Annotated in this window: 52 protein-coding genes and 2 pseudogenes (2 of these 54 only partly in view); 39 read left to right on the top strand and 15 right to left on the bottom strand. The window is 53.4% G+C overall.

Going from position 1 to position 56,734, the window contains the following annotated elements; translation table 11 throughout:
• The 6 genes and pseudogenes from aroA to gyrA all read right to left on the bottom strand — a co-directional run.
• Positions 1-145, bottom strand: the beginning of a protein-coding gene (aroA, locus tag NB640_RS08815; RefSeq protein ID WP_269308354.1) for a 3-phosphoshikimate 1-carboxyvinyltransferase. It extends 1,178 nt beyond the left edge of the window; 145 of the gene's 1,323 nt are visible here — the first part of the coding sequence; the start codon lies at positions 143-145; its stop codon lies off the left edge, out of view.
• Entirely contained in the window at positions 142-1,041 is a 900-nt protein-coding gene (locus tag NB640_RS08810; RefSeq protein WP_269308353.1) for a prephenate dehydrogenase, read from the bottom strand. The genes aroA and NB640_RS08810 overlap by 4 nt, the downstream gene beginning before the upstream one ends.
• Positions 1,042-1,059: 18 nt before the next feature.
• Positions 1,060-2,166: a histidinol-phosphate transaminase gene (hisC, locus tag NB640_RS08805; protein ID WP_269308352.1), complete on the bottom strand. Its 1,107-nt coding sequence runs from the start codon at positions 2,164-2,166 to the stop codon at positions 1,060-1,062.
• A 28-nt stretch (positions 2,167-2,194) separates the two neighbouring features.
• Complete coding sequence (gene pheA / locus NB640_RS08800; protein ID WP_269308351.1) at positions 2,195-3,268, bottom strand: prephenate dehydratase; 1,074 nt, start codon at positions 3,266-3,268, stop codon at positions 2,195-2,197.
• A gap of 160 nt (positions 3,269-3,428) precedes the next feature.
• A pseudogene (serC, locus tag NB640_RS08795) lies at positions 3,429-4,516 on the bottom strand (3-phosphoserine/phosphohydroxythreonine transaminase).
• Positions 4,516-7,176 (bottom strand): DNA gyrase subunit A, encoded by a 2,661-nt coding sequence (gene gyrA / locus NB640_RS08790; protein WP_269308350.1) that lies wholly within the window; start codon positions 7,174-7,176, stop codon positions 4,516-4,518. Before gyrA ends, serC begins: the two are co-directional and overlap by 1 nt.
• A gap of 495 nt (positions 7,177-7,671) precedes the next feature.
• On the opposite strand from gyrA, the gene ompA reads away from it, so the two are divergent.
• The 3 genes from ompA (at position 7,672) to NB640_RS08775 (ending at position 9,963) form a co-directional block, all read left to right on the top strand.
• Positions 7,672-8,292: an outer membrane protein OmpA gene (gene ompA / locus NB640_RS08785; protein WP_269308349.1), complete on the top strand. Its 621-nt coding sequence runs from the start codon at positions 7,672-7,674 to the stop codon at positions 8,290-8,292.
• Positions 8,293-8,585: 293 nt separating this feature from the next.
• On the top strand, positions 8,586-9,281 hold the full coding sequence (gene ubiG, locus NB640_RS08780; protein WP_269308348.1) for a bifunctional 2-polyprenyl-6-hydroxyphenol methylase/3-demethylubiquinol 3-O-methyltransferase UbiG: 696 nt from the start codon (positions 8,586-8,588) through the stop codon (positions 9,279-9,281).
• Between the two features lie 19 nt (positions 9,282-9,300).
• On the top strand, positions 9,301-9,963 hold the full coding sequence (locus NB640_RS08775) for an HAD family hydrolase (protein WP_269308347.1): 663 nt from the start codon (positions 9,301-9,303) through the stop codon (positions 9,961-9,963).
• A 65-nt stretch (positions 9,964-10,028) separates the two neighbouring features.
• Here the strand turns inward: NB640_RS08775 and metK are convergent, their stop codons facing one another.
• Entirely contained in the window at positions 10,029-11,195 is a 1,167-nt protein-coding gene (gene metK / locus NB640_RS08770; protein WP_269308346.1) for a methionine adenosyltransferase, read from the bottom strand.
• A gap of 364 nt (positions 11,196-11,559) precedes the next feature.
• Between metK and NB640_RS08765 the strand changes: the two genes are divergently transcribed.
• The 9 genes from NB640_RS08765 to NB640_RS08725 all read left to right on the top strand — a co-directional run bounded on the left by NB640_RS08765 (position 11,560) and on the right by NB640_RS08725 (position 19,345).
• Complete coding sequence (locus NB640_RS08765) at positions 11,560-12,447, top strand: lysophospholipid acyltransferase family protein (protein ID WP_269308345.1); 888 nt, start codon at positions 11,560-11,562, stop codon at positions 12,445-12,447.
• Positions 12,444-13,310 (top strand): diaminopimelate epimerase, encoded by an 867-nt coding sequence (gene dapF / locus NB640_RS08760; protein WP_269308344.1) that lies wholly within the window; start codon positions 12,444-12,446, stop codon positions 13,308-13,310. The genes NB640_RS08765 and dapF overlap by 4 nt, the downstream gene beginning before the upstream one ends.
• 18 nt (positions 13,311-13,328) lie before the next feature.
• Positions 13,329-14,204 carry an ADP-polyphosphate phosphotransferase gene (locus NB640_RS08755; protein WP_269308343.1) on the top strand — a complete coding sequence of 292 codons (876 nt, stop codon included), beginning with the start codon at positions 13,329-13,331 and terminating at the stop codon, positions 14,202-14,204.
• Positions 14,201-14,749 (top strand): HPP family protein, encoded by a 549-nt coding sequence (locus NB640_RS08750; protein WP_269308342.1) that lies wholly within the window; start codon positions 14,201-14,203, stop codon positions 14,747-14,749. The genes NB640_RS08755 and NB640_RS08750 overlap by 4 nt, the downstream gene beginning before the upstream one ends.
• Before the next feature lie 237 nt (positions 14,750-14,986).
• The gene (ahpC, locus tag NB640_RS08745; protein ID WP_269308341.1) at positions 14,987-15,553 is read left to right on the top strand and encodes an alkyl hydroperoxide reductase subunit C; all 567 of its coding nucleotides are present in this window, start codon (positions 14,987-14,989) and stop codon (positions 15,551-15,553) included.
• A 120-nt stretch (positions 15,554-15,673) separates the two neighbouring features.
• Entirely contained in the window at positions 15,674-17,218 is a 1,545-nt protein-coding gene (gene ahpF / locus NB640_RS08740; protein WP_269308340.1) for an alkyl hydroperoxide reductase subunit F, read from the top strand.
• Positions 17,219-17,273: 55 nt separating this feature from the next.
• Positions 17,274-18,098 carry an SIR2 family NAD-dependent protein deacylase gene (locus tag NB640_RS08735; RefSeq protein WP_269308339.1) on the top strand — a complete coding sequence of 275 codons (825 nt, stop codon included), beginning with the start codon at positions 17,274-17,276 and terminating at the stop codon, positions 18,096-18,098.
• Position 18,099: 1 nt separating this feature from the next.
• Positions 18,100-18,939, top strand: coding sequence for a hydroxyethylthiazole kinase (gene thiM, locus NB640_RS08730; RefSeq protein ID WP_269308338.1), 840 nt, complete (start codon positions 18,100-18,102; stop codon positions 18,937-18,939).
• A 124-nt stretch (positions 18,940-19,063) separates the two neighbouring features.
• A complete protein-coding gene (locus NB640_RS08725; RefSeq protein ID WP_269308337.1) occupies positions 19,064-19,345 on the top strand; it encodes a flagellar protein FliT in 282 nt (93 codons plus the stop codon).
• Between the two features lie 49 nt (positions 19,346-19,394).
• Here NB640_RS08725 and NB640_RS08720 read toward each other — a convergent pair whose 3' ends face one another.
• Positions 19,395-20,678 (bottom strand): O-acetylhomoserine aminocarboxypropyltransferase/cysteine synthase family protein, encoded by a 1,284-nt coding sequence (locus NB640_RS08720; RefSeq protein ID WP_269308336.1) that lies wholly within the window; start codon positions 20,676-20,678, stop codon positions 19,395-19,397.
• Between the two features lie 359 nt (positions 20,679-21,037).
• On the opposite strand from NB640_RS08720, the gene NB640_RS08715 reads away from it, so the two are divergent.
• The gene (locus NB640_RS08715; RefSeq protein ID WP_269308335.1) at positions 21,038-21,169 is read left to right on the top strand and encodes a hypothetical protein; all 132 of its coding nucleotides are present in this window, start codon (positions 21,038-21,040) and stop codon (positions 21,167-21,169) included.
• A 54-nt stretch (positions 21,170-21,223) separates the two neighbouring features.
• On the opposite strand, the gene fdhD is transcribed toward NB640_RS08715, so the two are convergent.
• Positions 21,224-22,021 carry a formate dehydrogenase accessory sulfurtransferase FdhD gene (fdhD, locus tag NB640_RS08710; RefSeq protein WP_269308334.1) on the bottom strand — a complete coding sequence of 266 codons (798 nt, stop codon included), beginning with the start codon at positions 22,019-22,021 and terminating at the stop codon, positions 21,224-21,226.
• Positions 22,022-22,034: 13 nt separating this feature from the next.
• Entirely contained in the window at positions 22,035-22,802 is a 768-nt protein-coding gene (locus NB640_RS08705; protein WP_269308333.1) for a TOBE domain-containing protein, read from the bottom strand.
• 113 nt (positions 22,803-22,915) lie between these two features.
• On the opposite strand from NB640_RS08705, the gene modA reads away from it, so the two are divergent.
• From modA to NB640_RS08685, 4 genes are all read left to right on the top strand, one after another.
• Complete coding sequence (gene modA / locus NB640_RS08700; RefSeq protein ID WP_269308332.1) at positions 22,916-23,677, top strand: molybdate ABC transporter substrate-binding protein; 762 nt, start codon at positions 22,916-22,918, stop codon at positions 23,675-23,677.
• Between the two features lie 18 nt (positions 23,678-23,695).
• A complete protein-coding gene (gene modB / locus NB640_RS08695) occupies positions 23,696-24,370 on the top strand; it encodes a molybdate ABC transporter permease subunit (protein WP_269308331.1) in 675 nt (224 codons plus the stop codon).
• The gene (gene modC / locus NB640_RS08690) at positions 24,367-25,443 is read left to right on the top strand and encodes a molybdenum ABC transporter ATP-binding protein (protein ID WP_269308330.1); all 1,077 of its coding nucleotides are present in this window, start codon (positions 24,367-24,369) and stop codon (positions 25,441-25,443) included. The genes modB and modC overlap by 4 nt, the downstream gene beginning before the upstream one ends.
• Positions 25,444-25,589: 146 nt before the next feature.
• Entirely contained in the window at positions 25,590-27,056 is a 1,467-nt protein-coding gene (locus NB640_RS08685) for an aldehyde dehydrogenase family protein (protein WP_269308329.1), read from the top strand.
• 63 nt (positions 27,057-27,119) lie between these two features.
• Here the strand turns inward: NB640_RS08685 and fdhF are convergent.
• Positions 27,120-29,281, bottom strand: a pseudogene (gene fdhF, locus NB640_RS08680) (formate dehydrogenase subunit alpha).
• A 51-nt stretch (positions 29,282-29,332) separates the two neighbouring features.
• Complete coding sequence (locus NB640_RS08675; RefSeq protein ID WP_269308328.1) at positions 29,333-29,881, bottom strand: 4Fe-4S dicluster domain-containing protein; 549 nt, start codon at positions 29,879-29,881, stop codon at positions 29,333-29,335.
• A 326-nt stretch (positions 29,882-30,207) separates the two neighbouring features.
• Between NB640_RS08675 and NB640_RS08670 the strand changes: the two genes are divergently transcribed.
• Complete coding sequence (locus tag NB640_RS08670; protein ID WP_269308327.1) at positions 30,208-32,307, top strand: FAD-dependent oxidoreductase; 2,100 nt, start codon at positions 30,208-30,210, stop codon at positions 32,305-32,307.
• Positions 32,308-32,318: 11 nt separating this feature from the next.
• On the opposite strand, the gene mobB is transcribed toward NB640_RS08670, so the two are convergent.
• On the bottom strand, positions 32,319-32,840 hold the full coding sequence (gene mobB, locus NB640_RS08665) for a molybdopterin-guanine dinucleotide biosynthesis protein B (protein ID WP_269308326.1): 522 nt from the start codon (positions 32,838-32,840) through the stop codon (positions 32,319-32,321).
• Positions 32,841-33,119: 279 nt separating this feature from the next.
• On the opposite strand from mobB, the gene NB640_RS08660 reads away from it, so the two are divergent.
• Positions 33,120-36,305: a putative bifunctional diguanylate cyclase/phosphodiesterase gene (locus NB640_RS08660; RefSeq protein ID WP_269308325.1), complete on the top strand. Its 3,186-nt coding sequence runs from the start codon at positions 33,120-33,122 to the stop codon at positions 36,303-36,305.
• A 37-nt stretch (positions 36,306-36,342) separates the two neighbouring features.
• Here the strand turns inward: NB640_RS08660 and NB640_RS08655 are convergent, their stop codons facing one another.
• Positions 36,343-38,112, bottom strand: a complete 1,770-nt coding sequence (locus tag NB640_RS08655; RefSeq protein WP_269308324.1) for an ABC transporter substrate-binding protein — start codon at positions 38,110-38,112, stop codon at positions 36,343-36,345.
• A gap of 171 nt (positions 38,113-38,283) precedes the next feature.
• On the opposite strand from NB640_RS08655, the gene NB640_RS08650 reads away from it, so the two are divergent.
• The 9 genes from NB640_RS08650 (at position 38,284) to NB640_RS08610 (ending at position 47,891) form a co-directional block, all read left to right on the top strand.
• Positions 38,284-39,276: a bifunctional riboflavin kinase/FAD synthetase gene (locus NB640_RS08650; RefSeq protein ID WP_269308323.1), complete on the top strand. Its 993-nt coding sequence runs from the start codon at positions 38,284-38,286 to the stop codon at positions 39,274-39,276.
• A gap of 197 nt (positions 39,277-39,473) precedes the next feature.
• Positions 39,474-42,389 (top strand): isoleucine--tRNA ligase, encoded by a 2,916-nt coding sequence (ileS, locus tag NB640_RS08645; protein ID WP_269308322.1) that lies wholly within the window; start codon positions 39,474-39,476, stop codon positions 42,387-42,389.
• A 97-nt stretch (positions 42,390-42,486) separates the two neighbouring features.
• A complete protein-coding gene (gene lspA, locus NB640_RS08640) occupies positions 42,487-42,951 on the top strand; it encodes a signal peptidase II (protein ID WP_269308321.1) in 465 nt (154 codons plus the stop codon).
• Positions 42,952-42,993: 42 nt separating this feature from the next.
• Positions 42,994-44,181, top strand: a complete 1,188-nt coding sequence (gene coaBC, locus NB640_RS08635) for a bifunctional phosphopantothenoylcysteine decarboxylase/phosphopantothenate--cysteine ligase CoaBC (protein ID WP_269308320.1) — start codon at positions 42,994-42,996, stop codon at positions 44,179-44,181.
• Between the two features lie 11 nt (positions 44,182-44,192).
• Complete coding sequence (gene dut, locus NB640_RS08630) at positions 44,193-44,642, top strand: dUTP diphosphatase (RefSeq protein WP_269308319.1); 450 nt, start codon at positions 44,193-44,195, stop codon at positions 44,640-44,642.
• A gap of 164 nt (positions 44,643-44,806) precedes the next feature.
• Complete coding sequence (locus tag NB640_RS08625) at positions 44,807-45,880, top strand: M48 family metallopeptidase (protein ID WP_269308318.1); 1,074 nt, start codon at positions 44,807-44,809, stop codon at positions 45,878-45,880.
• Between the two features lie 82 nt (positions 45,881-45,962).
• Entirely contained in the window at positions 45,963-46,727 is a 765-nt protein-coding gene (locus NB640_RS08620) for a ZIP family metal transporter (RefSeq protein ID WP_269310435.1), read from the top strand.
• Positions 46,728-46,947: 220 nt separating this feature from the next.
• Entirely contained in the window at positions 46,948-47,646 is a 699-nt protein-coding gene (locus NB640_RS08615; RefSeq protein WP_269308317.1) for a hypothetical protein, read from the top strand.
• A complete protein-coding gene (locus NB640_RS08610) occupies positions 47,607-47,891 on the top strand; it encodes a GGDEF domain-containing protein (protein ID WP_332880240.1) in 285 nt (94 codons plus the stop codon). Before NB640_RS08615 ends, NB640_RS08610 begins: the two co-directional genes overlap by 40 nt.
• Here NB640_RS08610 and NB640_RS08605 read toward each other — a convergent pair.
• The gene (locus NB640_RS08605; protein WP_269308316.1) at positions 47,877-48,500 is read right to left on the bottom strand and encodes a LysE family translocator; all 624 of its coding nucleotides are present in this window, start codon (positions 48,498-48,500) and stop codon (positions 47,877-47,879) included. The genes NB640_RS08610 and NB640_RS08605 overlap by 15 nt on opposite strands.
• Before the next feature lie 236 nt (positions 48,501-48,736).
• Between NB640_RS08605 and rplM the strand changes: the two genes are divergently transcribed.
• From rplM to fdx, 11 genes are all read left to right on the top strand, one after another.
• A complete protein-coding gene (gene rplM / locus NB640_RS08600; protein WP_269308315.1) occupies positions 48,737-49,165 on the top strand; it encodes a 50S ribosomal protein L13 in 429 nt (142 codons plus the stop codon).
• Positions 49,166-49,174: 9 nt separating this feature from the next.
• On the top strand, positions 49,175-49,567 hold the full coding sequence (rpsI, locus tag NB640_RS08595; RefSeq protein WP_269308314.1) for a 30S ribosomal protein S9: 393 nt from the start codon (positions 49,175-49,177) through the stop codon (positions 49,565-49,567).
• A 166-nt stretch (positions 49,568-49,733) separates the two neighbouring features.
• A complete protein-coding gene (gene argC, locus NB640_RS08590) occupies positions 49,734-50,783 on the top strand; it encodes an N-acetyl-gamma-glutamyl-phosphate reductase (protein WP_269308313.1) in 1,050 nt (349 codons plus the stop codon).
• A gap of 67 nt (positions 50,784-50,850) precedes the next feature.
• Positions 50,851-51,201 (top strand): iron-sulfur cluster insertion protein ErpA, encoded by a 351-nt coding sequence (gene erpA / locus NB640_RS08585; protein WP_269308312.1) that lies wholly within the window; start codon positions 50,851-50,853, stop codon positions 51,199-51,201.
• A 170-nt stretch (positions 51,202-51,371) separates the two neighbouring features.
• Positions 51,372-51,848 (top strand): Rrf2 family transcriptional regulator, encoded by a 477-nt coding sequence (locus NB640_RS08580; RefSeq protein WP_269308311.1) that lies wholly within the window; start codon positions 51,372-51,374, stop codon positions 51,846-51,848.
• A 58-nt stretch (positions 51,849-51,906) separates the two neighbouring features.
• Positions 51,907-53,127, top strand: a complete 1,221-nt coding sequence (locus tag NB640_RS08575; protein WP_269310433.1) for an IscS subfamily cysteine desulfurase — start codon at positions 51,907-51,909, stop codon at positions 53,125-53,127.
• A gap of 24 nt (positions 53,128-53,151) precedes the next feature.
• Complete coding sequence (gene iscU / locus NB640_RS08570) at positions 53,152-53,547, top strand: Fe-S cluster assembly scaffold IscU (protein WP_269308310.1); 396 nt, start codon at positions 53,152-53,154, stop codon at positions 53,545-53,547.
• Between the two features lie 164 nt (positions 53,548-53,711).
• Positions 53,712-54,035, top strand: coding sequence for an iron-sulfur cluster assembly protein IscA (iscA, locus tag NB640_RS08565; RefSeq protein WP_269308309.1), 324 nt, complete (start codon positions 53,712-53,714; stop codon positions 54,033-54,035).
• A gap of 32 nt (positions 54,036-54,067) precedes the next feature.
• Entirely contained in the window at positions 54,068-54,598 is a 531-nt protein-coding gene (hscB, locus tag NB640_RS08560; RefSeq protein ID WP_269308308.1) for a Fe-S protein assembly co-chaperone HscB, read from the top strand.
• A gap of 2 nt (positions 54,599-54,600) precedes the next feature.
• On the top strand, positions 54,601-56,466 hold the full coding sequence (gene hscA, locus NB640_RS08555; RefSeq protein WP_269308307.1) for a Fe-S protein assembly chaperone HscA: 1,866 nt from the start codon (positions 54,601-54,603) through the stop codon (positions 56,464-56,466).
• A 168-nt stretch (positions 56,467-56,634) separates the two neighbouring features.
• On the top strand, positions 56,635-56,734 hold the 5' portion of the coding sequence (gene fdx, locus NB640_RS08550) for an ISC system 2Fe-2S type ferredoxin (protein ID WP_269308306.1). Its footprint extends 239 nt past the window's final position; 100 of the gene's 339 nt are visible here — the first part of the coding sequence; its start codon is at positions 56,635-56,637; the stop codon falls past the right edge of the window.

Here is a 56,734-nt window from a genome sequence, read left to right as displayed (position 1 = left end):
AAAGCAGGTCCTTGATTTCTGTTTTGCCCTCTGCCAGCGCCGCTAAGAGCAGGGTGCGGTTCGAGATGCTTTTGGAGCCGGGCAAACGGACAATTCCTTCCGCCTGGAAGGCGGGCAACAGATCAATGTAACGTGGATATTTCATGATGTCCTGTCCTGTTTTTCAGCGGCTTCAATCGTTGTGATCCAGTTGAGCCTGGCCTGTTGTGCATTGGCATAAATATTCTCTACACCTGCCGCATCGTCCGATGCCAGCATGTTACGCAGTTGGCCCAGTTCTGCCAGATAGCTGTCCAGTTCGTGCAACAGCTGTTTTTTATTGGCCATCGAGATATCACGCCACATTTCCGGCGAAGAACCGGCAATACGGGTAAAGTCCCGAAAGCCGCTTGCCGCATACTCAAACATCAGATCCGCATTTGAGTGACGGGCCACCAGGTCAACCAGCGCATAAGACAGCAGGTGGGGCAAATGGCTGACCATGGCAAACACATTGTCGTGATCTTCCGGGGAAAGAAAATGGATGATTGCCTGGCACTGCATCCACATCATCGCCACTTTCTCGATATCTTTCCCGGTATTTTCCGGTAAAGGGGTAATCACCAGTTTTTTGCCGGAAAAAAGGCTGTCGATAGCGGCATCCGGGCCATTCAACTCCCGCCCGGCAATCGGGTGCGCCGGAATAAAATTGCCAACCTTCTCGCCCAGTTCCTGGTATGCTGCAGCCACCACATCCGACTTGGTGCTGCCGACATCGGTAATAATAGTGGTTTCCTGAAGCCAGGGCTTGATCGATGCCAGAATCGTACCGGTCTGGGCAACCGGCGCCGCCAGCAAAATCAGATCTGCTTCACTCACCGCTTTTGTCGCCGATGTCACCGCCTCATCAATCAGGCCCAGTTCCCTGGCACGGCCAAGGGCTTTTTCATTGCGGTCAACGCCGGTTATTTTTCCCGTATAGCCGGATTTTCTGAGCGCAAGGGAAAGCGATCCGCCAATCAGTCCAACACCAAAAAGGAGTATATGGCGAAATACCGTCATGTTACCCTGCCTTGGCGCCTAAGCCAGCACGTCCTTGAGTGCACTGATAACCGCTGCATTTTCTTCGGGCAAGCCGATGGTAATGCGCAGCCATTTCGGCAAGCCATAGCTGCCTACCGGACGGACAATGATGCCTTTTTTCAGCAGGGCAAGATTGACCCGCGCACCGGCTTCATCATCATCGCCAACCCGCACCAGAACAAAATTGCCATACGACGGCACGTATTCCAGCTTCATCTCATCAAAAACCGCTGTCAGCTGATGATAACCATCAGCATTGAGCTTTGCGCTTTTTTCAAGAAACGCCTTGTCTTTTAGTACGGCCATGGCCGCAGCCTGTGCGAGTGAATTCACATTGAATGGCTGCCGGACTCGATTGAGCAGGCCGGTGATTTCCGGCTGGGCAATGCCAAAACCGATTCGCAATCCGGCCAGGCCATACACTTTTGAAAAAGTGCGGGAGATTAACAGGTTGGGATACTTTTTCACCCAGTCTGTTGATTCATACTGCAAATCGGGGTCAAGGTATTCGTTATAAGCCTCATCCAGCACAACGACGACATTTTTAGGAACCTTTTCCAGGAATGCTTCAATAGCAGCCGGAGGGAGAAAAGTGCCCGTGGGATTGTTCGGGTTGGCAATGAATATCAGCCGGGTATCGGGCGTAATCGCTTTTTGCATGGCCGGCAGGTCGTGTCCGAAGTCCCTTGCGGGCACACTGATCCCCTGAGCGCCAACAGCCTGGGTTGCCAGCGGATAAACCGCAAAAGAGTATTGGGCATACATCACTTCCTCACCGGGACGAACAAGCGCATGCGCTGCCAGCTCCAGGATATCGTTACTGCCGTTACCCAGTGTGATCCAGTTTTCCGGCACACCATAACGCGCTGACAATACCGCTTTTAATTCAAACCCGTTGGAATCAGGATAACGCCCGCCGTCATCCATGGCATCCATCATCGCCTTTTTGGCAGACGCCGGCATACCCAGCGGATTTTCATTGGAGGCCAGCTTGATGATGGCTGCCTCTTCAAGGCCAAATTCACGCGCAACTTCTGAAATGGGCTTGCCGGCCTGGTAAGGCGCGATAGCGCGGACATACTCCGGCCCGAATACATTCGACATGATTGTTATGGTTTCCGGTCAATAACGATTATTCAATGGACATGGGATAGGACCCCAGCACCTTGAAATAGGCGGCACGATCCCGAAGCTCTTTTAATGCCGCAGCCATCCGTTCATCCTCTGCATGGCCAATCAGGTCAACAAAGAAATAGTATTCCCAGTTGCCTGAACGCGCCGGGCGCGACTCAAAACGGTTCATGGAAACCCCATGCTTATCAAGCGGCTCAAGGAGACGATATACCGCACCAGGACGGTTCTGGACAGAAAGCGCGAGTGATGTCTGATCCATGAAGCTGGGCTCGGTCTTCTGGTGTCCGATTACCACAAAGCGGGTCCGGTTTTGCGGATCATCCTGGATATGGGCATTGACGACTTCCAGCCCATAGCGCTTGCCGGCCAGGTCACTGGCAATAGCAGCGGTTTCGGTATCCTTGCTGGCAAGCAGCGCCGCCTCGCCATTGGATGAAACGGCATGACGGAGAATGCGCGGATAATTCTGGTTCAGCCATCCCTGGCACTGGGCAAGCGCCTGTGAATGCGCGCAGATAGTGTGGATGCCTTCCATAGTGCCGGAAAGTGTCATCAGGCTGAGGTCAATCGGTATCTCTTTTTCGCCGCTGATGGTCAGCGGTGTCTGCATGAGAAGATCGAGCGTGCGGGTAATGGCGCCTTCGGTTGAATTTTCAATCGGCACGATACCGTAATCAGCAGTACCCGCTTCCGCAGACCGGAAAATCTCATCGATGGAGGCACAGGGGACAATATCAATCGCCCTGCCAAAATATTCATAAGCCGCCTGTTCTGAATAGGTTCCTGACGGCCCCAGGTAAGCCACGCTGATCCGTCTTTCCAATGCGCGGCACGCCGACATGACTTCCCGATAGATGGTCTGAACATCTTCTGTCGCCATCGGGCCTTTATTGCGCTCGGCAAGGCCTCTTAATACCTGTGCTTCCCGCTCAGGCCGGAAAACCGGCAGATCCTTTTCGATCTTAACCTTGCCTACCTCCTGCGCCAGTCTGGCACGCTGGTTTAACAGTTCAAGCAGTTGCACATCAATGGCGTCAATCTGGTCACGTAAGGGTTTGAGTTCGTTTTCCATAATCTGCTGTCGAAAAATAGGTTGAAAATGCGCCCAGTCAAAAGAGGAAGATGCTCTCTCGCATCACATTCCTCTTTGCTGATATGAAGAAATACCAACTATTGTATGACATATATTCAGCGCAACAAAACAGTTATTCGCGGAACAAGACAACAAAAACCTAATGGGCCCGCTCAAATTCACGCATGAAGGCAACGAGTTTTTCCACGCCGGCGGCCGGCATGGCATTGTATAGCGACGCCCGCATCCCGCCCTGTGAACGATGGCCCTGTAACTGCAGCAAGCTGTTTTGTGTTGCCCCGGTCAAAAATGCGTCATTTAAGGTTTCATCCCGCAGGAAAAACGGCACATTCATCCGCGAACGACAGTTTTTTTCCACGTAATTGACAAAAAGGCCGCTGGAATCAATACAGTCATAAAGCAGCGCGGACTTCCTGATCGCCGCCGCCTCCATTGCGGTTACCCCCCCTGCTTTTTAAGCCACTGGAAAACCAGTCCGCATATATATATGGCATAAACCGGCGGGGTATTTGGCATGGAGTGATGTCTGGCCAGATTGCTGAAATCATAAACAGACGGACAAACCGGCAGCACATGCCCCATCAGGTCATCACGGATGATCACCACTGACACACCGGCTATTCCCATGTTTTTCTGGGCGCCGGCAAAAATCAGGCCGTATTTTCCGATATCGACAGGGCGTGACAGGATATGGGAAGACATATCGGCAACCAAAGGAACAGAACCGGTATCGGGATCAAAAAAAAATTCCGTCCCGCTGATGGTTTCATTGCTGCAGATATGCACATAGGCGGCATCGTCTGTCAGTTGCCATGTGTCCGGCGCAGGAATCCGGGTGAAATTTTCCGGTTCGGATGTCGCGGCAACATTTACATGGGTGTATTTGCGAGCCTCTTCGATTGATTTACCGGACCATACCCCGGTATGGACAGCATCGATCGTGGCAATCTGCCCTGTCCGGGCAGCCAGATTCATCGGGATAATGGCATTCAAGGCTGTCGCGCTGGCCTGGATAAACAGAATCCGGTATGACGGCGGCACTGACAACAGATCGCGCAAATCACTTTCCGCCTGCGCAAGAATGGATTCAAAATCGGCACTACGGTGGCTCATTTCCATGACCGAGAGCCCCCGGCCATGCCAGTCAAGCATTTCAGCTGCAGCCTGCTCCAGCACCGCATCCGGTAAGGCGGCAGGCCCTGCTGAAAAGTTGAATGGCCGCTTCATCACGCTTCTGTGTCTGTTGCCTCTTCTGTGCCGGCCGCTGCATTTTCTGCCTCTTCCTCCACATCGACATCTTCCACGTCGGTTTCCATAATGCGCTGAAGACCGCTCAGATTGGCGCCATCTTCAACAGCAATCAGGGTAACGCCCTGTGTGGCACGGCCCATTTCACGGATTTCCGAAACACGTGTCCTGATGAGTACACCGCCTGTGGTGATAAGCATAATTTCATCTTTTTCATCCACCAGCGTCGCAGCAACCACCTTGCCATTCCGCTCACTGGTCTGGATGGCAATCATGCCTTTGGTCCCCCGGCCATGACGGGTATATTCCCCGATCGGTGTGCGTTTGCCGAATCCGTTTTCCGTTGCGGTCAGAACCGACTGGTTTTCATCTTCCGCCACCAGCAGGGCAATCACACGATGATCGTCATCCAGATTCATGCCGCGAACACCACGGGCAGAACGACCCATCGGACGCACATCATTTTCGTCAAAACGCACCGCCTTGCCCGCATCGGAAAAGAGCATCACATCATGCTTGCCGTCTGTAAGCGCCGCACCGATCAGGAAGTCACCCTCATCCAGGCCGACCGCAATAATGCCTGTTTTTCGCGGGTTGCTGAAATCGGTCAGCGGCGTTTTCTTGACGGTTCCCTGGCTGGTCGCCATGAAGATGTAATGGTCTTCCGGGAAATTCCGGTTTTCGCCCGACAGCGGCAGAATCACGGTGATTTTTTCATCATCCTGCAGCGGGAACATATTCACAATCGGCCGGCCTCTCGCATTACGCGAGCCCTGCGGCACTTCCCAGACCTTCAGCCAGTACACCCGCCCCCTGTCGGAAAAACACAGGATAAAGTCATGGGTATTGGCCATGAACATCTGGTCAATCCAGTCATCTTCACGCGTGGCAGCCGCCTGGCGCCCGCGCCCGCCACGTCGTTGCGCACGGTATTCCGAAAGCGGCTGCGACTTGATATAGCCGGTGTTGGACAGTGTCACGACCATATCCTGCGGGGTAATCAGGTCTTCGGTTTCCAGGTCAAACGCATTCTGTTCGATTTCAGAACGGCGCACATCCTTGTTTTCCTGCCCGTACTCGCCAACCACTTCATTGAGTTCGGTTTCAATAATGGACAACACGCGCTCGGGCCTTGCCAGAATATCCAGCAGCTCGGCAATCTGCGTCATGACATCCTTGTATTCATTGAGAATGCGATCCTGCTCCAGACCTGTCAAGCGCTGCAGGCGCATCTGCAGGATTTCCTGCGCCTGTTCTTCTGACAGTTTGTACATGCCATCGGTCTGGATACCAAATCCTTCCGCCAGGTTTTCCGGACGGAAAGCGGCTATCCCGCCTTCATTACCTTCACCGGTTCTGGAAAGCATTTCCCTGACCAGAGAGGAATCCCATGAACGCGACATCAACTCCTGACGGGCAATCGGCGGCGTCGGTGCGGCCCGGATAATCGCAATAAATTCATCAATATTGGCCAATGCAACGGCAAGACCCTCCAGAACATGGCCCCGCTCACGCGCCCGGCGCAATTCATAAACCGTCCTACGCGTCACCACCTCCCGACGATGCGACAGGAAACACTCCAGCATCTGGCGCAGATTCAGCAGTTTGGGCTGACCATCCAGCAGCGCCACCATGTTCATGCCAAAGGTGTCCTGCAACTGGGTTTGTTTATACAGATTGTTCAGTACCACTTCAGGCACTTCATTGCGTCTCAATTCAATGACTACCCGCATGCCGGACTTGTCGGATTCATCGCGAATGTCGGTAATCCCCTCAAGCCGTTTTTCCCGGACATGCTCGGCGATCCGCTCCAGCAGGGATTTCTTGTTGACCTGATAGGGCAATTCATCAATGACAATGGCATAACGCCCCTCTCTGCCCATTTCTTCAAAATGGGTTTTTGCCCGCATGACCACACGGCCGCGGCCTGTGCGATAGCCGTCATGAACACCGGAGAGACCATAAATAATGCCGCCAGTCGGGAAATCCGGTGCGGGCACCAGGGCAATCAGATCATCCACGGTGCATTCCGGATTTTTCAGGAGATGCAGGGCGCCATCCACGACTTCACGGATATTGTGCGGTGGAATATTGGTTGCCATCCCCACAGCAATACCCGATGAGCCATTGACTAAAAGACTGGGAATCCGGGTGGGTAAAACAGAAGGCTCTTCTTCCTTTCCATCATAATTCGGAACGAAATCAACGGTTTCCTTATCGATATCCGCCAGCATTTCACCGGCAATCTTATCCAGTCGACACTCGGTATATCGCATGGCCGCAGCGTTGTCACCATCGATCGAACCGAAGTTGCCCTGTCCATCCACCAGTGTGTAGCGCATGGAAAAATCCTGCGCCAGGCGAACCAGGGTGTCATAAATAGAGGCATCCCCATGCGGGTGATACTTACCCATGACTTCACCGACAACACGTGCACATTTGACGTAAGGCCGGTTCCACACATTGTTCATTTCGTGCATGGCGAAAAGCACACGACGATGCACCGGCTTTAAACCATCCCGGACATCCGGAAGCGCACGACCAACGATAACGCTCATGGCGTAATCAAGGTAGCTCTTGCGCATTTCCTCTTCAAGGGAAATTGAAATGGTTTCTTTTGCGAATTGGAATTGTTCCATGGAAAACTTGCCCCGGCAGAAAAACGGTTTTACTGGGTTTGCGGCCCGATTAACTGATGGCCTGCAAAAGCAGGTATTTTACCATGCGCGATACCCTTCCTTTTCTTATTCGGGCGGGTTTCCCGTTCATCAGAAATGGAAACGGCTTTTCCTCACTTTTATTTATGGGAAAATTTGACCAAAAAACGACAATCTTTCGCTCATCCGTATTGCAAACATAAGTTATTTTGCTATTATCAGGAACGTTCGCTATTTTTGGTTTTTGCTGTTTTTGTGGGCTTTAGGTTGTGAAAATGCAACAAAAATCCCACAATTTCAAAAAAACGAAAATAGTTTGCGCTTATTAAGCTGTTCAAATGCCAACGATATGTCAGAATATGGTAAACGCATGAATTCGAAAGATCGAGGAAATGTGAGTATCAGTTTTTTTTATTATCGTGAAGTAAAAAAATGGATGCGCAGCCTGCTGCGGGTATCTCAACCAAGAGGATAGTTATGAATAAATTACTTAAAGTTCTTTTCGCTGCTTCCGCAGTTGTTGCTGTTTCTGCTTCGGCACAAACCGCACAGGATTTCAAGGCTAATCAGCCATACAGTGCATATCTCCAGGATGCCCGCGGCGTTATTTCGCGTAACGCAACCGGTCTGTGCTGGCATACCGGCTACTGGACACCGGCTGACTCGGTCCCTGGCTGCGATGGCCCGCTGACCAAGCCAGCTACGGCACCTGTAGCTGTTGCACCTGTTCCGACTTCCGAAAAAGTCACCTACGCTGCTGATGCTTTCTTTGATTTCGACAAAGCTGTCGTGAAACCAGAAGGTAAAGCCAAGCTGGACGAAATCGTTTCCAACCTCGCTAACATGGACGTTGAAGTTATCGTTGCTGTTGGTCATACCGACTGGGTTGGTCCTGACGCTTACAACCAGAAGCTTTCCGAGCGTCGTGCTGAAGCTGTCAAGGCTTACCTGGTATCCAAAGGCGTAGACCCGCAAAAAGTTTACACCGAAGGTAAAGGCGAAAAACAGCCTATCGCTGATAACAAGACCAGAGAAGGTCGCGCCAAAAACCGTCGTGTAGAAATCGAAGTGGTTGCCAACCGCGGCACCCAGTCATAATTTCCTGTGACTCAAAAAACCCCCGCCAAAAGCGGGGGTTTTTATTTGTCTTTACGGCGACCAGTGTCAGGAGGAATTAATTTGCCGCCCGCGAAAAGTCGTTTTGGCTCAAAGAACCGGGCGCAACGGAAAATGAGGACGCAGGCGTAGCAGGTCACCATCAAGTTCCCAATTTTTGATGCACCACCGCTATTTGAGGCACAACGACTTTGCCGTAGGCAATTTAATGCGTCCTGACCCGAGATGACAGACGATATAATGTCGCTTTATCTGTTGATCATTATCCTGACACCATGAATGTCGATCAGGCCGAACTGTTGAAATTCAATGCCCTTGCCGGAAAATGGTGGGATACCAATGGTGCCTTCCGCTTCCTGCACGCGTTAAACCCTCTTCGTCTTCAATGGATTGAAAGCCTTTCACCCTTACGGGAAAAACAGGTGCTGGATATCGGCTGCGGGGGCGGTATATTGAGTGAAGCCATGGCAAGGTGCGGCGCCATTGTCACCGGTATTGATATGGCCGGTGAAGCTATCCGTGCCGCAGAGGCACACCGGGCACAGTCCGGCCTTTCCATTGATTACCGTTTGATGTCAGCAGAAACACTTGCCGGGGAAGAACCCGGCAAATATGACATCGTCACCTGCCTGGAAATGCTGGAGCATGTGCCTGATCCGGTCTCGATCATTTCAGCCGCTGCCCGTCTTGTTAAACCCGAAGGCATGGTTTATTTCGCCACCCTCAACCGTAATCTGAAATCATTTATCTATGCAATTGCAGGCGCCGAATATATCCTGGGGCTTCTGCCCAAAGGCACTCACCAGCATGCGCGTTTCCTTACCCCGGCAGAACTGTCCCGGCATGTGCGAAATACCGGTATGGAGGTAACCGCAATAACCGGGATCAGCAGCAACCTGACGGCAAGCCATTTTTACCTCTCCCGGGATGTGAGCATTAACTATATGATGGCGTGTCAGCGCCTCTTGTAAAAATCCAATGACAGAAACCATGAAAGCACACCACGAACTTACCCTGCCCAAGGCCGTATTATTTGATCTGGATGGCACGCTGATTGATTCAGCCCCGGATCTGGCAGCGGCCATCAACCGGGTCAAGGCTGATTGCGGCCTGCCACCCACCCCTTATGATCAGTTACGCCGGGTTGCCTCCGCCGGCGCGCCAGGACTCATCCGGACAGCCTTTGGCATTGAAAAAACCCATGCGGATTACCCCGCGCTGGCCAACGCCTTCATTGCCTACTACACCAGTGCCATTGCGGTCAAAAGTACCCTTTTTGATGGTATCCCGGAACTCCTGGATCTGCTGCGGGCAAAACATATTCACTGGGGCGTTGTCACGAATAAAAGACATCAACTTACGGTTCCCCTGCTCAAGGAGATCGGCCTTGACGATGCCGCCTGTATCATTTCCGGCGATACCACAGCACATGCCAAACCGCATCCTGAACCGGTACTGGAAGCGGCAAGGCAGGCTGGCGTCAAACCACAGGAGTGCTGGTTTATCGGTGATGATCTTCGTGACGTCCAGTCCGGCTATGCGGCAGGCTCAGTGACCATTGCCGTCAACTGGGGATATGGCACCGATACCATCTCATGGAATGCTGATCTGGTAGTGGATACCCCCTGGGATGTCTCCGCACTGATCAGGTAAAAGGCCTTCATCCACAAAAAAGACCGGGGTGATGCCGGTCTTTTTTGTGCCTCTCCGGGTAATGTTTATTTCAGGCCAGCTGCGGCACGCAATGCAGCAGCCTTGTCCGTGCGCTCCCAGGTAAATTCCGGCTCTTCACGGCCGAAATGACCATAGGCAGCGGTTTTGCTGTAACGCGGCTTCAAGAGATCCAGCATCTGAACAATGCCTTTGGGACGCAGATCAAAATGATCGTGCACCAGCGCGGCAATCTTCTCGTCCGGAATCACGCCTGTGCCTTCCGTATAAATCGTGATATTGATCGGTTTGGCCACACCAATCGCATAACTCAGCTGGATCTGGCACTCGCTGGCCAATCCAGCGGCCACGATATTTTTGGCCACATAACGGGCTGCATACGCTGCCGACCGGTCAACCTTGGTCGGGTCTTTTCCGGAGAAGGCGCCACCACCATGCGGGCAGGAACCACCGTAGGTATCCACGATAATTTTACGTCCGGTCAGGCCGCAATCCCCCATCGGGCCGCCAATCACAAAACGGCCTGTCGGGTTAACCAGGTAACGGGTATCTTTCAGCCATTCAGCGGGCAACACTTTCTTGATGATTTCCTCGATTACCGCTTCTTCAATCTGTTTATGTTCCATCTCAGGTGCATGCTGGGTGGAAAGTACAATGGTTTCCGCACTGACAGGCTTGCCATTCAGATAACGCAACGTTACCTGGGATTTGGCGTCAGGTCGCAACCAGGGCAAACGGCCATCTTTTCTCAGCTGGGACTGACGCTCAACAAGACGATGCGCATAATGAATGGCTGCCGGCATGAGCTCGGGCGTTTCGTTACAGGCATAGCCAAACATCAGGCCCTGATCACCCGCCCCCTGGTCCAGATCGATACCGCTTCCTTCATTCACACCCTGTGCAATATCCGGCGATTGCCGGTCATATGCCACCAAAACAGCGCAGCCCCGGTGATCAATACCATAATCATTATTATCGTAACCGATACGCTTGATGGTTTCCCGGGCAACATTGATATAGTCAACATTGGCATCGGTGGTGATTTCACCCGCAAGGATAACAAGCCCCGTATTGCAAAGTGTTTCGGCTGCCACACGGGCATTCGGGTCCTGGGCAAGGATGGCATCTAGAATATCGTCCGATATCTGGTCGGCGACTTTGTCCGGATGGCCTTCTGAAACGGATTCAGAAGTAAAAAGATAGTCATTTGACATACTGACAGACTCCATGATTGGTCAATTCAACATGTCGCAGCCAAAAAGTCTGCGACGCTTTAGCGATATTTTTATACCGCCTCGCAAGTTGTCTATTAACTCGGCGGAAATTCCAGTTAAGTATTTTACGCCTGAATCGGGCTTCGTGCAGTGTTTTGCAAAAAATATTTCCCGGGGGAAATTTTCATAAAAAAGCAATGACATGGCTCGTCTTTTATTGATCCGATGCGAATCGGTAAAACTGCTAGAATCTTGTCTGGCCGTTAATTTGTTTCTTTTATATGCTGATGCCGCGCTTATTCTGTTTTTCTCCCCTCTCAGCCCCTGTAGGCGCTCTGTCACTTTGCCTGTCAGGAATGAGCGCATGAGGCTGGTCGTCTTTTTTCTCTGGCTGATTCACTGGCTGCCGCTTCCCATCCTGGGCCGGATCGGAAAAGCGCTGGGCATGGCAACTTACTGTCTGCTGCGAAACCGTCGCGAAATCACCCTGACTAACCTGCGCCTGTGCTTTCCGGACATGGATGAAAAAGCACGCATCCGGCTGGCAAAAGAACACTTCCAGTGTTATGGCCGCAGTGTTGTGGAGCGCGGCATTCTCTGGTGGTCCTCACGGAAAAGAATCGAACGGCTGATTGAACTTGTTCCGGCTTTCCCGATAGAAGAAGTCCGGAAAGGGCCAGTCGTTTTTCTCTGCCCGCATTTTGTCTGCCTTGAAGTGCCTGGTGTTGTCGTCACCTTCAATACCATCGGCAGCTCGATTTATATGCCGCAGAAAAACAAGATCTTTGACAAGCTGTTAAGAGAAGGCCGTATGCGATTTAACAAGGATGTCCTGCTCTTTACCCGCAAACAGGGCGTCAAACCCATTATCCGCTCGCTGCGGCAGAATATTCCTTTTTATATGTTGCCGGACCTGGATTTTGGCATGCAGGATGCCGCATTTGTTCCTTTTTTCGGTCAAACCGCCGCGACGCTGACGGCACCCGCGCGTATCGCCGCCACAACCGGTGCCAAGGTGATTCCTGCCATTGCGTCTTTCCGCCCCAATTACCAGGGATGGCGCGTGGAATTCTGGCCGCCCCTGCCGGACTTTCCGGGAGATGACATGGTTGACGCCACCCGCCGCGTCAATGAATTTATTGAACAGCGTATACTGGAACACCCGGCGGAATATTTGTGGACACACCGCCGTTTCAAGACACGGCCGCCCGGCATGCCGGATGTCTATCGCAACAACAGTGAAGAAACATGAAGCTGCGGTTTACCAAAATGCATGGCGCCGGCAATGACTTTGTTGTCATTAATGGCATCGACCAGAAAATCCGCTTCACGCCGGAGCAATGGCGTTTTCTTGCTGATCGCCGCTTTGGCATTGGGGCAGACCAGATACTGCTTGTCGAAAAAACCACAAAAAAAAGCGCGGATTTCCGCTACCGTATCTTCAACGCCGATGGCGGTGAAGTCGAACAATGCGGTAACGGCGCGCGTGCTTTTGTCCGGTTTGTCACAGATCAGGGCATGACAGACAAACATCGGATAAAAGTAGAAACGATGGCCGGTATTATTGAACTGCAACTGGAAAAAAACGGTAATGTCACGGTTAATATGGGGCCGCCGGTATTTGAGCCGGAAAACGTGCCTTTTGACACCACCGGCCTGAGAGGTCATGCAGAACAACGTGCCATGCTTTGGCCGCTTTATTTCGAAAATGACGGTCAGAAAGGAAAAAACCTGATGCTTTCCGTTCTGTCCATGGGCAACCCGCATGCAGTCCTGCTTGTGGACAGTACAGAAAAAGCGCCCGTGGCGCAGGAAGGCCCGGTTATTGAATCCCATCGGCGCTTCCCCAACCGGGTCAATGCCGGGTTTATGGAAATTGTGGACCGCAACCGGATCAAATTGCGGGTCTACGAGCGGGGAGCAGGAGAAACCCTGGCATGCGGCACGGGCGCCTGTGCCGCTGTGGTGTCCGGCATCTGCCGTGGACTTCTGGATTCCCCTGTCAATGTCATGATGGCAGGCGGTGAACTGCTGATTGCCTGGGAAGGAGAAGGCAACCCCGTCATGATGACCGGCCCCGCTGTCAGGGTTTTCGATGGTGAGATCAATATGTAACTGTAACCAGGGGGGAAGATGAAAATCAATCACAGGGATTTTCGGGTGCGAAAAAAAACACATCTCAATCTGGAAAAATATCCCACGCTTGTTTCCCCCTTCTATGAAACCAAAGCGGATTATCAATCCATCCTGGAAAGCGATACAGCGGAACTCAGCCACCAGCAAAGCCTGCTGTATGCGTCAGGCCGGTATGCCATCCTCATTTTATTTCAGGCCATGGATGCGGGCGGCAAGGATGGCATGATCCGGCACGTGATGTCCGGTGTTAATCCCCAGGGCTGCAGGGTTGCCAGTTTCAAAGGTCCCAGTGACGAGGAAAATCGCCACGATTTTCTCTGGCGTATCAACCGGCAGCTTCCCGAACGGGGCCAGATCGGCATATTCAACCGGTCTTACTATGAAGATGTCCTGATCACCCGCGTTCACCCGGAGATCCTGAAAGACCAGAACCTTCCTTCTCCCTGGGACAAGGGACATGCGTTGTGGAAAGGGCGTTACCGCTCTATTCGTGACATGGAGGCCCATCTGCACCGTAACGGTACCCGTATTCTTAAATTTTTCCTTCATATTTCAGAAAACGAACAGAAAAAGCGCCTGCTCGAGCGGATCGATACGCCGGACAAAAACTGGAAATTCAGTATGAATGACCTGCATGAAAGACAGTACTGGGACAATTATATGAAGGCCTATGAAAATGCGATTGCCGAAACCGCCTCCAAAGAGGCACCCTGGTATATTATTCCGGCTGATGACAAGGAAAATGCCTGCATCATCGTCTCCGACATTATTCTGAAAACCATGAAGAAGCTGAAACTGTCCTGGCCCCAGCCGGACAGGGAACACCAGGAAATGCTCATGACTATCCGCGAAAAACTGCAGCTCATGCCATGAAACGCTTTTTTCAAAAAATGCGCGGCAGCCGGCGCACGCATGTCAGAAAACCGCTTGCAGAAATATTCTGGTCATGGCTGGGCGGTTTTCTCGGTATTTTCGCCGTATGGCAGATCAACCGCTATCTGGGCATACAGGAAAATGCCAATCTTTTTCTGGTCGGATCTTTCGGGGCATCCGCCGTTCTGATTTATGGCGCACCGATGTCAGATTTTTCCCAGCCGCGCAACCTGGTTGGCGGACACGTCATTTCCGCGCTGGCCGGCGTGCTTGTTCATCTCATGCTCCCAGACCAGATTGCACTGGCTGGCGCCCTGTCGGTTTCCATTGCCATCGCAGCCATGTTGCTGACACATACCACCCACCCTCCGGGCGGGGCTACCGCCCTGATTGCAGTGACAGGGGGAGACTCCATTTTCAACCTGGGTTTCAAGTATATTCTGACACCTGTCCTGACTGGCGTTCTGATCATGCTTTTCATCGCCCTGATCGTCAACAATCTCTCCGCAAACACAGACCGTCATTACCCCAAATTCTGGTTCTGACGCGGCCGCTTTTCATTCAGATCAACAGGCATCCTGTAATTTTTGGGTAGGGTAGGCTAGGCCCAGTTCTCATTAAATTGTCGTCCCGCAAAACCGCAGCAAACCTGAAAAATGAGGCGTGCTCTGCAGGATTTTTCAAGTCATGTTTTAATGTGATGTCAAATACATCATAAATGCGAATCATTTCCATTGGTCGGACACATTAACCTGTCACCTACAATAATAAGGAGCTTATCCATGTCATCTCTCATTAATTCTGAAATCAAGCCTTTCAAGGCACAGGCATACCACAATGGTAAATTTATCCGGGTAACGGATGCCGACCTGAAAGGAAAATGGTCAGTGGTTTTCTTCTATCCGGCTGACTTTACCTTTGTCTGCCCGACAGAGCTGGGCGACCTGGCAGATCATTATGAACAATTCCAGAAAATGGGGGTCGAAATCTATTCCGTATCCACTGACACCCATTTCACCCACAAAGCCTGGCACGATACATCAGATACCATCAAGAAAATCCAGTATCCGATGGTAGGCGATCCAACCGGCACCATCACCCGCAACTTTGATGTGATGGTGGAAGCGGATGGCCTGGCGTTGCGCGGGACCTTCGTTGTCAACCCCGAAGGCATCATCAAGATCATGGAAGTACAGGATGGCAGCGTAGGCCGTTCTGCAACCGAGCTGATCCGTAAAATCCAGGCAGCGCAGTATGTGGCCAATCACAAAGGTGAAGTCTGCCCGGCCTCCTGGAAACCCGGTGATGAGACACTGGCGCCATCCCTTGATCTGGTGGGCAAAATCTGACATGTGCAAACCATTCCGTTTTCGGCAAAACTGCAGCCGGAAACGGAATAATCCGCCCAAATCCGGTAAACTTGAAAAAAGACAACCCTGCCCATGCCCCTATCGCAAAACGGATTCCCCATGTTAGACAAACATTTAAAAGATCAGTTAAAAACCTACCTGGAAAAACTGGCCCAGCCTATTGAAATCACCATTTCAACCGACGACAGTGCCAAATCGCGGGAAATGCTTCAATTACTGCATGAGATCAGAGACCTGTCTCCTCATGTCCGGGTGATTGAAAAGAAGGATGATCCGGGGCGAAAACCGGCTTTTACCATGACCCGTCCTGGAGAAAATACGGGTATTTCCTTTGCCAGTATCCCGATGGGGCACGAATTCACCTCCTTTGTCCTCGCCCTGCTGCAAACGGGCGGGCACCCGCCCAAGGCCGATCCGGAAGTGATTGAACAGATCAAAAATCTGGAAGGAGAGTTTCATTTTGAAACTTTTGTCTCGCTGACCTGCCAGAACTGTCCTGAAGTCGTTCAGGCCTTAAACCTGATGGCGGTTTTAAACCCCAACATCTCTCACGTCATGATTGATGGCGCGCTTTTCCCGGACGAGGCGGCCGAGCGCCATATCATGGGGGTTCCCACGGTTTTCTTAAATGGTCGCCAACTCTCGACCGGCCGCATGACAGTGAAAGAAATCCTGGCGCTTATCGATACCGCCAGTACGGAACGCGAAGTACAGAAAATTTCAGCCAAGGCGCCTTTTGATGTTGTCGTTATCGGTGGCGGCCCCGCCGCTTCAGCAGCGGCTGTCTACGCGGCCAGAAAAGGCATCCGGACAGGACTTGTCACGGAAAATTTCGGCGGGCAGATGCTCAATACCACAACCATCGAAAACCTCATTGCCCTCAAGCAAACGGAAGGCGTCAAATTTTCCGCGGCACTGGAAGAAAATGTTATCGCCCATGGCGTTGATATCATGATCCCGCAAACAGCGACAAAACTGATCCCGGGCAAACTCATTGAAATCCGGATGGAAAGCGGTGCCACCATTAAAAGTAAAACCGTCATTCTGGCGCCCGGCGCACGCTTTCGCCAACTGGGCATTGAAGGCGAAAGCCAGTATATCGGACGCGGTGTTGCATTCTGTGCACACTGTGACGGCCCGCTGTACAAGAATAAACAGGTCGCCGTGATTGGTGGCGGCAACGCAGCAGTAGAAGCGGCAATTGATCTTGCCGGCATCACAGAACATGTCACACTGCTGGCCAGGAACAACAGGATGGAAGCGGATATCGTGTTGCAGGAAAAGCTCAAAAAACTGCCCAATGTCACCATCAAGACAGACGCCCTGGTATTTGAAGTCACTGGTGAACATAGCCGGGTCAATGGCCTGATGTACCGTGATCTGACAACCGATATGACACATAACCTCAAGCTGGAGGGTATCTTTGTCCAGATAGGCCAGCAGCCGGCAACAAAATGGTTGAGTGGTATTGTTGATCTCAATGCGCATGGAGAAATCATCGTGGATGATCATGCCCGCACCTCCGTTCCCGGGGTGTTTGCTGCCGGCGATGCGACCACCGTCCCTTTCAAGCAGATCATTATTGCCATGGGTAACGGCGCCACTGCCGCGCTCAGTGCCTTTGATTATTTGCTCAGAAACTGATAAAACTGTGCGAAACTGTTGCTGATCATACCTTTCCAGATAGCCGGAGCAGAATATGGAACGTGATATCGCAGCAGCCGCACAGCTTATCAAACAGGCAGATGGTTTACTCATCGGCGCAGGAGCCGGTATGGGTGTTGACTCCGGTCTGCCTGATTTCCGGGGAAACGAAGGATTCTGGAAAGCCTATCCCCCGCTGGCCAGGGCGCGCATCGAGTTTGTCGAAATAGCCAACCCGGCATCCTTTTCGGATAACCCTCCACTGGCCTGGGGATTTTATGGCCACCGCCTGCAGCTGTACCGGGATACCATACCGCATGCGGGTTTCCATATTCTCCAGGCATTCGCTGCTGCGATGGAACATGGCCCTTTTGTCTTTACCAGCAACGTTGACGGCCAGTTCCAGAAATCCGGCTTTTTGACTGAGCAGGTTGCTGAATGCCACGGCTCGATTCATCATCTTCAGTGCACCCGTCCCTGTTCTCGCGCCATCTGGCCAGCTGAAAAACTGGCCGTGGAAGTGGATATGGATGTCTGCCATTGGCAGCCGGATTTGCCAACCTGTATTGAATGTGGTGCACTGGCCCGCCCGAATGTCCTGCTGTTTAATGACTGGGGCTGGATATCCGACCAGACCGATCTGCAGATGGAACGGCTGAATAAATGGTACCGGAAGGTGAAAAATCCGGTCGTCATTGAGCTGGGAGCCGGGCTTGCCGTCCCGACCGTCCGGCGTGTCTGTGAATCAACCCCTGCCCCGCTCATCCGCATCAACCTGACTGAGCCGCAAATGGACAGTGGCAGGCAAAATGCCATCAGTCTCAACATGCGCGGGCTGGAAGCGTTAAAACAGATCCATACCATATGGCAGACGCTGTGACATGACATCCGCACCACACACGCTTTCAGTTGAAGATCTCTGGCATGATGTGACCGCTGTACGGGAAAACCGTCCGCTGGTTCACAATATCACCAACTACGTCGTTGCGCCTTATAACGCCAATGCCCTTTTGGCACTGGGCGCCTCTCCTGTCATGGCACATGCCCATGAAGAGGCCGGGGAAATGGCACAGCTTGCCAGCGCCCTGGTCCTCAATATCGGCACGCTTGATCCTTACTGGGTCACTGCCATGAAACACGCCATGGCAGCCGCAAACGAAGCAGGCAAACCCGTTGTCCTTGATCCGGTTGGTGCGGGAGCAACCGCTTACCGTACGGAAACGGTTCATGAACTGATCCGCCTGGGTCCGCCTGCCATCATCCGTGGCAACGCGTCGGAAATCCTGAGTCTTGCGGGATACACTGCGCCGACCAAAGGCGTGGACAGTGCCGCCACATCAGGCACAGCCGTGACGGCCGCCCGCATGCTGGCAGAGAGAATCAACGGTACTGTCTGCATTTCCGGTGCGGATGATCATGTTGTGGACAGCGTGGGCCGCTGGCTCAGCCTGTCAAACGGACATGAATGGATGACACGGATCACTGGAACAGGTTGCTCGGCATCGGCCATGGTGGGCGCTTTTGCCGCGATTCAGCCCGACAGGTGGCGTGCAACAGCTGCTGCCATGGCCTATCTGGGTGTCGCCGGTGAAATCGCTGCCGAAGAAGCCATCAAGGCTGGCTGCGGTGTGGGATCGCTCCAGATGCGGCTTTTAGACAGGCTGCAGTTGCTGTCCCGCCAGGACTTCATCAGCCGCCTGAAAATCACGCATCACAGCTGAAAAATCCCGCTTCAAAAAGAAATAGCAAGGAAAACACCTTCTGTTTTTCTCTTTGCCGCCATCAAGTTCCCGCAAATGCTGCCGTTAAGTTACACATGAGCAAACTTGATTATCTGGTGGTGTAATGGGTTCACTTGAAATAATTAACGTGTACGAGCGCCTTGCGGGACTGACCGCACAAATGGCGGAAGCTGCACTTGCCAGAAACTGGGGTGATTTTGAAACACTCGAAAATCAGTGTGCAAAACAGGTGGAATATGTCAAAACGCTGAAGAAAACACCGCTGACCGGTGAACCGCTTCGCCGTAAAATCCGCTTGTTGAAAGAAATCATGGCACATGACCGGAATATCCGGGAAATGACCGAGCCATGGCAACAGCAGCTTCCTTCTGTCATGCGACATTAAACTTTTCCGGCAGCTTTTCAGCTGCCGGAATCATTTTGGCTTCCTTACCTTACACAGTGGCCAGTGCCTGATCCAGATCGGCTATCAGGTCATCGATATGCTCCAGCCCGATGGAAAGGCGCAGCATATCCTCGGAAACCCCCGCTTTTTCCAATTCTTCCGGGCTTAACTGGCGATGAGTCGTTGAGGCGGAGTGGGTAATCAGCGAACGGGAATCCCCGATATTGACCAGGCGCGTGAAGAGATTTACCGCATCCAGCACGCGCGCCCCTGCATCACGCGGACTGATCCCTGCGGATGGCTTGACGCCAAATGAGAGGATACTTGGCGCTTTGCCATTCATGTATTTCTGAAGCAGCGCATGATCCGGATGATCCGGCAATGCCGCACAATTGACCCATGCCACTTTCGGATGATCTTTCAGATAGCGGGCAACCGCCAGCGCATTATCGCAGGCGCGTTCCATGCGCAGATGCAGGGTTTCAATACCCTGGAGAATCAGGAAAGCATTCATCGGGGAAAGCGCTGCCCCCATATTACGCAACGGTACCACGCGCGCCCGGGTAATATAGGCCGCATCCCCCATCTCTTTCGTGTAGACCACACCGTGGTATGACACATCCGGCTCATTCAAGCGATTGAAACGCTCACTTTCAGCCCAGGGAAATTTTCCGCTGTCGACCACTGCGCCGCCCAGGCTGTTGGCATGTCCACCAAGCGACTTGGTCAGTGCATGCACCACAATATCCGCCCCCCATTCAAAAGGACGGCACAGATAAGGTGTCGGTACGGTATTGTCCACGATCAGCGGAATGCCATGCGCATGGGCAATTTCTGCCAGCCGTTCAATATCGGTCACATTACCGAATGGATTGCCCACGGATTCACAGAAAATCGCCTTGGTTCTTGAATCAATCAGCGGGATAAAACTTTCCGGATCACGTGAATTGGCAAAACGGACATCAATGCCGTATTGCGGCAGGGTATGCGCAAAAAGATTATACGAGCCGCCATACAGCGTGCTGGCTGTGACGATATTGTCACCCATCTCTGAAATCGTCTGGATGGCACAGGTAATGGCCGCCATGCCGGATGCCATTGCCAGAGCGCCAATACCGCCTTCCAGTGCCGCTACCCGTTTTTCCAGCACATCGTTCGTGGGATTCATTATCCGGGTATAGATATTGCCCGGCACCTTGAGATCAAAGAGATCCGCGCCGTGCTGGGCGCTGTCAAAGGCATAGGCCACTGTCTGGTAAATCGGGACGGCGACGGATTTGGTCACAGGATCGGGCGAATAGCCCGCATGAATGGCAAGGGTGTCGATTTTCATGGCTTCTCAATAAGATCAGAACAAAGAAACCAGTTTACATGGATTTTTTCACCGGATGCCCTTTTCGGGAAAAACCCCTTAAAATTTAATGTCCATCTGCCAAAACCGAACGCCATGCAGGAAACCCATTGCCCACTCTGTCACCACGAACTCGACATCCGGGATGTCACGCCCTGCGATGTATGCGGCGCCAACCCGGAAGAACTGTCCCATCTTGCCGCCGGGCGGCACACTTATTCAGAATATGAAATCTTTCCGGAACTGACGCTGGTCCTCTGTGATTTCTGTGACGTGGATTTCGGCTCATATGACCCGGTCTGGTTTCGCTTGCCGAAACAGGCAAAATCGGATACGAGCACATGCATAAACGTTCGGTTGTTTCCCGTCCGACGCCGGGCAAAGACAAATTCTGTCCCATGTGCCAGCATCGGCTGGCTTTCCTCCGCTTTATCCGTGCATCACGCAATCGGCATGAATCGGAAAATCCATAATACCCCCCTCTGGCATAACAGCATTTCCGGGAAACCGGGACAAGCCCTGTTTTCTCAACGCAACCGTTCAGGATGCGTATAGATGGTATGGCTGTTTTCACGAACAAAACCGGCCAGCGTCAGATTGGCCTTGTCCGCCATCCTAACTGCCAGTGCCGTTGGCGCAGACACTGCTGCCAATATGCCGATTCCCACCGACATACACTTTTGGACCATCTCATAACTTGCCCGGCTCGTGACCAGCACAGCACCGGATGAAAGCATTGCCTCCTGTTTCACCAGTGCGCCAATCAGCTTGTCTAAGGCATTATGACGGCCAACATCTTCACGAACGAGGGTAATCCGGCCGGCAGCATCCATCCAGGCGGCCGCATGTGTCGCACCGGTCTGTTTTCTGAGTGCCTGCAACGCTTCCATCCCGGAAAACCCTGCATGAAGCTGTGCTGAGGTAAATGAAGCAGTCGCATTTACCTGCTGCAGTGGCTTGACAGCCTGTTCGAGGGATTCCGTCCCGCAGAGTCCACACCCGGTCCGGCCTGTGAGATTTCTGCGCTTTTCCTTGAGACCGTGAAAGCGCTCACTGGCAATCTCAATGGCAACCCGGATACCATCTGTCTGCTTCCAGACCTCACAGCTGTATAACTCGGATGCATCCACAACAATCCCTTCTGTCAGGGAAAACCCCAGGGCAAAATCCTCCAGATCACCCGGGGTTGCCAGCATGACGGCATGGGAAAGTCCGTTGTACTCAAGCGCAACAGGTACCTCTTCGGCCAGGCAATCCCTGGTTTCGGCATACTGCCCGTCTCGATAATGCACACCAGAAAAAAAAGCGGTTTTTTCGTATTCCATGGCAAATGCGCTTTCAGGGCAACAGCGCAACAACAACCGTCGACTCATCCACCAGCGCGAAGACCCGTTCCTGTTCCCGGATACCCAGAAAAGCGGGAGAAAAGCCGACAAGCTGGAGACCGGAATCCAGCACCATGGATACCTCGTTTTCAATATCCCCTTGTGAGATACGATTCACCACACCATGCAGCAGATTGAAATTGGCGGCATCAGAACGGGCGGTTTCGCGATCAATTTTCACAGCGGTGGCCTTGCACAATGCCATGACGGACAGGCCCGGCTTTAATGCCAGGAGTTCTGCGCTGGTACGGGTAATCCGTGCCACCAGCATCGAACCGTCTCTTAACTCCAGCACGACCCTGACAATAGGGCCTGTCAGTTTCAGCGACTTGACGCGGCAGGGAAGATGATTGCGCATACTGGTCTGAATACCCAGATGCGGCAATCCCGCCTCACCCGGGGCATCATCCTGCTTGGCCAGTTCATCCAGGAGATGCTGGCGCTTGGCCTCAAGTAAGGCGGCGATTTCCAGCAGCCGTTTACCCGCTCCTGTCAATTGTGCACCACCGCCGCCAACACCACCGACATTTTTTTCCACCAGCGTCATGCCGGTGAGGTTGGTCAGTGTATCAATGGCCTGCCATGCCGCCTTGTAGCTGATACCGGCTTCCCGGGCAGCCTGTGAAATGGAGCCGGTGCCTTCTATCAGCCTGAGCACCTCGATCCGTTTGTCGGCTGTGGAATGCCCAAATGCATTAACCAGAGAAATGGATTCTTTCATGTCTCCTATTTTGCCCTGAATTGATGAAAACTGCCTGTTTCTTTCCACAATTTTTTTTGTTAGACTAACCGCTATTCCAGTTTGGAATAACGAAAAATAACAAGGAGAAAAACATGCAATTCATCAAGCGCTTTATCGCACTGGCACTGGGCCTTTCTCTCATTGGCGTGTCAGCAGCGAATGCGGAAACTGTCAATGTGGCGGTTGCCGCCAACTTCTCTGTCCCCATGAAAATGATTGGAGAGGATTTCGAAAAAGCCAGTGGTCACACCGTCGCGATTTCTTCCGGCTCCACCGGCAAGTTTTATGCCCAGATCAAAAATGGCGCCCCGTTTGATGTCTTCCTGGCCACTGACGACAAAACCCCGATCAAGCTCGAAAAAGAAAATGAAATCGTGCCTGGCAGCCGCTTCACCTATGCCATCGGCGCACTGGTCCTTTGGTCAGCCAAGGAAGGTTATGTGGATGCCAGGGGTGACATCCTGAAAAAACAGACCTGGTCCCATCTTTCCATTGCCTCACCCAAGCTGGCACCTTATGGTCTGGCCGCCCAGGAAACGCTGGAAAAGATGAAGCTCTGGGATGCCGTGCAGCCCAGGCTGGTACAGGGTGAAAACATTGCCCAGGCCCACCAGTTTGTTGCCACCGGTAATGCGGAACTCGGCTTTGTGGCCCTCTCCCAGGTCTACAAGGATGGCAAGGTACAAAGCGGCTCGGCATGGATTATCCCTGCAGAATATTACAATCCGATCCGCCAGGATGCCGTTATCCTGAAGAAAGGAAAAGACAATGCAGCAGCCGCTGCTCTGGTGGCTTACCTGAAAACCGAGCCGGCACTGAAAGTCATCCGCTCTTTCGGTTACGCGACGAAATAAGGGGTTTGGCAGCATCAAATGACTGAATTCGATTATTCAGCGATTGTCCTGACGATTCAGCTCGCTGCGCTGACGACAGTCATCCTGCTGGTTATCTGTACCCCACTGGCCTGGGCGCTTTCACAGACCCGGGCATGGTGGAAAGGCCCGGTCAGTGCGGTGGTGGCACTCCCCTTTGTGCTACCCCCCACTGTACTGGGCTTTTATCTGCTGGTCATGATGGGACCGAATGGCCCGATCGGTAAAATGACAGAAGCCCTGGGTATCGGACCACTTCCATTCAGCTTTGGCGGGCTGGTGGTGGCATCCGTGTTTTATTCCCTGCCTTTCGTGGTACAGCCGTTGCAAAACGCTTTTGAAGCCATCGGCCCGCGCCCGCTGGAGGCGGCGGCAACGCTTCGCGCATCCCCGCTGGACACCTTTTTCAGTGTGATCCTGCCATTGGCGCGTCCCGGATATCTCACGGCAACGGTCATGGGCTTTGCCCATACGGTGGGAGAGTTTGGTGTGGTTCTCATGATCGGTGGCAATATGCCGGGAAAAACGCGTGTATTGTCTGTCCAGATATTCGATCACGTGGAAGCCATTGAGTACACGCAGGCACACTGGCTTTCCGCCGGTATGCTTGTGTTCTGCTTTATCGTACTGCTCGCCCTGTACATCCTCAACCCGACAGGAAAGCGGCGGACATGAGCAACATCCAAACGCGCATTCAGGTAAATTTTCCCGACTACACGCTGGATGTGGACCTGACACTGCCCGGCGAAGGTGTAACCGGTCTTTTTGGCGTATCCGGCTCAGGCAAATCCACTTTTTTGAGAGCGATTGCAGGACTGGAGCGGCCGGTGAACAGCCGTATTGCCATCCGTGATGAAATATGGCACGACGACGCCAACGGTATTTTTGTACCGCCTTACAAACGGGCGCTGGGATTTGTCTTCCAGGACGCCGCCCTCTTTCCTCACCTGACGGTACAGAAAAACCTGCAATATGGCCTGAAGCGGATTACCGAAAGTGAACGGAAAATCCCGCTGGACTTTGTTGTAGACCTGCTGGGTATCGCTCACCTGATGGAAAGAAAACCGGATACTCTCTCCGGGGGGGAAAAACAGCGTGTCGGCATCGCCAGGGCACTTGCCACCAGCCCCCGCCTGCTGATGATGGATGAGCCGCTTGCTTCTCTGGATATCCAGCGCAAAAGGGAGATCATTCCCTACCTTAACCGCCTGAATGAAGAACTCGAAATTCCCATCCTGTATGTGAGCCATGCGCTGGATGAAATCATCAGCCTGGCAGATCACATGGTCTTCCTCGAAAATGGCAGGATGCGGGCATCCGATATCACCAGCAGGCTCCTGACCCGTCTGGATCTGCCACTGGCGCATGGTGATGATGCCGCCGCTGTGATTAACGGCACGATCATCGACAGAGATGCGCATTTTCATCTCAACACCGTCACATTCAGCGGTGGCAATATCATCCTGCCTGGCGAGATGACGCAGACAGGTAAAAGGGTACGCCTGCGCATTGAGGCAAGCGATGTCAGCCTGACACTGGAAAGAACCTCTGGAACCAGTATCCTCAACATTATTGAATCACGCATTGTCGATATTCATGATGACAGTGCAGGACGCGTCATGGTTGAGCTTGATGCCGGCGGCACCCGTCTGCTCTGTCGCATTACGACCCGCTCCGCCACAACACTTGAACTGAAGCCTGGTAAGCAGGTCTATGCGCAAATCAAGGCCGTTGCCGTTGTAGACTGATACCTTGATGTCTTATCCAAAAATAACACGCTTGAGCGAATATGCCCAAATAATAAGCAAAGAACAGCGCGCTCAGCAGAAAAGAATCATTCCACTTAGAATGAATAAAACAATTCTCATTAATTAATTCCATAGAGAGGTTCTTTATGACAACCAGCACCAATATTCCGCAGCATGAATTGCTGATTGACGGTAAATATGTCAAACCGGATAGCGGCGACTATTCCACTATCGTCAATCCTGCCAATGAAGAAGTGCTGGCAAAAGTGGCCCGAGGCGATGCGAAAGATGTGGATACCGCCGTCAAGGCCGCACGTGCGGCACTCAAGGTATGGAACCGCATGCGAGCGGCGGATCGCGCCCAGATCATGTACAAGCTTGCCGACCTGATGGAAAAACACCAGGAAGAACTGATCATGCTGGAAACGCTGAATGCAGGCAAACCGATTGCCAGTGTCCGGCGACAGGATATGCCCGCAGCAATCGATACCATGCGCTACTACGCGGGCTGGCCTGACAAGATTATCGGCCAGGTCATCCCGGCACGCCCGGATGCACTGACCTATACTGTGCGCGAACCGGTCGGTGTCGTGGGTGCTATCGTGCCCTGGAATTTCCCGATTATGATCGGCATCTGGAAAATTGCACCAGCGCTTGCATGCGGCTGCACACTGGTTGTCAAACCGGCTGAACTCACGCCGCTGACACTGATCCGTATCGCTGAACTGGCACTTGAAGCGGGCCTCCCGCCAGGGGTGCTGAATGTCGTTACCGGGCGCGGCAGCGTGGTAGGCGATGCAATGGTCGCACACCCCGGCGTGGATAAAATCACCTTCACTGGCTCACCCGGTGTTGGCCGCGGCATCATGCAGGGCGCTGCCAGCAACTTCAAGCGCATTACGCTTGAGCTCGGCGGCAAATCAGCCAATGTCATCTTTTCCGATGCAGACCTCGACAGTGCGGTTCCTGCCGCCGCATCCGGTGTCTTTTTCAATGCCGGGCAGGTCTGCTCTGCCGGATCGCGCATTCTGGTCCAGAAAGGCGTTTATGATGAAGTCGTTGACCGGCTTATTCAGCGTGCGAAAGCTATCCGGATCGGAGACACGGCCAAACCGGATACCGTCATGGGGCCGCTTGTCTCTTCCCAGCAGATGAAAACCGTGCTGGATTATGTGGATATCGGCAAAAAAGAAGGGGCTTCCCTGGTTTATGGCGGGGGGCGTTGTGACATGAAAGGTTACTTTGTTGAGCCGACCATCTTTACCGGTGTGGAACATGAAATGCGCATTTCCCAGGAAGAGATTTTCGGCCCGGTAGCCAGTGTTATTCCTTTTGAAGATGAAGCCGATGCCGTCCGTATTGCCAACGGGACGGCATTCAGCCTGGCAGCTGGCGTCTGGAGTGCAGACATTACCCGGGTGCACCAGGTTGCCCATGAGTTGAGAGCCGGTACGGTCTGGATCAATACCTATGGCTATACCGATATCCGTCTGCCGTGGGGCGGAACGGGTGAATCCGGCTTTGGCCGTGAGCATGGCGAAGCGGCCCTGGAAAACTTCACCGAGCCGAAAACCATCTGGCTGTCCCTGCTCGACAAACAAAAGCAGAAATAAGCCGCCTCAACAAAAAACCCCTCGGTTTTGGCCGAGGGGTTTTTTCATGGAAAGAAAAACAGGTCAGGCCGTTTCAACCGCGATGTCAATCACGGCATTACGCATGTCTGACTTCATCTTATTGTAGGTATCCAGCACGTACTGCTCTGCCGATGCCTGGTCGACAATACGCTCTACCCTTACCGCACTGTACTTATGCTCCGGCGTCTTGGAAATCGGGTCCAGATGTTCGGCTGTCAGTTCGTTACACGCGCCGATCCACCACTGGTACGTCATGTAGACCGCTCCCTCATTGGCTCTTTCATTGATATTGGCCCGGGTAATGACCCGGCCCCTGCGTGATTCCACCCAGACCAGTTCCTGATCCCGGATCTCCAGCTTTGACGCATCCGCCGGATGAATCTGCACAAAGCCCGGTTCATTGGCCAGTGTCTGTAATGCAGCACAGTTCCCCGTCATCGAGCGGCAGGAATAATGTCCCACTTCACGGACCGTACAAAGCGTCATGGGAAATTCGAGGTCGGTTGATTCCGATGGGGGACGCCACTCAGCAGCAAATAAAAGCGCCTTGCCGCTCGGTGTATCAAATTTATTGCCCTCATACAGCCATGGGGTTCCCGGATCATCCTCATCCAGGCAGGGCCAGGGGACATAGGCCAGCCCGGCCATTTTCTCATACGTTGCCCCTTTGTACAGATGGCACAGCTCCCGGATTTCATCCCAGATTTCCTGGGTATTGTTGTACTTCATCGGGTAACCCATTGCCGTTGCCATCAGGCTGTGGATTTCCCAGTCCGGTTTTACATCCCCCTTGGGCTCCACCGCCTTGTAAAAGCGCTGGAATCCCCGGTCTGCCGCAGAATACACCCCTTCATGCTCACCCCATGAGGTGGCCGGGAAAATGACGTCCGCTTCCATGGCGGTTTTTGTCATGAAAATATCCTGCACGATAAAGAGTTCCAGCTTGGCAAATTCCTTGCGCAAGGTGGCAAGATCCGGCTCGGTCTGGAAAGGATCCTCACCGAAAATCCAGCATGCCTTGAGCTTGTCGTCATGAATGGCGTGCGGTATCTCGGTCAGGTGAAAACCGACTTTTTCGGGAAGAGAGGGAACGCCCCAGGCGTTGGCGAATTTATTCCGGGCTTCTTCATCCCATACCTTGTAATACCCGGGCAGCGTACCCGGCAATACCCCCATATCACATGCGCCCTGGACATTGTTCTGTCCACGTACCGGCCCCACCCCCACATTCGGGCGTCCCAGGTTCCCTGTCATGACAGCGATGCTTGAGAGGCCTTTCACCACATCCACGGCCTGTCCCCACTGCGTGACGCCCATGCCCCAGAGGATGGTGGCAGAAGGCGCGGAAGCATACATATACATGGCATCGCGAATCAGCTCCGGATCGAGTCCGGTTATTTCCTCGACATATTCCGGCGTGTACTTGGAAATGATTTCGCGATACTCGTCAAACCCTTCAGCAAAGTTCTCGACGTAATCCGGGTTGTACAACCCCTCTTCGAGCAGTACATTGGCAAAGGCATTCACCAGCGCCATGTTGGAACCATTCCTGAGTGGCAGATGCAAATCGGCAATGCGAACCGTCTCGATCACGCGCGGATCACAGACAATGATCTTAGCGCCTTTTTCCTTGGCTTTCAGGATACGGCGCGCCACGATGGGATGGGAATCCGCGGCATTGTATCCAAACACCAGAATACATTGCGTGTCCTCGATCTCATTGATGGAGTTGCTCATGGCGCCATTGCCCAGCGTCACATCCAGCCCGGCAACAGAAGGCGCGTGACAGACACGGGCACAACAGTCGATATTGTTTGTCCCGACAACGGCCCTGGCCACTTTCTGCGCCACATAATTGGCTTCATTGCCCGGTCCGCGTGAACAGCCGGTCATCATGATGGCATCCGGACCATGCTTTTCCTTGATGGCCATCAGGCGGGAGCTGGCAAATTCAATCGCTTCGTCCCAGGACACGGCTTCAAATTCCCCCCTTTTTTCCGGCGGATCATGGGTTGCTTCAAACGCGGCGTCAACAGCTTGGTATCATTCAGAAAATCCCAGCCATAGTAGCCTTTCAGACACAACTCCCCCTGGTTGGTATGGCCATTGGCCCCTTCGGCCCTGATGATTTCCCCGTTTTCAACCACAAGGTTGATTTTGCAGCCTGACGCGCAATACGGGCAGACAACGATCACTTTTTCCATATTTTCACCTGCTCACTTCTGCTGAATTGACAGCCTCTATCAAACCGACCTTTACCTGAAAGCATCCGTCGGCATATTGAAAGCGGACTTTTCGCGCTTTCGGCGGGTTTTATCCTGAATCGCATCCGGGTCCACCAGGTGAAGCGCCTTGGTCGGGCACACCGCCATACAGGCCGGGCCGGTTTCCACATTAATACACAAATCACACTTCTGGGCGATGGAAATTGTCGACTTGACATGAAGCGGTCCCAGGTTTTGTTCCTTAACGGGCTGGTTGACCATCTCCATTGCACCAAAGGGGCAGGCAATGACACAGGACTGGCAGCCGATACAACGCTCTGCCAGAAGCTGAACGGTATTACGGTCATAGACCAGTGCACCGGTGGGACAGACGTTGACGCAGGGGGCATTCTCACACTGGCGGCACTGCACCGGTGCGGTCAGCGTCAGACTCCTGACCAGCCTGAGTCTTGGATTGAAATTTTCGGCAGCGAGTTCCAGACCCTTTTGTGCGCCCACCGGATGCGCCAGTACACATGCCACTTCGCATGTACGGCACCCAATGCATTTATCCGGTTCGGCTATGACAAAACGATTCATCCTTCTCTCCCTGGTTTTTCCGTAAATTTTCGTTAATAAATGCCGTGTCAGGCAAGCCTGATGCCGACACCCGTTATGGTAACCGCAAAATGAAAAAAGCGTGCAGCCCGCACAAAAAACCCTCTGATATTCAGCCCCCTTCTCCCCAACGAAAATACCATCAATGTGCCATAATGTCCCCGGATTTAAACCGCAACAGGCAAATTGTGGATCGGGGTCATTTTGCATGTGGGTATCAGCATGTTATGCTTTTTACCTCTTGAGACATCCACCTGCCGAATGCAGGTTTTATGTATTGATCAATTTCAGACGGAAAAAAGCTGACAATGACGGACAAAAGCAATGAACCCGAAAAAGAGGTCTGCCCGGTAACAGAGCATCTGGAAGCCCTTCGCATCCGCCTTCATTCAGAAGAAAACCAATCCCCGGCGCTTCGCTCCGCTTTAGCGGAAGCAGGACGCATGATTACCGAAATCAGCCTCGGGCGCGCTACCGTTGGGCATCTTGACGAACTGGCAAAAGCCGTCAAAGCACTTCCCGAAAGTGAGCACTCACTTGTCACCTCCCTTGAAACCTCACTTGACATGGCACGGGACAAATGGCTGATGCACATTACCGACAGCGCCTGCAATGCCGGCATCTGTTTTGAGCCCCGTCTGGTTCCCTGCCAGGAAGCCTGTCCGGCGCATATTGATATCCCGAGCATGATTGCGCATATCGGACACGGCAATTATGACGCATCGCTTTCCGTCCTGTTGAAAGATACCCCGCTGCCTAATTCCTGCGGTCTGGTCTGCCCGGCACCCTGCGAGGAGGCCTGTGTGCAGAAAACCGTCAGCCAGCCGGTACTCATCAAGCCGATGAAATCCATTGCCGCCAGATGCAGCCCGTCTTATCCGATGCAGGAAATCGCCCCGGCAACCGGCAGGAAAGTCGCCATTATCGGTGCGGGTCCGGCAGGCGTGACAACGGCCTACTACCTTGCCCAGAAAGGCCACCATGTCGAAATTTTTGATGAGCGGGAGGAACCGGGGGGCACCATGCGTTACGGTATCCCGAACTATCGTCTGCCCAACCAGATTCTTCAGGATGAAATCAACCAGGTCCGGAAAATGGGTGTCGAAATCCATAATGGTTACAAGGTAAAAAACATACGGGAATTCCAAGACCAGGGGTTTGATGCGACGTTTGTTGCGATTGGCCTGCCGTTTTCCCGCCGCCTCGGCATTGAAGGAGATGACCTGCCGTTTGTGCTGGGCGGCATGGACTTTCTTTCCGCGGTCAGGGACGGAAAAGACCCGAAAGTCGGACCACATGTGATCGTAATCGGGGGCGGTAATGCCGCTATCGACGTGGCGATGACCGCCTTTCGCCAGGGGGCGACCAAGGTGCAGATGTGGTATCGGCGCACCCGAAAGGATATGCCCGCCAACCCGCATGAAGTCGTCATGGCATTGGACGAAGGGGTGGAACTTGTCGAGCTTTGGGCACCGACCAAAATCATGGAAGGCAACCTCATTGAATTTGCCCGCTCCAAAAATGCACCGGATGCGGACACCGCCAAACCGGTGACCATCCGCGCCGACCAGATCATTGCGGGTATCGGCCAGGATGGCGACATCGCCTGGCTCGATGGCAGCAAGATCGAACTCGAATGGGGCAATATCGTCGCTGATCCCGTTACACTGGAAACCGGTGAACCGGGTATTTTCTCAGGCGGCGACATCCAGCATGGCGCCAGCACGGTCGTTGCCGCGATAGGCTCCGGCAAGCGGGCAGCAGAAGCGATTGATTCCTGGCTGATGAAAAAGGAAATGGATCTGCCCTCGCTCAAGCCACAGCGCCGCGATGAAGTGCCTTATCTGTCCGTTGATGCGGCTTTCCGGCTCAGCAAGAGCCGCCCTCACGTGCCGGAAAAAGACCCCGACACCCGGAAATGGTCACATGACTTTATCCAGTTTGACTGGGATGAAAACGAGGCGCGCGCCGAAGCCGGACGCTGCCTGCGTTGTGACCTCTGTATCGGCTGCGGCCTGTGTGAGCTGGCCTGTATCCAGGTGGGCGCAGAGGCATTGAGAATGGTTGAAACCGGTAACCGCCGCCTGGTATTTGAGGACTTCCTCCGCCCTGCCAGCCTGTGTATCGGTTGCGGCGCCTGTGCCGCCGTCTGCCCGACCGGCGCCATCCGTGTGGAAAACCGCGACGGGATGCGGGTCACCGAAATTACCGGTACTGTGGTCAGAAGCCAGCCATTGCAGGTATGCAGTTGCTGTGACAAACCCTTCGTTTCTTCCGTTCAGTATGGCAAAACCCGTTCCAGCATGGGCGGCCCCGGCGAGACGGATGTCGTTATGTGTTCGTCGTGTGCCCGACTGCGTGCTGTGGAGTCACTCAGCGACATGCGCTGGATTGCTGCCGGAAGATAACCGGTTTCGCGTTAACGCAAATGCGATTGGCTTTCAAAAAGCCAGTCGCATATTTTTTCCGGGCGGTTCAAGTCCAGCCAGTCCACCTGGCGCGACAGATTTTCCGGACACGGCACATCCGATGCGACCGCCACAATGGTCGTATCATCCGGGTAAATGGCTGACTTGCCGACAGCAGGCCTGAAAACCTCCAGCTTCGGGATGGCTTCAGCCCGAAACCCTTCCACCAGCGTGATATCGGCAGGCGTCATCCTGCCTGTCAGCTCATCCAGTGCCGGTATATCCGCTCCCCGCAGCTCATGCACCAGCATATAACGGTGCGGGGAAGACAGCATCACCTCGGCGGCACCCGCTGCCCGCATGCGGGCACTGTCCTTGTGCGGCGGCTCAATCTGCACATCATGATGGCTGCTCTTTATCACATTGACCCGGCAACCGCGGGCGATCAGCAAAGGCAGCAGTTTTTCAAGCAGGCTGGTCTTGCCGCTGCCTGACCAGCCTGCTATGCCAAGAAGGGAAAATCGGAGAGTCATCGCTTAATAAAGGTGAGGAAACCCTTTCATTTTACCGTATTGCAAAGAATCAACATTTCTTACAATTAACAATAAAGGCGCATTTCCTCACGGAAAACAAAAAACGGAAAAACACCACAATAAAATATTCCTTGAATAATTATTATGTCCCTAAAGCAACTGACATTGTTGCCGTAATGCAATATTATAGCATTATCTTTTTACGATCAGATATATTTCCGCCAAAGGTCAGGGAAACAGGATGACCGTAAAAAGTGGTATCAGAACGGGCTACACTACATGATGGAAATCTGGGGAAAACTTTCTCTGCGAATCAGGCTGATCCTTGTCTTTGTGGTCATCAAGGTTCTGCTGCTGCTTTTGCTGGGATGGATGGCATGGAGCCACTCTTACCAGACGGCGAAGGACCTGACCCAACAGGCTGAGCACCTGGTTGAGATGGCTGATGAAACTATTCAGTACGTAGGCGACACCGCTATTGCCGATGCGGTAGCGGCTCTTGACTCACGCGCCCGGGAAGAAATCGAAAGACAGACGACCGACACCGCTCGCGCCGTGGCCGACTTTCTGTATGGCCGGGATGCGGATATTAGCTACGCCCGTTCCCTGGAACCCAGCGTGGCCCTTTACCGGAACTTCATCGAAAACAAGCAGCGCGACCTGATTTACCACGGGGAGTGGAAACTGGCAGAAGACGGCAAATCCTGGGAACCGGTCGACGCGCCAAAAGAAGGCGGCTCATCAGCCGATCCAGGCAGTCCTGACAACGCAAAAGATTTTCATTATCGCCAGCCGGTACCGCTCAGATCAAAGCGTACGCCGCTTTATCTGGAAATGACCTTTGTCGGGCTGGATGGCAAGGAGCGAATCAAGGTCACCACCTCTGACCGTGTATCTTCGGCACTCAAGGACGTTTCCAACCGCATGAATACCTTTGCCAGGGCGGAAACGTATTTCAATGAACTCAAAAAACTCAAGCCGGGTGACATTTACGTCTCTGATGTGATCGGCACCTATGTGGGCTCGAAAATCATCGGCCATTACACACCGGAAACTGCAGCAAAAAAAGGGATTGCCTATGAGCCGGAAAACAGCGCCTATGCCGGCAAGGAAAATCCGGTCGGCAAGCGCTTCAAGGGCATTGTCCGCTGGGCAACGCCTGTTGTCAGGGGCGGACAGATAACGGGATGGGTCACGCTGGCACTGAACCACGACCACCTGATGTCCTTTACCGATACCATTGTGCCGACATCCGAACGCTACCGGGATATCAATGACGCATCAGATGGCAACTATGCGTTTATCGGGGACTACAAGGGCCGCAGCATTGTCCATCCCCGCCATCATTCCATTACCGGATACAACGCCGAAACGGGTGAGCCGGAAGTCCCCTGGCTGGAAGACGTGGTTTATGAAGAATGGAAGCGTAGCGGTATGCCTTATACCGAATTCATCAAAACCGCGCCGACTTTCGTCAACCAGTTGCAAAGCCGCAAGCCCGCCAAAGAACTGACCGATGCCGGCAATGTCGGCCTGGATTGCCGCTGGCTCAATTTTGCGCCACAGTGCACCGGCTGGTACAACCTGGCCAATTCCGGCGGTTCAGGCTCTTTCCTGATTTTATGGAGCGGCCTGTGGAAACTGACCACCACCGCAGCCATTCCGTATTACACCGGCCAGTACAGCCCGGAAGCTGCAGGCAACAAGCGCGGCTTCGGTATCGTGACGATCGGCGCCAATGTGGATGATTTCCACCGGGCGGCCAATGAATCCAAGGCCCGCCTTGACCTTGTTATTGCCAAGGCAGACCAGGCCATGCTGGAGCAGGGGCGCAAAGCCGAGAAAACGGTCCAGGATGGCATGACCAAAATGGCATACAGCCTCATCATTTCCACACTGGTCATGGTGGGCATTGTTATTGTTATTGCCATCTGGATGGCCTCTTTCCTTTCAAGCCGGATCAAGTGGCTCAATGCAGGCTTTAACCGCTTCCGCCTGAAAGAGGGAGTGAATATCTGTACCCAGAAGGAAAGTGAACTCAGGGAAATCAAGGATAACCTGGAAATCCGTATTGCCGAGCGGACCCAGGAACTGTCTGAAATCAATGGCCTGCTTCGCGGTGAAATCGAAATCCGGCGGGCGGCTGAAGCCAAGGCCCAGCATCTGGCCAGCCATGATCCATTAACGGGCCTCGCCAACCGACTGCTCTTTCACGAGCGCCTGCAGAAAGCCATGCACCAGGCCAGCCGCTCCCGCAAGGCGGGCGCCCTGCTTTTCTTTGACCTGGACCGTTTCAAACAGGTCAACGATACGCTGGGCCATGCCATTGGTGATGCGCTTCTCGTGAATGTTGCCCAGGTACTGCAGCAGCGTTCGCGCAAAACAGATACCGTGGCCCGACTGGGTGGTGATGAATTCGCCGTCATCATGACGGATCTGGCAGCGCCGGATGACGCCGCCATCCTGGCCCAGCAGATTTTAGACCAGCTGGATCAGGCGGTAACCCTTGACGGCCATGAACTGCGCATCTACACCAGTATCGGTATTGCCACCTTCTCCGGTGAAGATACTGACATTGAGCATATTCTGATGCATGCCGATATGGCGATGTACCAGGCCAAGACCGAAGGCGGCACCCGCTTCCGCTTCTTCGAGGAATCCATGCAGAACAAGATTCAGGCCAGAAAACAGATGGAAGCAGAGTTGCGTACCGCACTGGAAGAGCGCCAGTTTGTCCCTTACTTCCAGCCGATCTTTGATACCGAAGAAAAACGGGGCGTCAGTGTGGAAGCCCTGGTTCGCTGGGCGCATCCGGATCATGGCATCCTGATGCCGGGCGAATTCATGGATGTGGCCATCCTGTCCGGCATGATGCCGGAAATCGATGCCCGGATGCTGGAAATGGCGTGTAAACAGGCTAAACAATGGCTGGATGACGGCGTTGATTTTGGCAGGGTATCGATTAACATCCTGCCTGAAAAAATCTCATCACCGGATTTCGTCGACTATATCCGGAAAGTGCTTGATCAAACAAAACTCCCGGCGAGTAAACTGGCGCTGGAAATCACGGAGCGCGCATTGCTTGAAGACCGTGACCAGGTGATTGGCAACCTGTCGAGCCTGCGCCAGATGGGCGCGTCTGTCTCCATCGATGATTTCGGTATTGAGTACTCCTCCCTGCAAAGGCTGGTTGAATATCCGATTGATGTGCTCAAGATTGACCGCTTCTTTGTTCGCCGTGTGGGTAACAGCAAGACTGAGGCTATTATCCACGCCATCATTGCCATGGCCCGCTCCATTGGCATGGAAATTGTGGCAGAAGGGGTGGAATCCAAAACCCAGCTGGACTACCTGATCGGCCGCGATTGCCGCATCATTCAGGGATATCTCCATGCCAGGCCAATGTCGAGTGCGGATACCACCCGCCACCTGCTTTCCTACGCAGACAACACAACATCATCCTGACAGATCAGCCCACACGGTCTGCTTATCTATGGCCCGCTTATTTCTCCACATCGAGATATTGCCAGTCTGACTGCAGGATGGGGTGCTTCTTGAATCCTTTTACCCAGGGCCTGACCAGCCAGTTCCTGACGCGCGAGACATGCAGCGACCAGGCGGTATCGGCTTCCATCTGGCGGTTCATGGCGACATAAAGCGCATGACGCTCCGGGCCGCTTGGCAGGGCCATCGCTTTTTTGTAGAGTGCATCATAAGCCGCAGACTGGTAACATCCGTGATTGCCCTGCCCGGCATTGGGACCGTACAAAAGCTGGAGGAAATTCTCTCCTTCCGGGTAATCCGCATGCCAGGCGCTGCCCCACATCATCAGGCGGCACTCGGTGGCATCCTTGACGTTATCAGCAAAATTACTGACATCAAACTGCACCCTCACCCCGATCCTGTCGAGCCCGCGTTTCCAGATTTCCGATACGATTTTTGAACTGGCGCTGGCTTCTGTGCGGATTTTAAGGAGAAGCGGGCTGCCGTCAGGCATCGTCCGGTACCCGTCAGCCTGGCGCTTGTAGCCAAAATGATCCAGCAGGCGAGATGCCAGCTCCGGTTCATACCCGATACTGCTGCGATAAGACGGGTCATGGCCCACCACGCCAACCGGCACGATCATTTCCGCCTTGATCGCCTGCCCGTTGCGCAACAGGGTAATTTCATCCTCCACACTGTACGCCATGGCAATAGCGCGCCGCAGGGCAATCTTTTCCCTGCTGAACCCACCAACAACCGGGTCGCGGAAATTGAAGGTGGTAAAAGTCGCCTCAGGCTCAATCATCCGGTACAGACGCAGCTTTTGTGCCGCATACTCGGGCTTGAGTTTATCCCCGTCCAGCACCAGCGGGGCAGCCAGTTGGGGCAGCTTGTCAAAAGCGATTTTCCCCTCCTGGAAAGTCAGCCACCGGGACTGTTCTTCCTCCACAATGGCAATTTCCACCCGGCCGACCTGCGGCATCTCCTTGCCCTTCATGTCGCGCACGATCTCATCATCTCCTGGATCACCTGATGACTCAAAATTCCAGGTAAACCCTCGGTAATCCGGATTGGCAACCAGCACGACCCGGCTACGCGGCACATATTGCGCCAGCATGTAAGGGCCGGTGCCGACAGGATGAATCCGGCTCTCGGTACCGTAATGCTCGATCACTTCCCGCGCGACCGCGGCCAGCCCGCCATAAGCCAGTGCAAACAGGAAATTGCTGTCGGGACGGGAAAGATGGATTTTCAATGTATAGCGATCCGGTGCATAAAGTCCCGTCACCGGGGCATCGTAATCAAAACGCCCGCTTTTTTTGGCTTTTTCTGCCAGTTCATCAAGCCCGGCGATCTTGCCGGTGACAAAATTGGCCGAAGGGGAGCGGTTTGCCGGATCGACCAGCCGTTTGATGGAATAGACGTAATCGGCTGCTGTCAGTTCACGGCGTTTTCCCTTGAATGCCGGGTCCGGCGTGAAGAAAATATTTTTCCGGAGGGTAAATGTCAGGGTTTTGCCATCTTCACTGATTTGCGGCATGGATTCGGCTGTATTCGGTACCAGTTTGGCAGGACGGGCCAGATAGTCATAGGTGAGCAGTGTTTCAAAAATCGCATCGGCCACCCATCCGGAATAATAATTCTGGGTCCGGACCATATCAAAACCATCGTCGGACGCCTCAAATACCGTATGGATCACCTTGCCGGGATCGGCGGCAGCAAAAACAGGCGGCGGAAGAAAAAGCAATACCAGTACAATAGCCAGGCTGTGTTTTATTGTTTTCATCATTATCGTTTACCCTCATCGTCCGGTTGCGGACTTTCCGTCACCCGGCCCGCCATACCGGCCCCTTCATTCCTGTGTTTTTATCAGACACGAAAAGCATTTGCCGGATGTTGGGTGAAATCATGCTGGAAGCATTATAATTTTATGCTTTTAAAAAATCTCCCGAAATAACAGATGAATATCTTTCGCGGCCTGCCAGCAGACGCTTTTGCCCATCCCTGTGCCCTTGCCATCGGCAATTTCGATGGTGTGCACCGGGGACACAGGGCGTTGCTCGATCATGTCCGGCAGGCGGCAAAACAGCGGGGTCTGATGTCGGCCGTGCTGACATTTACACCACATCCCCGCCAGTACTTCGCCCTCAAAGCAGGGAAACCTGATGAAGCGCCAACGACGATTTCCTCTTTACGCAGCAAGTTAAAAGCCCTTTCTGCCGCCTGTATTGACCGCACCATTCTCCTGCGCTTTGATGATGCGCTCGCCGGCCTGACGCCCGAAGCATTTATCGAAACCATCCTGCTCAAGGGACTGAACGTCAAATGGCTGGTGGTGGGAGAAGCCTTCCGTTTTGCCAGAAACCGGGAAGGCACAACGGAAGACCTGATCCGGGCCGGAAAAAAATACGGGTTTGAAGTCGAGGTCATGCCAACCGTAACCGACAAAAACAGCCGTATCTCCTCATCGGCGGTACGCGATGCATTGAAACATAACGACTTTACCCTGGCAGAAAAACTGCTCGGCATGCCTTATCACATCTCCGGACACGTTGTTCATGGCGACAAGCGCGGGCACAGTCTGGGATTTCCGACAGCCAATCTGCCCATGCGCCGCTTCAATCCGATTCTTTCCGGTGTCTATATCACCCGTGTGCATGGCCTGGCCGAGCATCCGCTGCCAGCAGTTTCCATGATCGGTACCCGCCCGACCGTGGATGAAACGCCGCGTATCGTGCTGGAAACCCATCTCCTGGATTATGGCGAAAACTGCTATGGCAGGCTGATCCATGTCGAATTCCTGAAAAAGCTGCGGGATAACCGGAAATTTCCGGGCCTGCCGGCGCTGATAAAAGCCATTGGCACCGACGTCAACACCGCACGGGCTTTTTTTGATGATCCCGGCAATATGGCAATGCTTTCACAAAAAAGCAGGGAATCGCTGATTAAATGATTTTGTGAGATGAAGGGCAAGGCGCACGGCGCGTAGCAACCAAAGCATATCTCAAGATAGACGAAGGTTGCGAGCACCGCGTAACGCAGCAATTCGCTCACAAAGACTTTTAATCAGCATTTCCGCAAATTTGACGGCATATTCAGCGCACAGTAGTAAAATACTCAGTTCATTTGTGTTATTACCCGAACAAAAACATGTCCAATAAACCATCTGACGGCCCCAAAGGCAAAAACAAAGCCGGCAAAAAACCGGAAAAAGATTATACGGTCAACATGCCGGATACCCCCTTCCCCATGCGGGGTGATCTCGCCAAACGCGAACCGCTGTGGGTAAAAGAATGGCAGGAAAAGAAAATTTATGAGCGGATCCGCAAAGCCGCCAAAGGCCGTCCCACATTCATCCTGCATGATGGCCCACCGTATGCCAATGGTGATATTCATATTGGCCATGCCGTCAACAAGATTTTAAAGGACATTGTGATCAAAACCCGCGGGCTTGCGGGGTTTGACGCCCCTTATGTGCCCGGCTGGGACTGCCACGGCATGCCGATTGAAATCCAGATCGAAAAGGAATATGGCAAAAACCTGCCCACGGAAACCGTCCAGTCAAAAGCAAGGGCTTATGCCAGTGAACAGGTAGAACGCCAGAAAAAGGACTTCATCCGCCTCGGTGTACTGGGGGAATGGGACAACCCTTACCTGACCATGAATTACCGCACTGAAGCCAATGAATTGCGGGCTTTGGGCAAACTGCTTGAAAAAGGCTATGTGTACCGCGGACTCAAACCGGTCAACTGGTGTTTTGACTGCGGCTCTGCGCTGGCGGAAGCCGAAGTGGAATACCAGGACAAGCGTGACCCGGAAGTCTATGTCGGTTTTGAATTTGGCGAGCCGGAAAAAATTGCCGCTGCCTTTGGCCTTGATAAGCTGCCAACGGAAAAAGGCCATATCGTCATCTGGACAACAACCCCCTGGACCATCCCGTCAAACCAGGCATTAAACATCCACCCGGAATTTGACTATGCCCTGATCGAAACAGAAAAAGGACTCTTCATCCTGGCCGATGAGCGCGCCAGGGTTCCTGCAGCAGATGAGCCAAGCAAAACCTGGCTCCAGAAACTTTTTGGTGTTGAAACATGGAAAACGCTGGCAAAAGTCAAAGGTGCCGCGCTGGAAAATATCCGCTTCAGGCACCCGCTCTATTATATGCACGAAGGTTACCGCCGTTATTCTCCGGTCTATACGGAAGAATACGTCACGCTGGATACCGGTACCGGTATTGTTCACTCCGCCCCGGCTTATGGTGTGGATGACTTTCTTTCCTGCAAAGCCCACGGCATGGCTGATGACGAGGTCTTGAATCCCGTCATGGGCGATGGCCACTACGCCTCCACCCTGCCGCTTTTCGGCGGCATGACGATCTGGGATGCCTCCCGTGTCATCTGCGACACCCTGCGTGAAGCAGGCACACTCTTTTACCTGGACATGATGTCGCACAGTTATATGCACTGCTGGCGGCACAAGAGCCCGATTGTGTATCGTGCGACGTCACAATGGTTTGCCACCATGGATGGCAAACCAAAGGATGGCGGCCCCTCCCTGCGTGAAACCGCACTCAAGGGAGTCGAAGCAACAACGTTCTATCCGGCCTGGGGCAAGGCGCGCCTGCACGGCATGATCGAAAACCGCCCTGACTGGACCCTTTCACGCCAGCGTCAGTGGGGTGTTCCCATGGCGTTTTTCATCCACAGGGAAACCGGCGAACTGCACCCCAGAACCCCGGAACTGCTGGAAGAAATTGCCAGACTGATCGAAAAAGAAGGGATTGAAGCCTGGCAGAAAATCACGCCATACGATCTGCTCGGCGAAGAAGCCGCCATGTATGAGAAAAACCGTGACACGCTTGATGTCTGGTTTGACTCCGGCATCACGCATTCCACCGTCATGCGCGGCTCCCATGCGGCTGAACTGGGATATCCTGCCGATCTTTACCTGGAAGGCTCGGATCAGCACCGCGGATGGTTCCATTCATCGCTTTTGACCGGCTCCATGCTGGATGGGCGGGCCCCTTACAAAATGCTCCTGACACATGGCTTTGTCGTTGACGGACTGGGCAAGAAGATGTCCAAGTCGCTGGGCAATGTGATCGCGCCACAGAAAGTGTTTGAGACGCTGGGTGCCGATATCCTGCGCCTGTGGGTCGCCTCTACGGATTATTCGGGCGAGTTGTCCATCTCTGACGAAATCCTGAAACGCGTCACCGAATCCTACCGCAGGATTCGCAATACCCTTCGCTTTCTGCTCGCCAACACCGCTGACTTTGATCCGCAAAAGGATGCGGTGCCGATTGATGAACTGCTGGAAATCGACCGGTATGCGATCGCCTCCATGCATGCGCTGCAACAGGAAATCATGGCGCATTATGACGAATTTGAATTCCATCCTGTCATATCCAAATTCCAGACCTATTGCTCCGAAGAGCTCGGCAGCCTGTATCTGGATATCCTGAAAGACCGTTTGTATACAGCGGGTGAGGTGTCAAAAGCCAGGCGTTCAGCCCAGACAGCACTGTGGCATATTACCCATGCCATTTTGCGCCTGGTTTCACCGATCCTTTCTTTCACGATGGAGGAAGCCTGGTCGGTGTTTGCCAGCCAGGCAGAATATGCCGGCAGCGATGAAACCGTCTTTACCCAGACAGCGTACGAGCTACCCGAGATCAGGGATGGAGAAGCCCTGCTGGCAAAATTTGCGCGACTCAAGGAAATCCGCTCCGAGATTACCAAAGAACTGGAAGCCGTCCGCATGTCCGGTGCCATCGGCTCATCCCTGCAGGCCGAAATTGAAATCCGGGCCAGCGGTGAAAAACTGGAACTCTTAAAGAGCCTGCATGATGATCTCAAGTTTATTTTCATTACCTCCAGAGCGGATGTGATCGAAGTCAGCACCCCTGAAGCCGAGTCGATTACTGTTAAGCCATCGCCGTTTGAGAAGTGTGACCGCTGCTGGCACCACCGTCCGGATGTGGGTGCGGATCCGAAGCACCCCCATCTGTGCGCACGCTGCATGTCCAATCTTTACGGCAGTGGAGAAGACCGGGAATTTGCATAATACGGGTCAAGGCGTCATTATTTCAGTTTTGGCAATATCAGAGAAAGACCAACAGGGCATGGGATCAGGAAACTATACGTTCAGAAGCAGGCCCCGCATGATGCCATGGCTGCTCATTGCAGCAGTCGTCGTCATAGCGGATCAGCTGACCAAACTCTGGATGGTAAAGCTGCTCGATGGGGTACCGGTCATCAAGCTGACGGCATTTCTTAATCTGGTACTGGCCTATAACAAGGGCGCCGCTTTCAGTTTTCTGGCCTCGGCTTCAGGCTGGCAGCGTTATTTTTTTACGGGCGTGAGCCTCATTGCCATTGTCTTTATCCTGTACTTCATGCGTAAAAATGCCGGACAAAAACTGTTTTGCTGGGCATTTGCCCTGATTTTAGGCGGTGCCATCGGCAATCTGATTGACCGGCTCCTTTATGGCCAGGTCACGGATTTCATTGATTTTTATATCGGCACATGGCACTGGCCGGCTTTCAACATAGCCGACAGTGCCATTACCATTGGCGCCGTGTTATTTATACTTGATGAGCTCAGGCGTGTTAACAGGAGCAAATAACCGATGACATCATCAAATCCCCTTAATCCGTCAGGAGGTGGTATGCAACTCTCCGGTAAAAAAATTGTTCTGGGACTGACCGGCGGTATCGCCTGTTACAAATCCGCTGAATTTGCCCGTGCCCTCATCCGCGACGGGGCATCAGTGCAGGTGGTCATGACGGATGGTGCGACGCGCTTCATCACCCCCCTGACCATGCAGTCCCTCACAGGATATCCTGTCCATACCAGCCAGTGGGAAGCGCCACCGGCAAACATGATTCCGCACATCGACCTTATCCGGGGAGCTGACGCCATTGTTATTGCGCCCTGTACGGCCAATTTCATGGCCAAGCTGGCCAATGGCATTGCGGACGATCTGCTGTCGTCCATGTGCCTGGCACGCCAGTCCCATGTGCCGTTCATGGTGGCTCCCGCCATGAATGTCGAGATGTGGCAAAACACGGCAACCCAGCGGAATGTGGCGCAACTGAAAGCGGATGGCATCGGCATACTGGGACCGGCAGCCGGTTACCAGGCTTGCGGCGACACCGGCATGGGACGGATGCTGGAACCGCACGAACTGCTGGAAGAAGTGATTGCAGCTTTCCAGCCCAAGGCCCTGGCAGGAAAACGCGTGCTGATTACTGCCGGACCGACGTTTGAGCCGATTGACCCGGTTCGCGGCATCACCAACCGCTCATCCGGCAAGATGGGCTATGCGGTAGCGTGCGCCGCCCGGGAAGCCGGCGCTGAAGTCCACCTGGTTTCCGGCCCGACAGCACTTGCCACGCCTTATGGCGTCATGCGCTACGATGTCACGACGGCTGTCCAGATGCATGAAATGGTCATGTCACTGGTAAGCGGGCAGGATATCTTCATCGCTGTTGCCGCTGTGGCCGACTGGCGTGTGGCCAATGCCAGCAACCAGAAACTCAAGAAAGACGGCAGCGGTATGCCTGTGCTGGAATTTGATGAAAATCCGGATATTTTAGCGTCTGTTGCCCAGCTTGATCATCCTCCCTACTGTGTCGGCTTTGCCGCTGAATCGGAAAACCTGCTCCAGTATGGTGAGGAAAAACGCTTGCGCAAGGAAATCCCGCTTCTGGTCGGCAATATCGGACATGAGACCTTTGGCCTTGATGAAAACGAACTGGTCCTTTTTGATGAAAAAGGCAATACCCGCCTGCCGCGGGCCGACAAGCAGGCCCTGGCGCGAGAACTGATCCAGGCAATCGCCAAACGGATCTGAAACCGTATCCCATGAAAACCATTGATCTCAACATTGTAGATGCCCGCATGAAAGAACACCTGCCGGCCTATGCAACCGCCGGCAGTGCAGGGCTGGATCTGCGTGCATGCCTGGATGAGCCGCTTGTTTTTGAACCGGGAGACACGCATCTGGTTCCGACCGGGCTTGCCATCCATATTGCGGACCCCGGCTATGCCGCGGTTATCCTGCCGCGTAGCGGCATGGGCCACAAGCATGGTATGGTACTTGGCAATCTGGTTGGTCTGATCGATTCCGACTACCAGGGACAACTCATGGTTTCCGCGTGGAACCGGGGCCGGGAAACTTATACCTTGAATCCGATGGAAAGGCTGGCACAGCTTGTTATCGTGCCGGTGCTCCAGGTCGCATTCAATGTGGTTGATGAATTTGGAGAAAGCCAGCGAAAAGACGGTGGCTTTGGCAGTACGGGAATAAAATAAAGGAAACGCTGATTACATGATTTTGGGAGATGAGGTGCAAGGCGCACGGAGCGAAGCAACCAGGACATATCTTAAGATAGGCGAAGGTTGCGAGCACCGCGTAACGCAGCAATTCGCTCTCAAAGCCTTTTAATCAGCGTTTCCAAAAAAATCAGGCTATCACTATGACACATGTATTCTTTTCTTTTCCCCGTTTATTGACGGCGTTTCACCACAAGGCAGGACGGATTGCAGCACTCTTTGCCGTTTTCCTCCTGGCGGCCTGTGCGGGCGCCCCGGCGCTGGATCAGCCGGAGAATTACAGCCAGTTGCCAAAGGATGACAAACTCCGTCATATCGTCGATATGCAGGATCGCCTTGACCGGGTTTCCGGTACGCTCCAGATAGGCAATGCAGACCTCTGCCGCAACCAGGTGCGCAACCTGCTTGGATTTGCCGCAACGAACAAATACTCCTACTCTTCCGGCATGACATCTACCGCATCCCAGGTATTCGGGATGGATGAAAGGCTGCAGGTGACCAATGTCATCCCGGGAGGCGGCGCACAGAGGGCCGGACTGGAACGTGGCGATATCCTCCTGACAATTGAAGGCAAACCGGTGCCGCAAGGACCGACAGCCGAAACGGAAACGGTGAAACTGCTTTCCCCGATTGTCTCGAAAAATTCATCCGTCAAAATGAGAATCGACCGCAACGGCACGTCTTATGACCTGGTTGTACCGCTGACGCGGGCCTGTGGTTTCAGGGTCGAACTAGGACATACCGACAATGTGAATGCCTATTCGGACGGGCAGCGTATTCTCATTACGCGCGGCATGATGCGTTTTGCCGCCAATGACAACGAACTGGCCTATGTCATCGGCAAGGAAATGGCGCACAATATCCTGAATCACGCCCGTACCCTGCAGACGACTGAAGCAAACAAAAAGACCATCGACAACCTGATACAGGTAACACCAAAAGCAACCATCACCAGCAAACCGGCCAAACCCATGACCAAACAGTTTGACCTGGACTCAGACACGCTGGGACTGGCCATGGCGTTAAGAGCCGGTTATGGAATTGATTCGGCCGTGGATTTCTGGACACGTTTCATCCGTGCCTATCCAGCCTCCAATGTGGCATCTTATACTGCGGCCCACCCCAACAGCCGTGCCCGCCTTGAACTGATGCCCAAATCCATTTCCCGGATCAAATCAGCGGAAAAAAGAAAGCAAGCGCTTTCCAGACAAAAGTAACCGCTGTATCAAACCCGAAAATATCGCATCAACCACCTAACTACTGCAGAGGCTCAAGATTAACGTTACGCTCATCTGGATTCTGCTGGCTGTACTCATCTCCGGTGTTGCAAGCCTGAGTATTGCCGCTGTGCTGTCGTTTTCGACCATGTCAAAAATGGTGGAACGGATGGTCAGCCTGTCTGTCGGTGTCATGCTGTCCACCACCTTTTTGCATGCGCTTCCTGAAGCGTTCGAGATGACACATGATCCTGTGGGTCTTTTCGCGACCGTATTAGGCGGTCTTTTGGGATTCTTCCTGCTGGAAAAATTCTCCGTTTTGCGGCACTCGCATCACCATGAAGGCGACGGCCATGACCATGAAGCCGGCCACGACAAGCGGGAAGCCGGCTCCACCGGGTGGATGATCCTGGTTGGCGACGGATTTCACAATTTTACGGATGGTATCATGATCGCCGCAGCTTTCATGGCTGACGTCCAACTGGGCGTTATTACCGCACTGGCTATCTTTGCGCACGAAATTCCACAGGAAGTGGGAGATTTTATTGTTCTGTTGAATGCAGGATTTTCCCGGACACGCGCTTATGTTTACAACCTGTTGTGCAGTTTGCTGGCTGTTGTCGGCGGGCTGGTCGGCTATTACACGCTGGAGCAGGTGCAAAGCCTGATTCCCTACGTGCTGGCGCTGGCCTCAGCCGGATTCATCTATATTGCCGTCTCCGACCTTATCCCCCAAATGCAGCGGCGCACGTCAATCAGGGAAACCATTCCCCAGATCATCCTGATTACCGTGGGCGTTGCCATTATTTTTGTCATTACCAGCAGCATGCATGGACACGCGCATTAGGGCGTATTAACACACCCTGAAAAGTCTCTGCCCGATTTTTTCCGGGTACGCCAGGAGGTGGCGGAAAAGGAGGCAACACCAGATGAATTCCCCCTCATCTCTGCTATTAGGCTTCTTACCCTGACACCCTCGTGTTGAGGTCGCGTATATTCGAACGAAAAACTATCTATACGACTCTTATTCTCTATATCTTTGCTTTTTTCGCCCTGGGAATGGCTCTGTGCGGATATTACATTTACCAGGAAAAACCACTGCCCTGAAACGCCAGATGGTGAAAAAATGCTACGGTATCGCGTCAGCAACCGCAACTGTCATTGAACAGGATATTGCCGGATACAAAGAATTTATCAAAACACGGGATACCCGCTCGCCTTATTACTGGCGGATCAAGTCCATTATGGAAAATATCCGGACGGACAATGAAGGAAGCATTATCTATCTGTATACGGAGATCCGCCTGTCAGATGACAGGATGATGTATATCCTCGATGGAGAAAAGGAGGGCAGCAGCACCTTTTCCCCTCCAGGCTCAACAGACTCCCTCACAGAATCCCGCCGCATAGCGTATGAAACAAAAGCACCGTACATGGGTTATTTTGTCACCAATAAATGGGGAACGCTTCTGTCTGCCTACGCACCCATCACCAACCAGGAAACGGGAGAATTCATCGGCCTGGCTGGCTCGGATGTTTCCCCGGGTCAATACAATGAGATCACTGATTATCAACTCCTGATCATCCTGGGCTCCATCGGCATGATGCTTTTGCTGAGGGCGACCATCCTTGTGGCATCCAGCGGACGCATTGAAAAAACGATCATGCGTGATGGCCTGACGGGCGCCTATAAAAATCCTATTTCCTTCACGCACTCAAAAGGCAGATCGGCGAAGCGGGCAGAACAAAAATACCTGTCACCGTGATGATGGCCGATCTGGATAATTTTAAAAACATCAACGATACCTACGGCCATCCGTTCGGCGACATCGTACTGGAAGCTGTCGCAAAAGCCCTCTCCACCGGACTGCGGCAAAGTGACTGCCTTGCCCGGTATGGCGGCGAGGAATTTGTTGCGTTTTTCCCCGGCCTCTCCGGAAAAATATGGCGTCGAAATGATGCATCGGCTAAAAAACAGCCGCGGGGAAATCCGGTTTCATCTTTCCGATAACAGCAATTTGGCCGCCAGTCCCAGAAAAACCACACCCGCAACGCGGTTCATAACCTTTTGTGCTTTCTCTGAGCGCTTGAGCCAGTCGCCCAGCGTACCGGCTGCCAGGGCAATGGCGCCAAAAACCAGAATGGACGCCAATATAAAAAAGCCGCCTAAAATCAGCATCTGAATGGAAATCGAACCCCGGGCGGGATTCGCAAACTGGGGAAGAAACGCCAGAAAGAAAATGGTAACCTTGGGATTGGTAATATTCATGATGATCCCGCGGCGAAAAAGCTGTGCATGTGTCAACGTGCTTTTTTCGCCTTCAATTTCTGTAGCTCCCGCCCGGAAAGCGCCCCATGCCAGATAAATCAGATAACCGGCACCAGCGAGCTTCAACAGCGTGAAGGCCAACTCAGACGTCTGGAAAATAACGGCAACCCCAAGGGATACGCCGGTCGTGTGAACCAGCAGGCCGGAACACAAACCCAGCACAACCAGGATACCGGCCTTCCTGCCGCGAAGTGCCGACTGCGTCAGGACAAAGATATTGTCCGGGCCGGGCGCAATGGCGAGAATAATGCAGGCAATAAAATAGGTAACAAGGACATCAGACGGAATCATGCGGCATTCATGTAAAAGAAACGTGTGGAAAGAAAGGATACCCCAAGCCCTGCCTGCCGCCAATCACCTGTTGCATTTTTTGATGAAAAATCAGCCACCTGAATTGACGCCGGAGGAAAGCAGGGTCTATAATGCAAGGCTTCCCATACGCTCGGGAATATGACAGAAGGCTGAGTCCGTCCGTTTTTGACGCCGGAACCACCCGTTTGAGCGAATAAAAACCAATAGGAATAACCATGAAAACCTTTTCCGCCAAGGACCATGAAGTCCAGCGCGAGTGGTTTGTGATTGACGCAACCGACAAGGTGCTCGGACGTGTTGCCAGCGAAGTGGCACGCCGACTGCGCGGCAAACACAAGCCGGAGTACACCCCGCACGTCGATACCGGCGACTACATCATCGTGGTCAATGCCGGCAAACTGCGTGTGACTGGCGCAAAAAACACCGACAAGAAATACTATACCCACAGCGGCTATCCCGGTGGCATCTATGAAACGACATTTGGAAAAATGCAGCAGCGTTTTCCTGGCCGTGCCCTGGAAAAAGCCGTCAAGGGCATGCTGCCGAAAGGTCCGCTTGGCTACGCCATGATCAAAAAGCTGAAGGTATACGGTGGTGACACCCACCCGCACACCGCGCAGCAACCCAAGCCACTCGACATCTAAGGAGCTGACATGATCGGTAACTACAATTATGGAACCGGCCGTCGCAAAAGTGCAGTGGCTCGTGTATTTCTCAAAAGCGGCACCGGCAAAATCACCGTCAATGGCAAGCCGGCCGAAGATTATTTTTCACGCCAGACCGGCCTGATGATCATTCGTCAGCCGCTGGAACTGACTGACAACCTTGAGCGTTTTGACATCATGGTCAATGTCCATGGTGGCGGCGAATCCGGCCAGGCAGGTGCTGTGCGTCATGGTATCAGCCGTGCGCTGGTGGACTATGACACCGCACTGAAACCGGACCTGTCCAAAGCAGGCTTCATCACTCGTGACGCCCGTGAAGTCGAACGCAAGAAAGTCGGCCTTCGCAAAGCGCGCAGAGCGAAGCAGTTCTCCAAGCGTTAATTGTTTGCAAAAGGCCTGCTGCCACGGCACAGGCCTTTATCGCTTTCAAAGCCGCCAGTACCTGTACTGGCGGCTTTTTTGTATCCGGCATGCGGGTTTTTAACGCAGAAAAGAAAAACAGGCTTTACAATGTGGCTCATTCATTTCATGTTCAGTGAGGATTATCATGATCAAGGTTGGAATCGTAGGAGGAACAGGCTATACCGGCGTCGAACTGCTGCGCCTCTTGTCAGCCCATCCGCGGGCGCGTCTTACTGCCATCACTTCCCGAAACGAGAGCGGCCTGCATGTCGCGAAAATGTATCCCTCCCTGCGCGGCCTGGTGGACCTGGCTTTCACCTCGCCTGACGAAACCCGGCTGACCGATTGTGATGTCGTCTTTTTTGCCACCCCGCATGGTGTCGCCATGGAACAGGCGCCGGAACTGCTTTTAGGCGGCGTAAAAGTCATTGATCTGGCGGCTGACTTCCGTTTCCAGGACAAGGTCGTCTTCCAGGAATGGTACGGCATGCCGCATTCCCAGCCCGACATTCTGGCAGAAGCAGTGTATGGCCTGCCGGAGATCAATCGTGAAGCCATCAAAAAAGCCCGTGTGATTGGCCTTCCCGGCTGCTACCCGACAACCGTCCAGCTTGGCTATGCACCGCTTTTGCGTCAGGATAAGCCCCTCATTGATGAATCCCGGCTGATTGCCGACTGCAAATCCGGCACCTCGGGTGCCGGACGCCGGGCAGAAATCGGCATGCTGATGGCAGAAGCCTCGGACAATTTCCGGGCTTATGGTGTTTCCGGGCATCGTCATCAGCCGGAAATCATGCAGGGATTGAAAGCGATGACAAAAAACCGGCGGGAAATCGGCCTGACTTTTGTGCCGCATCTGACCCCCATGATCCGGGGCATTCATTCCACGCTGTATGCAACCCTTTTACCCGAAGCGCGTGATATGGATTTCCAGGCACTTTACGAAAACCATTACCGCACCGATCCTTTCGTGGATGTCATGCCGGCAGGCAGCCATCCGGACACCCGCTCCGTCAGGGGCTCCAATTTCCTGCGCATCGCCCTGCACCGTCCGGGCAACGGCGATACACTGGTCATCCTCGTGGTAGAGGACAATCTGGTCAAGGGCGCGGCAGGACAGGGTGTCCAGTGCATGAACCTGATGTTTGGCCTGGACGAGACCACGGGCCTTATCCATGCGCCTCTCGTCCCCTGATGGCGATCAAGCAGGAAAATAACAGGTCGCTTATAATAAAACCATCTTATTTATTCTGGAGTACACAATGAATGCAGCAATTGAAATGCCAGCACCGATCAACTTCACTGACAGCGCGGCAAACAAGGTGGCTGAGCTGATCGCAGAAGAAGGCAACCCGGATCTCAAACTCCGTGTTTTTGTTCAGGGCGGCGGCTGTTCAGGTTTTCAGTATGGTTTCACTTTTGATGAATCCGTCAATGACGATGACACCACCATGATGAAAAACGGGGTACAACTGCTGATTGACGCCATCAGCTACCAGTATCTGGTCGGCGCTGAAATTGATTATCGTGAAGATATCAATGGCTCGCAGTTTGTCATCAAAAACCCGAATGTCTCCACCACCTGCGGCTGCGGCTCTTCCTTCGCGCCCTGATAAAACTGCCATACGAAAAGGACGCTGCCATGCGTCCTTTTTTGTCTCCTGAAGCCAGCCTCTTCCGTCTGGCATGACCTCCAACAAAACTTTTTCACTTTTGCTATACTTGAGTAAAAAATTCAAGTATTATCCTATCCCTGTTCGGATAATTCACCGGAAATAACGTTATGCGTCTGACAACAAAAGGCCGTTTTGCCGTAAATGCCATGATTGACCTGACCCGAAACGAGGGTAACGGCCCGGTCACGCTTGCCAGTATCAGTGATCGGCAGGATATTTCGGTTGCCTATCTGGAACAGCTTTTTTCCAAGCTGCGCCGCCGTGACCTAGTCAAATCCATCCGTGGGCCTGGCGGTGGCTACCGTCTCTCGCGGGATGCTGCAGATATCACGGTAGCCGATATTGTTTTTGCCGTGGATGAGCCGCTTGATGTGACCCGCTGCCAGGGCAATGGCAATTGCCAGCAGAGCGCAAAAGGCAATATTGAATGCATTACCCACAACCTGTGGGCCAGCCTGAATGAGCGTATCGTTGACTATCTGGAATCCGTCTCCCTTGCGAAACTGGCAGGACAGGAGCGCGGAAAACCGGCCAGGCCCTCTGCCGGCGCCATCAACCAGGCGATCGTCTTTCAGGGGGAGTAAAGGACAAGCCATGAGTACACCAGTAAATGAAACCGCATGCAGTATTATTCTGCCGGACATGACGTCAGAGCCTGTTCATCCTGTTTACATGGATTATTCGGCAACCACGCCGGTGGACCCCCGTGTTGCCGACAAGATGATTCCTTACCTGGTTGAGCGTTTCGGCAATCCGGCATCGAGCAGCCACATGTATGGCTGGGAAGCGGAAAAAGCGGTAGAAGAAGCCAGAAGCCATGTTGCTGACATGATCAATGCTGATCCACGCGAAATCATCTGGACATCCGGCGCAACAGAAAGCAACAACCTGGCCTTGAAAGGCGCCGCCCATTTTTACAAGAATCGCGGCAAACACATTATCACCGTGAATACGGAACACAAGGCGGTACTGGATACCGTGCAGGAACTGGAACGCCAGGGCTTTGAGGCAACCTATCTTGATCCGCAGGAAAACGGCCTGATCACACTGGAGCAACTGGAAAAAGCCATCCGTCCCGATACGATCCTGGTATCGGTCATGTGGGTTAACAATGAAATCGGCGTCATTCAACCGATTGCCGAAATCGGTGCGCTCTGCCGGGAACGCGGCATTATTTTCCATTGTGATGCGGCCCAGGCTGTCGGTAAGGTAGAAATCGACCTCAAAAAAACAAAAATTGATCTGCTGACTGTCACGGCACATAAAGTTTATGGCCCCAAAGGCGTTGGCGCACTTTACGTTTGCCGCCGTCCGCGTGTGCGCCTGGAAGCCCAGATGCATGGCGGCGGTCACGAGCGTGGACTGCGCTCCGGCACGCTCCCCACCCACCAGATTGTCGGCATGGGTGAAGCTTTCCGGATTGCCAGAGAAGAAATGGATGAGGAAAATGCCAGGATGCGGGTGTTTTCGGAGCGGCTTGCAAAAGGCCTGTCTGCAATCGAGGCAACCGTGATTAACGGCGATATGGAGCACCGCGTCCCGCATAATCTCAATGTCAGCTTCAATTACATTGAAGGTGAGTCGCTCATGATGTCCATGAAGGGCCTGGCAGTCTCTTCCGGCTCAGCCTGTACATCGGCCACTCTGGAACCCTCCTACGTATTGCGCTCCCTGGGCAGAAGTGATGAACTGGCACACAGTTCGATCCGTTTTACCATCGGGCGTTTTACGACCGAGCAGGAAATCGACTATGCGATTGCCCTGGTAACGGAACGGGTTGCCAAGTTGCGTGAACTTTCCCCATTGTGGGACATGTACAAGGAAGGCGTGGATCTTTCGACTATCCAGTGGGCAGCCCACTGAAAAGCCAAGGAAACGGAGTAACACATGACATATTCGCATAAAGTACTTGATCATTATGAAAACCCGCGCAATGTCGGCGCTTTTGACAAGGATGACGAAACCGTGGGTACCGGCATGGTTGGCGCCCCGGCCTGTGGCGATGTGATGAAGCTGCAGATCAAGGTCAACAAGGAAGGCATGATTGAAGACGCCCGGTTCAAGACCTACGGGTGCGGTTCAGCCATTGCCTCAAGCTCGCTCGTGACGGAATGGGTCAAGGGGAAAACCCTGGATGAAGCGCTGGCAATCAAGAATTCGGAAATTGCCGAGGAGCTCGCCCTCCCCCCGGTGAAGATCCACTGTTCCATCCTGGCAGAAGATGCCATCAAGGCGGCAGTGGCGGATTATCGTCAGCGCAACACCGATACGGAAAACACCTGAGGAAACGCCGATTAAATGATTTTGGGAGATGAAGTGCAAGGCGCACGGCGCGCAGCAATCAAGACATATCTTAAGATAGGCGAAGGTGGCGAGCACCGCGTAACGCAGCAATTCGCTCTCAAAGCCTTTTAATCAGCGTTTCCCTGAGTTTTAAAGGAGCATATATGGCAGTCACACTGACAGAAAAAGCCGCACGGCACATTTCCCGTTTCCTGGAAAAGCGTGGGAAGGGGATTGGATTGCGATTCGGCGTGCAGACAACCGGCTGTTCAGGCATGGCCTACAAGCTGGAATACGTGGATGAAGCAGAAACGGATGATCTGGTATTTGAGTCACAAGGCGTCAAGGTGTTTGTCGATGCAAAAAGCCTGCCCTATGTGGATGGTACCGAGCTTGACTATACCCGTGAAGGGTTGAATGAAGGCTTCCGATTTTATAATCCCAACGTCAAGGATACCTGCGGCTGCGGTGACAGCTTCAGGATCTGACGCCAATAGCGCCAGCCCCGATTGCCAGGGATATGCAGAATCATTTCGCCCTTTTCAAATTGCCTGAGCAGTTTGCCATGGACAGGCAGGCGCTTGATACAGCCTATCGCGAAATACAGCGGCTGGTGCATCCGGACCGTTTTGTCAACGCCCCGGCATCTGATAAGCGTGCCGCCCTGCAATGGGCATCGTTGGCAAATGATGCCTACCAGACCCTTCGCAATCCCCTCAAACGTGCCGCCTACCTGTGCAGTTTGAATGGCTTCCCCCTGGATGCGGAAACATCCGGCCCATCCATGCCGCCTGATTTCATCTTCGAGCAGATCGAGTGGCGGGAACACCTGGACAATGCAAAAATCGACAAGGATCTGGGGGCGCTTGAAACCCTGGGAGAACATTTGCGCAAACGCACAGCAGAACAGATGACGCTGATTGAAAACGCGCTCAACAACAGGCAGTTTTCTTCAGCCGTACAGGAAGTCAGAAAAATGATGTTTTTGCAAAAATTCGCTGAGGAAATCAGTTTTGCCTTTGATGCGCTCGATAAAACCGACCCGACCTGATCATGGCACTTCTCCAGATATCCGAACCGGGCATGGCCCCTCTCCCTCACCAGTCAAAACTGGCGGCAGGCATTGATCTCGGCACCACCCATTCCCTGGTGGCCACCGTCAGAAACAGCATCCCCGAAGTACTGGATGATGAAACAGGACGCCCGCTTTTACCTTCCGTCGTCCAGTATCTGCCCGATGGATATGCCAAAACGGGCTACACCGCACAGGCATCACAGACCACTGACCCCAAGAACACCATTGTGTCCGTCAAACGACTGATGGGAAGAGGCATCAGCGATATCACCCATATCGAAAACATGCCGTACGATTTTGTGGACCAGCCGGGTATGGTGCAGATCCGGACGGTTGCCGGCACCAAAAGCCCGGTGGAAATATCCGCAGAAATCCTGGCAACATTGCGCCAGCGTGCTGAAGATGCGCTGGGTGATGAACTGGTGGGGGCTGTTATTACCGTTCCGGCCTATTTTGATGATGCGCAACGGCAGGCGACCAAGGATGCGGCAAAACTGGCCGGTATTCATGTGCTGCGCCTGCTGAGTGAGCCGACAGCTGCAGCTATCGCCTACGGGCTGGATAATGCGCCGGAAGGCATTTATGCCGCTTACGATCTGGGTGGTGGTACCTTTGATATTTCCATCCTGCGGCTTTCCCGTGGGGTGTTTGAAGTGCTGGCAACCGGTGGCGACTCCGCACTGGGAGGCGATGATTTCGACCACCGTCTTTTCTGCTGGATCATCGAGCAGGCGCAGTTAAAGCCCTTGTCACCTGAAGATACCCGTACGCTGATGGGCAAAGCAAGGGAGGTGAAAGAACGACTCTCCTCCCGGGTCAAAACACGCCTTAAAGCCACGCTTCAATCCGGCGAACACGTCAATCTGGACATCACGGCAGAAACCTTTGAACAAATCACGCATCATCTTGTCTGCAAGACAGCGAAGCTGGCACGGGAAGCACTTCATGCCGCCGGGCTTGTTCCGGAGGATGTGCAGGGTGTGGTACTCATTGGCGGCGCCACACGCATGCCACACGTCCGCAAGGAAGTGCAAAAGCTTTTCGGCAAAACGCCGCATGCCAATATTGACCCGGAAAAAGTCGTGGCACTGGGAGCTGCCATGCAGGCAAATCTTCTGGCGGGTAACCGTTCCCCGGGAGATGACTGGCTGCTCCTGGATGTTATCCCGCTATCCCTTGGTGTTGAAACCATGGGCGAACTGGTCGAAAAAATCATCCCGCGCAACGCCACCATTCCCTGCACCTTTGCCCAGGAATTCACCACTTTCAAGGATGGACAGACTGCCATGAGTATTCATGTGCTTCAGGGCGAACGGGAGCTCGTCAGCGATTGCCGCTCTCTGGCGCGCTTTGAACTGCGCGGTATTCCGCCGATGCCCGCAGGCATGCCGCGCATCCGCATCACCTACCAGGTGGATGCGGATGGCCTCTTGTCTGTATCGGCCAGTGAACTGCACGCGAATGTAGAGGCATCCATTGTCGTCAAGCCATCCTATGGCTTAACCGATACGGAAATTGCCCGCATGCTGGCAGAATCCGGGCAGTCGGCACAAGCGGATATGGAAGCCCGCATGCTGCGGGAAGCGAAGCTGGAAGCCGAACGCATCATTTATGCCACCCGTGCCGCACTAGAAAGCGATGCCGCACTGCTCTCCGAAGAAGAACGCCAGACGATTGAAACCCTGCTCTCGGATATGGAGGGGCTTTCTGAAAGCACACACCCTGCTGTCATTCATACGGCAGTGGAAGCCCTTGCCAAGGGAACCGAAACCTTTGCCGCCCGCCGGATGAACCGCAATATCCAGCAGGCGCTGGCCGGCAAATCCATCCACGACATCACCTGAGGAAACGCTGATTAAATGATTTTGAGAGATGAAGTGCAAGGCGCCCGGAGCGCAGCAACCAAGACATATCTTAAGATAGGCGAAGGGTGCGAGCACCGCGTAACGCAGCAATTCGCTCTCAAAGCCTTTTAAGCAGCGCTTCCCTGAACCACAACCACGGAGAAAAACATGCCCCGTATTGTCGTCCTGCCCCACGAAACCCTCTGCCCGGAAGGTGCCGAATTTGACGCTCCTGAAGGCCAGTCGCTGTGTGATGCACTGCTTGATA

The sequence above is a fragment of the Oxalobacter vibrioformis genome (assembly GCF_027118995.1).
Lineage (GTDB): Bacteria > Pseudomonadota > Gammaproteobacteria > Burkholderiales > Burkholderiaceae_D > Oxalobacter > Oxalobacter vibrioformis.
Note: the sequence above shows the minus strand (reverse complement) of the source record. Positions and strands in the feature narration are given on the sequence as shown.

What these genes read in the sequence shown, in the direction of transcription:
- NB640_RS08655 (WP_269308324.1), bottom strand. Translation starts at nt 38,112, where the DNA reads ATGATGAAAACAATAAAACACAGCCTGGCTATTGTACTGGTATTGCTT.
- rpsI (WP_269308314.1), top strand. Translation starts at nt 49,175, where the DNA reads ATGATCGGTAACTACAATTATGGAACCGGCCGTCGCAAAAGTGCAGTG.
- modB (WP_269308331.1), top strand. Translation starts at nt 23,696, where the DNA reads ATGACTGAATTCGATTATTCAGCGATTGTCCTGACGATTCAGCTCGCT.
- ahpF (WP_269308340.1), top strand. Translation starts at nt 15,674, where the DNA reads ATGTTAGACAAACATTTAAAAGATCAGTTAAAAACCTACCTGGAAAAA.
- NB640_RS08715 (WP_269308335.1), top strand. Translation starts at nt 21,038, where the DNA reads ATGCATAAACGTTCGGTTGTTTCCCGTCCGACGCCGGGCAAAGACAAA.
- gyrA (WP_269308350.1), bottom strand. Translation starts at nt 7,176, where the DNA reads ATGGAACAATTCCAATTCGCAAAAGAAACCATTTCAATTTCCCTTGAA.
- NB640_RS08765 (WP_269308345.1), top strand. Translation starts at nt 11,560, where the DNA reads ATGAGGCTGGTCGTCTTTTTTCTCTGGCTGATTCACTGGCTGCCGCTT.
- NB640_RS08810 (WP_269308353.1), bottom strand. Translation starts at nt 1,041, where the DNA reads ATGACGGTATTTCGCCATATACTCCTTTTTGGTGTTGGACTGATTGGC.
- iscA (WP_269308309.1), top strand. Translation starts at nt 53,712, where the DNA reads ATGGCAGTCACACTGACAGAAAAAGCCGCACGGCACATTTCCCGTTTC.
- pheA (WP_269308351.1), bottom strand. Translation starts at nt 3,268, where the DNA reads ATGGAAAACGAACTCAAACCCTTACGTGACCAGATTGACGCCATTGAT.
- NB640_RS08575 (WP_269310433.1), top strand. Translation starts at nt 51,907, where the DNA reads ATGACGTCAGAGCCTGTTCATCCTGTTTACATGGATTATTCGGCAACC.
- NB640_RS08685 (WP_269308329.1), top strand. Translation starts at nt 25,590, where the DNA reads ATGACAACCAGCACCAATATTCCGCAGCATGAATTGCTGATTGACGGT.
- NB640_RS08750 (WP_269308342.1), top strand. Translation starts at nt 14,201, where the DNA reads ATGAAACGCTTTTTTCAAAAAATGCGCGGCAGCCGGCGCACGCATGTC.
- argC (WP_269308313.1), top strand. Translation starts at nt 49,734, where the DNA reads ATGATCAAGGTTGGAATCGTAGGAGGAACAGGCTATACCGGCGTCGAA.
- iscU (WP_269308310.1), top strand. Translation starts at nt 53,152, where the DNA reads ATGACATATTCGCATAAAGTACTTGATCATTATGAAAACCCGCGCAAT.
- ubiG (WP_269308348.1), top strand. Translation starts at nt 8,586, where the DNA reads ATGAATGTCGATCAGGCCGAACTGTTGAAATTCAATGCCCTTGCCGGA.
- NB640_RS08720 (WP_269308336.1), bottom strand. Translation starts at nt 20,678, where the DNA reads ATGAAAATCGACACCCTTGCCATTCATGCGGGCTATTCGCCCGATCCT.
- NB640_RS08650 (WP_269308323.1), top strand. Translation starts at nt 38,284, where the DNA reads ATGAATATCTTTCGCGGCCTGCCAGCAGACGCTTTTGCCCATCCCTGT.
- NB640_RS08755 (WP_269308343.1), top strand. Translation starts at nt 13,329, where the DNA reads ATGAAAATCAATCACAGGGATTTTCGGGTGCGAAAAAAAACACATCTC.
- NB640_RS08580 (WP_269308311.1), top strand. Translation starts at nt 51,372, where the DNA reads ATGCGTCTGACAACAAAAGGCCGTTTTGCCGTAAATGCCATGATTGAC.
- NB640_RS08725 (WP_269308337.1), top strand. Translation starts at nt 19,064, where the DNA reads ATGGGTTCACTTGAAATAATTAACGTGTACGAGCGCCTTGCGGGACTG.
- hscB (WP_269308308.1), top strand. Translation starts at nt 54,068, where the DNA reads ATGCAGAATCATTTCGCCCTTTTCAAATTGCCTGAGCAGTTTGCCATG.
- NB640_RS08660 (WP_269308325.1), top strand. Translation starts at nt 33,120, where the DNA reads ATGATGGAAATCTGGGGAAAACTTTCTCTGCGAATCAGGCTGATCCTT.
- NB640_RS08625 (WP_269308318.1), top strand. Translation starts at nt 44,807, where the DNA reads ATGACACATGTATTCTTTTCTTTTCCCCGTTTATTGACGGCGTTTCAC.
- NB640_RS08775 (WP_269308347.1), top strand. Translation starts at nt 9,301, where the DNA reads ATGAAAGCACACCACGAACTTACCCTGCCCAAGGCCGTATTATTTGAT.
- modC (WP_269308330.1), top strand. Translation starts at nt 24,367, where the DNA reads ATGAGCAACATCCAAACGCGCATTCAGGTAAATTTTCCCGACTACACG.
- mobB (WP_269308326.1), bottom strand. Translation starts at nt 32,840, where the DNA reads ATGACTCTCCGATTTTCCCTTCTTGGCATAGCAGGCTGGTCAGGCAGC.
- dut (WP_269308319.1), top strand. Translation starts at nt 44,193, where the DNA reads ATGAAAACCATTGATCTCAACATTGTAGATGCCCGCATGAAAGAACAC.
- erpA (WP_269308312.1), top strand. Translation starts at nt 50,851, where the DNA reads ATGAATGCAGCAATTGAAATGCCAGCACCGATCAACTTCACTGACAGC.
- dapF (WP_269308344.1), top strand. Translation starts at nt 12,444, where the DNA reads ATGAAGCTGCGGTTTACCAAAATGCATGGCGCCGGCAATGACTTTGTT.
- NB640_RS08735 (WP_269308339.1), top strand. Translation starts at nt 17,274, where the DNA reads ATGGAACGTGATATCGCAGCAGCCGCACAGCTTATCAAACAGGCAGAT.
- thiM (WP_269308338.1), top strand. Translation starts at nt 18,100, where the DNA reads ATGACATCCGCACCACACACGCTTTCAGTTGAAGATCTCTGGCATGAT.
- modA (WP_269308332.1), top strand. Translation starts at nt 22,916, where the DNA reads ATGCAATTCATCAAGCGCTTTATCGCACTGGCACTGGGCCTTTCTCTC.
- coaBC (WP_269308320.1), top strand. Translation starts at nt 42,994, where the DNA reads ATGCAACTCTCCGGTAAAAAAATTGTTCTGGGACTGACCGGCGGTATC.
- ompA (WP_269308349.1), top strand. Translation starts at nt 7,672, where the DNA reads ATGAATAAATTACTTAAAGTTCTTTTCGCTGCTTCCGCAGTTGTTGCT.
- ahpC (WP_269308341.1), top strand. Translation starts at nt 14,987, where the DNA reads ATGTCATCTCTCATTAATTCTGAAATCAAGCCTTTCAAGGCACAGGCA.
- fdhD (WP_269308334.1), bottom strand. Translation starts at nt 22,021, where the DNA reads ATGGAATACGAAAAAACCGCTTTTTTTTCTGGTGTGCATTATCGAGAC.
- rplM (WP_269308315.1), top strand. Translation starts at nt 48,737, where the DNA reads ATGAAAACCTTTTCCGCCAAGGACCATGAAGTCCAGCGCGAGTGGTTT.
- hscA (WP_269308307.1), top strand. Translation starts at nt 54,601, where the DNA reads ATGGCACTTCTCCAGATATCCGAACCGGGCATGGCCCCTCTCCCTCAC.
- ileS (WP_269308322.1), top strand. Translation starts at nt 39,474, where the DNA reads ATGTCCAATAAACCATCTGACGGCCCCAAAGGCAAAAACAAAGCCGGC.
- NB640_RS08670 (WP_269308327.1), top strand. Translation starts at nt 30,208, where the DNA reads ATGACGGACAAAAGCAATGAACCCGAAAAAGAGGTCTGCCCGGTAACA.
- lspA (WP_269308321.1), top strand. Translation starts at nt 42,487, where the DNA reads ATGATGCCATGGCTGCTCATTGCAGCAGTCGTCGTCATAGCGGATCAG.
- NB640_RS08705 (WP_269308333.1), bottom strand. Translation starts at nt 22,802, where the DNA reads ATGAAAGAATCCATTTCTCTGGTTAATGCATTTGGGCATTCCACAGCC.
- metK (WP_269308346.1), bottom strand. Translation starts at nt 11,195, where the DNA reads ATGTCAAATGACTATCTTTTTACTTCTGAATCCGTTTCAGAAGGCCAT.
- hisC (WP_269308352.1), bottom strand. Translation starts at nt 2,166, where the DNA reads ATGTCGAATGTATTCGGGCCGGAGTATGTCCGCGCTATCGCGCCTTAC.
- NB640_RS08605 (WP_269308316.1), bottom strand. Translation starts at nt 48,500, where the DNA reads ATGATTCCGTCTGATGTCCTTGTTACCTATTTTATTGCCTGCATTATT.
- NB640_RS08675 (WP_269308328.1), bottom strand. Translation starts at nt 29,881, where the DNA reads ATGAATCGTTTTGTCATAGCCGAACCGGATAAATGCATTGGGTGCCGT.